The sequence below is a fragment of the Massilia sp. LXY-5 genome, assembly GCF_059801075.1.
Window position 1 is genome coordinate 57,213 of record NZ_JBNNEH010000006.1, and the last position, 57,671, is coordinate 114,883.

Consider the following 57,671-nt stretch of genomic DNA (forward strand, 5'->3'; position numbering starts at 1 on the left):
CGCGACCGCCACCGCTGCATCTGGGACCCGGACGCGCAGCGCTCGGCGGCCGTCCTGCAGCACGCCCGCGCCCTGCTCGCGGGGACCGACGCGAACCGGCAACGGCGCGCGGGAATGTGGCCTTACTGGTAGAGCCTGCGTAGGGGACCTTGCGCCCAATGGGCCCAATGACGGGTGCGCCGGGCGGCTCCATCCGGATATTCGATCATTGCTCATGCCGGCGCCGCCCACGCCCCGCTAGCGCGTCGCCACCGAACCCAGCACCTCCTGCGCCATCCTTATTACCTGTTCGAGCGGCACGTCGGCCACGAAACTGGCCGCATGGCTGCAGCGCTGACGCAGGTTCGGCAGGCCGCAGACGGGACAGTCCTGGCGCAGCGACAGGGCGGCGCGCAGTAGTGAAGGGCGCAGCGGCGCGCCGTCGATCAGGTTCGTCAGCCAGAAGATGCCGACGCAGGGCGTCCCGATCGCCAGCGCCAGGTGCAGTGGGCCGGTGTCGTTCGAGACGACGCAGGCCGCGCGCTCGATCAGCCCGCACAAGCCGCCCAGGTCGAGGTTGCCGGACAGGTCGATCGCAGGCGCATGCAGCGCCCGTACCACGCGCCGTACCAGCGGCGCTTCAGCCTCGCTGCCATTCACCGCGATGCGCGCACCCGTGGCGGCGAGCGCATCGCCGACCGCGGCGAACGAGGCCGCCGGCCAGCAGCGGCGCGGATCGCTGGCGCCGGGCTGCAGCAGCACCAATGGCCCTCCGGATGAGGCAGCGGCGCTGCCGGGCGCCGCAGGCCCTGCCCCGTTCGCCGCCGGCGTCCTCACCCGCGACAATACGGCGCCAGCGGCCTGCCGATCCGCTGCCGTGGGCGTCAGTTCCTGCTCCAGCGACACTTGCCCCGCCCCGGCCAGGGCCGCGACTTCGAGCAGCGCCAGGCGCCGGTTCGCGGGTTCCATATAAGGCAGCCACCTGTCCAGCGGCGGCGCCCCGTCGGCGCGTCCCCCCACCGTCAGGCGCGCGCCGATGGCGGCAAGCAGCGGATTCGAATATCTGCCGCCACCGTACATCTGGCAGGCGATATCGAAGCCTTCAGCCCGCATCTCCTCGACAAAGGATCGCCGCGCCGGTCCGTCGTCGGCGTCGGGCGCCAGGCCGACGCCGGCCAGCGGCGGCACGACCACGACCCGGTCGACCGGCCCCGGCCGTTCACGCAGGAACTCGGCATGCCAGGCCAGCCCGAGCAGCACCAGCTCGGCATCCGGATAGGCACGTTGGAGGGCGTGCAGGGCGGGCAGCGCGAATACGAAATCGCCGACTGCATTCGGCCGCAGGACCGCGATCTTGCGGACGTTCACCAAGCGCCCTGCACCGGTCTGCGCCGTCATCACGCCACCCTCGCACGCAAGGCTGCGCCTGGCACCTTCATGCGGTCCCCGGTGCGCCGGATGCCGGCATGTCGCGCCCTTCGTCCCTGAACAACACATACGGCGCATCGACCTCGCGCGCCGTCACCGTCGTCGGCAGCTCCATGTGGTAGGCGCCGGAGGGAAGCAGGCCGCAGCCGCCGTAGCGCTCCATCACGCGCAGCTGGGCCAGCACATCTTCCCCGCAGTGCTCGCGCGGTAGATCTCTCCAGAAATCGAAGCCGCCGCAGGCGCGCAGTTTATGCGTGTCGAACAGCACGCAGCCGCCGATCCAGGCCACCCGGTACAGCCGGTCGGTGCGCCCTGCCTCGCGCGACTGCACGTGAAACAGGTTGGCCGCGCTGTGCAGGTGATGCCGGGCCCACGCGGCGCTGCCGGGCCGCACCGTCTCCGGCTGCACGGGGCCGTCCCAGAATGCGATCTGCTCCTGCGCCGGACGCTCCTGTCCCAAATAGCTCAGCCCGTGCACGGCGCTGCCGACGAAGCCGCAGCCCTGCGCGACGAGCGCCGCATGCAGGCGCGCGACCAGGCCGGGCTCGAGGATGATGTCGTCGTCGAGAAACAGGCAATACGGCGCGACCGCCCGGGCCAGCAGGAAGGCGCGCTGCTCGGCCATGCCGCGCCGCGGCAGATGGCGTTCGACGGCGACCTCGACGCCGCGCGCCAGCAGGTAGCGCAGCACCGCCAGCACTTCCGGCGCTTCCAGGGGAAGCAGGCGTTCGGACTGGTCGGAGACAAGGATGCGCAGCGGCGGCCCCGCCTGCGCCGCCAGCGCCGTCAGCGCGACGGCCAGCGCAGCCGGCCGCTCGCAGGTCGGAATCAGGACGTCGACGACAGGGGTCATGGCGCGCCCGGCCCCGGCGCGCCGGCGCTGCGCACCTGGCCGTACAGATACGGATTCAGGGCCGGGTCGTTGTACATCTTGAATTGGCGGTACACCTTGAAGTAGGCGCGTCCCTCGCGCGCCTCGAACAGCAGGCGGTCGAGGCAGCCGGAGAGGTCGGCACGCTGGCCGATGAGGCGCTGCAGGCGCGCCGTGCAGGCTGCGACGTGGGCGCCATCCGCATCGCTGCGCTCGGTCTGGGCGCGCATGTGATGGATCTTCAGCGCGAGGATCGAGAGCCGGTCGATCATGGCGCCTGCGGTCTCGCTCGACAGGCGCGCGTCGGGCGCCGGCGTGACCTCGGCCAGGCTGGCGAGAATGGCCTCGTCGATGGCCTCGACCGCGTCGTTGCGCTGCTGGTTGTAGCTGTCGATGCGGCGCTTGCCGTCAGCGATGTCGGCGGCCGGCACATCCTGGCGCCGGGCTTTGTCTTCTTCGCGCCACAGCAAACAATTAAATCGGTGGTTCGCGGCGATCGCAATCCAGGCGCCGGGACCGCTGCCGGGATGGTCGCTCTGCCCCGGGGCGAGGCGCAAAACCGCATCGTGATACTGGGTGATCGTGCCCCCATCGAGTCCATGTGCCATCGCCGCCTCCGCTGGGTGATCTCATCCGTAAACTGGTCCTTGAGCTCAGGTTTGGAGGTGATAAGGGGCTTGAAAGTTCGGTGGGGTTCGGGTGTACACTTTATGAAAGCGCAAAACAAACAGCAGTCCCCTCCACCACCAGGTTTCACCCATATCATGCGCAGCTTTGAGACCCCGAGCACGCCCCATCCGCGTCCGCAGATGGTGCGCCAGCAGTGGGCCAGCCTCGACGGCTGGTGGGAGTTCGCCTTCGACGACGCCAACGCCGGCTTGTCCGAGCGCTGGTTCGACGGCCGCGAACTGCCCCAGCGGATCCTGGTCCCTTTCCCCTACCAATCCAAGACGTCCGGCATCGGCAGCCGCGAGATCCACGAAGTCATGTGGTACACCCGCAGCGTCGAGATCCCCGAGGGCTGGGGCAGCGGCGCGCTGCTGCTCCACTTCGGCGCCGTCGACTACCGGGCCGACGTCTGGGTCAACGGCCGCGTGGCGGGCCGCAACCGCGGCGGCCACGTGCCGTTCAACTTCGACATCGCGCCCTACCTGCGGCCCGGCAGCAACCGGATCACGGTGCGCGTCGAGGACCGCCAGGACCCGTACCAGCCGCGCGGCAAGCAATCCGCGTCCGGCACGCCGGTGCGCATCTATTACTACTGCACCAGCGGGATCTGGCAGAACGTCTGGCTCGAACCGGTACCGGCCCTGCGCATCGACCACCTGCGCATCACCGAGGCGCGGCCGGACGGCGCGCTGGCGCTGAACGTGCACCTGCACGCCCCGTCGGCCGACTGGCAAGCCGAACTCGAGGTGTTATCAGGCCTCGACTCGGAGCAGGTCTGCGCCCGGGCCAGCATCGCCAGCAGCAGCGCCTGCATCGAGCTGCGCGTCCAGGTTCCCGATCCGCGGCCATGGTCGCCGAACGACCCGCACCTGTATAAACTGCGGGTGCGGCTGCTGCGGCGGGGCGAATTCGTCGACAGCGTCGAGTCGTATGTCGGCCTGCGCTCGATCGAACTGAAAGATGGCTGGTTCCACCTGAACGGCCAGCGCATTTTCCTGCTGATGGCGCTCGACCAGGGCTATTGGCCCGACACGCTGCTGGCCGCGCCGAACGACGACGCCTTGCGCGAAGACGTCCTGTGGGCCAAGCGCTTCGGCTTCAACGGCGTGCGCAAGCACCAGAAGATCGAGCACGAGCGCTGGCTGTACTGGTGCGACCGGCTCGGCCTGATGGTCTGGGAAGAAATGCCGAATGCGCGCTCGTGGTCGGAGGAGTCGGAAGAGCGGCTCGAGATCGAGTGGCTGCGCGCCGTGATGCGCGACGCGAACCACCCGTCGATCGTGGCCTGGGTGCCGGTGGTCGAAAGCTTCGGATTCCCGGAACTCGTGCGCCATCCGCACCAGCACGATTTCCTGGAGCGGATGGTGGCGCGCACGCGGCTGGTCGACGCCACGCGGCCCGTGATCGACAACGACGGCTGGCAGCACACCGACATGACCGACGTCTGCACGATCCACGACTATTCGCACCCGGTCGAGGCGCTGCTGGAACGCTATGCCAGCACGCGACTGTCCGGCCTGCCGCCGGACACCGGCTGGCACAAAGGTAAAGCCCTGTTCCTGCAGGGCGCGCAATACCGCGGCCAGCCGATCGTGTTCTCCGAAGTCGGCGGCTACCTGCTGGCGCCCGAGCAGACCGAACGGCGGCGCGACCGCCTGTACGACCACTACGGCAACGTACGCAACGAGGACGAGCTCGCGCAGCGCTACCGCACGCTCATGGAAGGCCTCGCTTCCCTGCCCTTCCTCGCCGGCTTGTGCTACACCCAATTGACCGACGTCGAGCACGAGCAAAACGGCTTGTTGACGGCCGACCGCGTGCCGCGCCTACCGCCGGAACAGGTCGCCGACCTGCATCGCACGCTCTGGCCGAACGCCTGAAGACCTGACAGGGCCGACGCTGCCGGCCGGGTCCGTGGACCCGGCCGGCCCCGCTTTCGACAATTTCATCAAATTCTCTTCTCAAAACATTGCAAATCGTCCAGAATAAGCTGCTAATCCTCAGAAATGGAGCTTATGGACAAGATCTCGTCACTGGTCGGCCGCTACTCGTTTCGTGCCCGCGTGTTTTTCAACGGGGTCTTCTGCGATTCGAATGCGTTTGCCGAAGACAAATTGGCCGGGCAGCTGCACCTGGTACGCAGCGGTCCAGTGACCTTCCGCCAGCAGGACGCCGCGGCGCTGCACGTGAACGAACCGGCGATGGTGTTTTATCCGCACGGCACGGCCCACGTGCTGGAGATCCCGGAAGGCGCCAGCGCCACCTTGCTGTGCGCCCATATCAGCTTTGAAGACGGCGGCGCCAATCCGCTGGCGCGCGCCCTGCCCGCCTGCCTGTATTTGCCCCTGGCCGGCATGCCGGCGCTCGGCCACACGCTCGAATTATTGTTTTCCGAAGCGGCGGCGAAGGGGCAAGGGAGCGACGTCATCCTCGACCGCCTGTGCGACGTGCTGATGATCCAGGTGCTGCGCCACGAATTCGAAACCGGGACCTTGTCGATCGGCTTGCTGGCGGGCCTGGCCGACCGCCAGCTGGCGCCGGCGCTGGGCGCGATCCACGCGCGTCCGAACGAACCCTGGCAGCTGGAATCGCTGGCGCGCGAAGCCTGCATGTCGCGCGCGCGGTTCACGGAACACTTCCGGAATGTGGTCGGCATGCCGCCGGGGGAATACCTGACGCGCTGGCGCATCGGGATGGCGCAAGACCTGCTGCGCAAGGGGATGCCCGTCAAAGTAGTCAGCAGCCAGGCCGGCTACACGAGTGCGCCCGCTTTTACGCGGGCGTTCACGGCATTGGTGGGGGTGTCGCCACGACAGTGGCTGAAAGAAGCTGCGCCGGCCTGAAACCTGCGCGCGGGGAATTACTTCAGCAAACGCGTACGGCTGGCAACGAAGGCAATGACCAGCGACAGGCCACCGACATAAGCAATCGCCATCTGCATGCCGACGTGCTGGGCGATGGCGCCGATGACCGGCGGGCCCATCAGGGTGCCGCTGTAGGCCATGCTGGCGACGCCGGCCAGGGCGACAGGACCCTGGGCGCCGGCGGCGCTGAACACGAAGGGGAACAGCAGCGACAGGCCGAGGCCGGCGATTGCGAAACCGCCCAGGGCTAAATAGGCGTTCGGCGACAGCACGGCGAAGAACAGGCCGGCAGCGGACAACATCGCGCCGCTCGTGATCAGGCGCTGGGCGCCATATTTCGTCTTCAGTTTGTCGCCCACCAGGCGCGAGATCAGCATCATCGCCGAGAAGCAGGTCAGGGCCAGCGGCGCCATGCCGTCGCCGACATTGAAATGCTCCTTCAGGAACACGCCGCTCCAGTCGGCGATACTGCCTTCCGACATCGAGCCGAGGAAGCCCAGCAGGCCCAGCAAAGCCATCGGACCGCGCGGCAGCGCAAATTTTTTCTTTTCGACCTGTTCGGCCGCATCTTCGATGTCGAGCATCTGACAGGCGCCGACCAGTGCCATGGCCAGGGGAATGGCGACCATGATGAAATGGCTAGCCGGAGCGATGTGCAGGCCGGCCATCAGGCTGCCGAGGGTGGCGCCGGCCAGGCCGCCGCCGCAGGCCAGACCGTGCAGCATCGACATTTGCGATTGTCCGGTCTGCTTTTCGCGCTTGGCGGCAGCGGCATTCATGGCGACGTCATAGGTCGACGCGGTGATGCCCAGCATCAGCACGGCCATCATCAGGCGCGGCACGGTCGGCGCCATGCCGATCGAGACCAGCACGGCCAGCAAAGCCAGGCCGGCGATCAGCAGCGATTTACGGGCGCCGAAGCGGCCCATCAGGAAAGACGACACCGGGAAGGACAGCAAGGCGCCGACGCCGCCGCACAGCAGCACCATCGACAGGGCCGAGTGCGACACGTGCACCCGTTCGGCCAGGGCCGGGATGCGGCCGGCCCAGGAACCCATGATCACGCCGAACAGGGCGAAAATGATGGGCAGAGCATATTGTTGGGCTTGAGCGAAAACCGGGCTGCGCGACGAGGAGATCGGGGCAGTAACGGCAGGAGCAGTGGTGTGCATTGTTTCCGAATAAAAGTGAACTATCCCTGTGCTGTCAGCGTGCTATCCGAGAGGCTCCACTCGTCGGGAAAGCGTTGGTGCGGTGGCGTCTTGTTGACTGCTCTGCCGTTCGTAACTGACTGCTAACAGGGGTATAAAAAGCAAACGCCAACCGGTTATTGGTTGGCGTCAAGAAGTTATGGGTAGCAATTTTACGCAATCGGGCGGCGGTTTTTGTTTTCCACGCGGAAAAAATTTATGCCCGTTGCGTCATGTTCACAGTCAATATTTCAAGTCGTTAGCAGGGCTGCATGAGCTGTTTACGGTCTGGCATGAAAAGGCGTTACGGAGTGTAAAAACCCTTGGCGCAAGCACGCAGGAAACCGCAATTCCGGCCTCTCCATACCGGAGAAATTGCGCCATCTCACCACCGACCAGGCAGGCCCGGGGTAGCGTTAAAGCTTCCGATAGGAAACTTTTGAGGAGATTCCGATGTCCCCTGCGTATTGGCCCTTCCTGCTGGCGGCGTTCATTGGCAGCACCGTCCAGGCGGCACCCTATCCGAATGTCTACGGTGCCCCGCCTGAAGTACTGCGCGGCAGCGACTGGTATCGCCAATGCCTGCGCGTGAAGAACCAGCAGCCGGCGCGCCCGGTCGTGGCCGGCAAGGGCGAGAACGGACGCTGCGATGCCGCCGGCCTGTATTACGAGACCGTCAACCTGCCGGATGCCGGCAAGGCCGACTGGGAGCGGGTGCACGCCTGCGCGGCGCGCACGGAGGCGCATGGCGTGCTGATGATGCTGTATGCGAACGGCGCCGGGATGACGCCGCAATTCGATCTGGCCTTGAAACACGCATGCAGCATCCAGAGCCCGGTCGGCGAGATGAAGAGCCGGGTCCAGCACCTGCGCCGGCGTGCCAGCGGCGACGACCGGGAAGCGATCGACGTCTGCGACGACGCCGCTGCCGACCTGCGCGGCCAGTGCGCGGCCATGCGCGAGCGCCAGCGCGACAAGTCACGCAGCGCGCAGCTCGCGGCTTTGACCCGTGGCTGGAATGCGAAAGAGCAGCTCGGCCTGGAGATGGCAAGCAAAGCCGTCCATTATTTTGCGCAGCACCGGGTCGACTACGAGACCGATGCCGGCAGCAGCGCCACCCGCTCTCTGCAGCTTGACGTCCAGGCGGCTGAACTCGACCAGTTCGCCTTTGATGTGATGGACGCCGAAGGCGGCAAGGCGCCGCGCTTTTCGGAAGGCGAATTCGCCAGCCTCGACGAGAAGATGAACGCGGTCTACCGCCAGTTCATGCTGAACCGCCCGGCCAGCACCTCGTATCTGGGCACGATCCGCAAGACCGGCGTCGAGAAGACCCAGCGCGCCTGGCTTGCCTACCGCGATGCGATGGAACTGTTCGGTTCGATCCGCCATCCGCAGGTGCCCGGCTCCGCTTGGCGTGCCCAGCTCACCGCGCGCCGTTTAAAACAGTTGACGGAGCTCGACAACGCCGCGGCGGGGCGCTGATCGTCCTGTCCTGCATCCGGGCAGCGCGCCGGCACGCGCGCGCAACGCGGAGTAGGATGGCAGTTCTGCAATCCTGAGGACTGATCACATGAGTACGCTTTTCGATATCCCGCTGCACCGCCTCGACGGCCAGGACGCCACGCTCGCCGACTACCGGAATAAAGTCATGTTGATCGTCAACGTCGCCTCGCAATGCGGCCTGACGCCGCAATATGCCGGCCTGGAAAAACTGTTTGAGCAATACGAAGAGAAGGGCCTCGTGGTACTGGGCTTTCCCTGCAACGATTTCGGGGCCCAGGAGCCGGGCACCGAGGAGCAAATCGCCGATTTCTGCCAGCGCAACTACGGCGTGCGCTTCCCGATGTTCGAAAAAGTCGAGGTCAACCGCGAGGCACGGCACCCGCTGTACCGCGAACTCATCGCGGCCCAGCCGCAGGCGCGCCAGGCCGAAGGCAGCACCTTCGGCGAAAAGCTGGCCCAGCACGGCCTGAGCCCGAAGAACCCGTCGGACGTGATGTGGAATTTCGAGAAATTCCTCGTCGGCCGCGACGGCCAGGTCATCGCCCGCTTCGCGCCCGACGTGAAACCGGACGATCCGGCGCTGGTGGCGGCGATCGAGGCGGCGCTGGGCTGATCGGCACGGGCGATGTGGCGCGGGGGTTAGATAGGGCACGGTGGACAGGTGTGAAGCCCACTAACCTGAGTCCATGGTCAAGCAAGTATCACCTCGCAAGCTGTATGCGATGAAACGCATGTCGATTGCACTGGCACGCGCGTCAAGCGCCCGCCCGTTTGGCCCGGCAACGGACCAGGCGCTGCGCTGGGCCGCGGCCTGGGGCATGGTGTGCGGCATCCGCACGCCGAACACGCCGCTGCGCCTGCGGCGCGGCACGCTGATCGGCTCGGCAGGCGGACCACGCCTGAATTGAGCCGGCGCACGGCAAGGCGCGCTGCCGGGATTTTTCGCGCGTCGCCGAAGTCTGACCAATCCCACTTGCAGGAGCAGCGTCATGGCATATGTCGATGGTTTTGTGATTCCCGTCCCCAAAGATAAGCTTGAGGCCTACCTGGACATGTCCAGGCAATGCGCCGCCATCTGGCGCGAGTTCGGCGCCACCGAGTTCCGCGAATGCGTCGGCGACGACGTCAAGCCGGGCAAAGTCACTTCCTTCCCGCAGAGCGTCAACCTGGAAGAAGGCGAAGTGGTCATCTTTTCATGGATCGTCTACCCCTCGCGCGCCAAGCGCGACGAGGTCAACGACAAGGTCATGCAGGATCCGCGCATGGCCGAGTTCATGAAGCCGGAGAACATGCCCTTCGATGGCAAGCGCATGATTTACGGCGGCTTCGAGATGATGGTGGATATGTAGGCCTGGCGCCAGGCGTAAAAAACCCGCAACAGGTTGCGGGTTCCTAGAATGCCGTCGCTGACGATCAGAACGGTTCAAGCGGATCTGCCCAATCTGCCCGCCAGTGGCGGCCGGGATCAGGCGCTTCTTGAGTGAGCATTCACTTGCGTTGTAGATCGGAAAAGGTCAAGATCAGGCACAATCGGTGATCCTGAATGGGAGGACGGCGGCATGCCGTGGTCGAGTTCATCGAGGCCCCTCGCTTGCACAGTAGTCGGAGCAACACAGCATGTGTGCGTCAAGAGCATATCAAAGCAGGTGGGCGACCGTCACGAGAAGTGCGAGGCGTGGGAGCGCCTGGGCGAGCGAATCGACACGCTGCTGAACAATGCAAACGTGATTCAGTTCTCGGCGAAAGGGGCATGAATTTGCGTTACTATTTGGACGAAGGATGTTACGACCGCCGATCAGCGAGCTCGAAAAGCTCTTGTGTTTGAACTGTCGACCCGCGTAGCTCAATGGTCGCTCCGAGCCGGAAAAGCTTACTGTGACGACTTCGGGACCATTAAATTAGGTTACCGGTTTGGAACAAAACTCCTCTATACTGGGAACTTTCGGGAAAAGTTACCCAAGGTCGGCATGCTAGATATTTCTGTCATTCTTAACGTTCATAACGAGGCGCGGTTCATCGCTCGCACCATGAGGTCTCTGAGCGAAGCGGCCGAGTTCGCACATTTCGAAGGGATCAGGACAGAACTTATTGTCGTCCTGGACTGTGCGGACGAGCGAACGCGACAGGCGGTACAGCGTACGAGAGCCACCGGTTTCAATAAGGTGCAAGTTGTCGAGTGCGAGAATCGCTCACTCGGTTTAAGCCGAAATACAGGCTGCGACCTTGCGCATGGCGAGTATCTGTGCCCGCAAGACGCTGACGACCTGGTCTCGTTTAACTACTTTGCAGACATACTCGCGCTCGCGAAGCGTCGGGGGCGCGAAACGATCCTGTTTCCTGAATGGCTAATCGGTTTCGGCGCTAGCAGATGGATGAGTCGCCATGAGAACGCCGCTCGCGGCCAATTCCTCATGGTAGATCAACACGCCTTTAATTCGCGTGCTTTTTTTCATCGGTCGGTGTACGAGAAACAGAGATATGAGCATCCCGACCATACTCGCGGACACGCGTACGAAGACTACCTTTTTAATTCGACCGCGATCGCGAATGGATTCGAATTGGACTACTGTCCCGGCATTGTCCTTTACTACCGCCAGCGTCCGAACAGCATCATGGCCAGCGCCAGGCGGTCTGGCCGCCTGGAGGTCCCTCATAACCCGCTCTTTTCGCCCAAGAAATACATGGCAAGATTTGAAAAAGAGTACGGACAGGTGCGAAGTGGTGCATGGCCGGAACCAGCCCAGTACGACATTGCTGCGGCTTACCGCGCGAATAACGCACTTGCCGTCTTGGCGGTTGCGGCGAACAGGATCGACCCAATAATCGACACGGCTTTGCTTGCAGGCGGTACGGGCTGGGCGCCTACCTGGGCCTCATGTGAGGCCGCCGCAGTTTATTACGAGATGTGTGCAGAAGTTGGAGACCGGACATTTACGGATGTATTCGTTCTGCCTTATCTTCGTCCCGGAGGCGCTGAGCGGTATATCCTGGACGTGATGCGCGGCCTACTGAATACTGGAATTGGAAGAAATGCGCTCGTAATCACTGGAGAGTACGCCGAGGCGCACACATGGCGCCATAAGCTTCCTGCTTATGTCACCTGCGTAGATGTTTATTCTTTGGGCGCGCGACTGAACGATGAACAACGTGAGCGTCTTACGGCACGTTTAATTATGTCTGTCGCTCCCGACGCCCGCATACACGTGAAGACAAGTTTCTTCGGGCACAGGCTGATTAAGTATCATCATCCGCATTTTAGACAACATAAAATCATTTACTACCGTTTTTGTGATGACATGCATTTCGAGGCGGGAACGTTGGCGACTAGTGGCTTCGGCACGGAATTTATCTGTGACCATCTAGACGAGTTCACCAAGCTCGTATCTGACAATGCGGCGACCGTTGCGGACGACGTCAACCGCTTTGACCTCCATCGCGAAAAGTGGGTATGCCTGCCGGCTCTTATCGAGCCGGGCGAGAGAAAGGCACGACCGAGCGGAAGCCCCAATAAGCGGGTGCTTTGGGCGTCGCGGATTGGGCAACAGAAACGCGTGTCGCTGCTCCCGCATCTGGCGTTGGAACTATCGAAGAAAATGCCGGACGTGACCCTCGATGTGTACGGAACATTCGATCATGGGTTTCAGATTGACATGTCGAAATTCAACTATCGGGGCGCTTTCAGCGATATCACCGACATCGCGCTCGATCAATATGATGCGTTTATCTATACGACATGGTATGACGGTCTGCCGAACATCATTCTTGAGGCGATGGCTGCCGGACTGCCCGTGATCGCGCCTGGAATCGGAGGCATCGCGGACGCGATCACGGACGGAGATACGGGCATCTTGTTGGACTTGCCGCTCGACGATGCGCAGGCTGCGTCGCAGTACGTACAGGCGCTCGGGCTGCTCTACGAAGATCCGACTAAATTGGCCTGCTTGTCGGCCAACGCACTGAACTACATTTCGGGGCGCCATGGACGCGCCGGCTATCTTGCAGGAATTAAAAGGATTTTCGGGGATACGAATTATGAAAAGGCTGCTTGACGAAGAGGCTGTCGTGCATATGGATTACACGGCTCGAAAGGTGGCTGAGTTGCGCGCACAGTTGTTGCATTACGCTCGCAAGCTTGACGCAGCTGAGCGCGACAACGATTCGCTGCGACATCAGTTGATCGAATACCAACACGAGGCGCACGCTTGGAGAGAGTTCAGCCGGTCGCGCTCGTACCGGCTGATACGCAGCTACAGAGCTCTATATCGAGTACCTTTATTGCGGCACGGCCTGCGGACTGTGCGTTGGATCGTGCGGCGCCTGCGTCACCCCCGATGACCTTTTTTGCAAAAGCCAGACGGAAGATATGCCCCGCAGCGACGCTGCGAGCCGACGGAACAGAGCGTTCGATAGAGACGCTACGAGGCTGGCGCATTCGCGTTTAGACAGTGTTTTGAGACCGTCAAGGTAGTCCGCCCACGCTAGCATGCGTTCTCGCCGCTTATCGAGCCATTGCGTGCGATTGTAGGCGCGTCCGAGGGAATCGCAGACTTCGTGTGCCAGCTGCATCTTGACTACTTCGGCTGAAAACCTGATTTCTCCACCGCGAGCGCACGCGCGGTTGCGCGCCCGCCGGGAATTCCCAAGCTTGCAACCGGTGCGATCGTGCCGTTTCAGCAAGTCGATTCCTGCATTGCTTAGGTCCCGATGCAACAACGCCAACGCCAGGCACACAGCATGAACCGTGTTGGCGGCTCGGCTCCGGTACGGTGCATCGCTAAGTATAGGGCAGCCTCATGGACTGGTAAGCCTCCAGGTCTCTTTAAAACAGAATGACGCTTCCCATTCCAAAACTTGACACGCTTTGCGACGAATCTCGTCATTTACCCACTGTTTTGGCTAAGAGGGTGTAGACAAAATCAATGCTGGTAAGCGAGTCTATTGAGCAGCATGCGCGCCTCTGCCAACCACACCCAAGCGGCTGACACAGCAAGCATTCGGTCGTGATGCATTACCGTGCGGCGCCAGCGTTCAGTCCACGCGTGGGTCAGTTCAAACCCGGTTAGGCGCCCTATGTAGTAGTTGCGCCACAGCTCCACTAAACCAAGAACTTAAGTGTGGATAAAGAAAAAGCGCGTGTGCCTTCGGCACACGCGCTTCTATCGACAAAAATACGACAAGGCAGGGTTTAGAACGGAATGTCGTCGTCCATGTCCGAGAAGTTTGGTGCCGGACGCTGCGGCTGTGGACGGGCTGCCGGGGCCGGTGGCGCCTGGCGTGGTGCCTGCTGGCGCTGCGGTGGCGCATCGTAGCCGCCGCCGTCGTCCATGCCCATGCCGCCGCTATCGCCGCCCATGCCGGCACGGCCGCCCAGCATCTGCATGTTTTCAGCGACGATGTCGGTTGCGTAGCGCTCGATGCCGTCCTTGTCCGTGTACTTGCGGGTCTGCAGGCGGCCTTCGACGTAGACCGACGATCCCTTTTTGAGGTACTGGCCGACGATCTCGGCCAGGCGGCCGAAGAACGAAATGCGGTGCCATTCGGTCAGCTCTTTCTGCTCGCCGGTGTTGCGGTCCTTCGACTTGAACGAGGTGGCGACCGCGATGTTCGCGATGGCGTCGCCGCTCGGCATGTAGCGGATTTCCGGATCGCGGCCGAGGTTGCCGACGATGATGACCTTGTTGACTGATGCCATGGTGGTACTCCTTCAGGATTTTGTAAGCCCTGGCTCTGCACGTGTCTAAGCGCCAGGGAACTGAGTGATACAGCACGATATTATGGGGCCGAAGTGCCCGCATATAAAGAAGATTTTGTTGGCTTGAGTCAGCATCCGACGCGGCGCAAAAAGTGCCGATCCTTGTCCCGGTACCCCCGCAAATTTATTTTCGGATTCTGAACTATTTGCCATTGAAGCCGGGCGCAAACGGCTCACATACACCGGGAGCGGTATTGTCGATTTCAGTTCGCTTGTGAGAACGGCATATCAAGCTGACAGCGCTGGTACACCAGAGTACTGGATGAATGTACAGCCGCAACAAAAACGCGTTAAACTAGCAGATTCCCCCTCGATTGGCCCGCCCATCGCGACAGTTCGTGCGCGGCCCCGCAAAACTTATTGAAAGCCTGCCAAATTTAATGGAAGAAATTCGTATTCGTGGTGCCCGTACGCACAACCTCAAAAACATCAATCTCGACCTGCCGCGCAACAAGCTGATCGTCATCACCGGCCTGTCGGGTTCGGGTAAATCCTCGCTCGCCTTCGATACCCTGTATGCCGAGGGACAACGCCGCTATGTCGAGTCGCTGTCGGCCTATGCGCGCCAGTTCCTGCAACTGATGGAAAAGCCGGACGTCGACCTGATCGAGGGCCTGTCCCCCGCGATTTCCATCGAGCAGAAGGCAACCTCGCACAACCCGCGCTCGACCGTCGGCACCGTGACCGAAATCCACGACTACCTGCGCCTGCTGTACGCGCGCGTCGGCACGCCCTACTGCCCGGACCACCCGCACGAGCCGCTGGCGGCGCAGACTGTCTCGCAGATGGTCGATTCGGTGCTGGCCATGCCCGAGGGCACCAAGCTGATGATCCTGGCGCCGGTCGTGGCCGGCCGCAAAGGTGAACATTCCGATCTCTTCGCCGGCATGCAGGCGCAGGGTTTTATTCGTTTCCGCATCCAGAGCGGGGTCAATCCGACCCGGATCTACGAGATCGACGAGCTGCCGAAACTCAAAAAGACGGAAAAGCATTCGATCGACGTCGTGATCGACCGCGTGAAAGTGAATCCGGAGATCAAGCAGCGCGTGGCCGAGAGTTTCGAGACCGCGCTGCGCCTGGCCGATGGTCGCGCTGTCGCCTACGAGATGGACACGGAAAAAGAGACCGTGTTCTCGAACAAGTTCGCCTGTAATGTCTGCGGCTATTCGCTGCAGGAACTCGAGCCGCGCCTGTTCTCGTTCAACAACCCGATGGGCGCCTGCTCGCAGTGCGATGGCCTCGGCCACATCGAGTTCTTCGATCCGAAGCGGATCGTCGCCTTCCCGAACCTGTCGCTCGCCTCCGGCGCCGTCAAAGGCTGGGACCGCCGCAACCAGTTCTATTTCACGATGCTGTCGAACCTGGCGTCCCACTACGAATTCGACCTCGACAAACCCTTCGAGCAGTTGCCGAAGAGCGCGCAGGACGCCGTGCTGTTCGGTTCCGGCAAGACGTCGATCCCGTTTACTTATGTGAACGAACGCGGCCGCACCGTGATTCGCGAGCATACCTTCGAGGGCGTGGTGAACAACCTGCAGCGCCGTTATCGCGAGACCGATTCGATGGCGGTGAAGGAAGAGCTGGCCAAATTCATCAACGAGAAGAAATGTCCGTCCTGCGACGGCGCGCGCCTGCGTACCGAAGCGCGTTTCGTGAAAATCGGCCAGGGCGCCCAGCAGCGTGCCATTTACGAGGTGTCCGATAAACCGCTGCGCGACACGCTGGAGTTTTTCGAGACCCTGGAGCTGACGGGCGCCAAGAAGGACATCGCCGAGCGCGTCATCAAGGAAATCACGGCACGCCTGAAATTCCTGAACAACGTCGGCCTCGACTACCTGTCGCTGGACCGGAGCGCCGATACCCTGTCGGGCGGCGAAGCGCAGCGGATTCGTCTCGCTTCGCAGATCGGTTCCGGCCTGACCGGCGTGATGTACGTGCTCGACGAGCCGTCGATCGGCCTGCACCAGCGCGATAACGACCGCCTGATCGCGACCCTGAAGCACCTGCGCGACATCGGCAACAGCGTGCTGGTCGTCGAGCACGACGAGGACGCGATCCGCACCGCCGACTACATCGTCGACATGGGTCCGGGCGCCGGCGTGCACGGCGGCCAGATCATCGCCGAGGGCACGCTAGAGCAGATCATGGCGAACGAGCACTCGGTCACCGCCCAGTACCTCGACGGCCGCCGCAAGATCGTGGTGCCGAAGAAGCGAACGCAGGCCAACCCCGAGCGCCAGCTGGTGATCACGAACGCCACCGGCAATAATCTGAAGGGCGAAACGCTGACGCTGCCGGTCGGCCTGATGACCTGCATTACCGGTGTCTCGGGTTCGGGTAAGTCGACCCTGATCAACGACACGCTGTATCCGGCCCTGTCGCGCCACCTGTACGGTTCGCAGACGGAACCGGCGCCGCACGACGCGATTTTCGGCCTCGAGCATTTCGACAAGGTCATTTCCGTCGACCAGGCGCCGATCGGCCGCACCCCGCGCTCGAACCCGGCGACCTACACCGGCCTGTTCACGCCGATCCGCGATTTGTTCGCGACGGTGCCGACGGCCAAGGAACGCGGCTATTCGGCCGGGCGCTTCTCGTTCAACGTGAAAGGCGGCCGCTGCGAAGCCTGCCAGGGCGATGGCGTGATCAAGGTCGAGATGCACTTCCTGCCGGACGTGTATGTGCCCTGCGACGTCTGCCACGGCAAGCGCTACAACCGCGAAACGCTCGAGGTGCATTACAAGGGTAAAAACATCACCGAAGTGCTGGAGATGACGGTCGAAGATGCGCACGAGTTCTTCAAGCCGGTGCCGGTGATCGCCCGCAAGCTGCAAACCCTGCTCGATGTCGGCCTCGGCTACATCAAGCTGGGGCAGAGCGCGACCACCCTGTCGGGCGGCGAGGCGCAGCGTGTGAAATTGTCGCTGGAACTGTCGAAGCGCGATACCGGGCGGACGCTGTACATCCTGGACGAGCCGACCACCGGTCTGCACTTTGCCGACATCGACCTGCTGCTGAAGGTGATCCATCGCCTGCGCGACCAGGGCAATACGCTCGCCATCATCGAGCACAACCTGGACGTCATCAAGACGGCGGACTGGATCGTCGACCTCGGTCCCGAGGGAGGCGCCGGCGGCGGCAAGATTGTCGCGACCGGTTCGCCGGAAGCGGTGGCGAAAAATCCAAACAGCGTGACGGGCAAGTACCTGGGACCGCTGCTGAAGCAGTAAGCGGGGTCGAAGTAAAAAAAGCAGAGCCGCGGCTCTGCTTTTTTTTCGTGCCAGACGGCGCACCGCCTACGCCTGCGCTGCCTGTGCGCGCAAGGCGGCCATCGCCTGGCGCATGAAGGCCCGCATCGGCGCATCGACCCAGCCGCCATTCGTCAGCGCTGGCTCGTTCTCGAGCGCCTGGCGCAGCTTCATCTGCGTGGCCGGGTTGTCGCCCGCATACGAACGGAACAGGTCGAACCAGTGCTGGGCAAGCGGCCGCACCTCGGGCGCGTCCGGTGCGTGGCCCGCGTCCATCGCGCTGCGCACCTGTGCCACCAGTCCCGGCCACTCGGCGCTGCGCTTGCCGATGTTGGCGCGCAAATACGCGTATTCGTCGTCGTCGAGGTAACGGCGGTAGATCGCGCATTTTGCCTCGTAGGCCGCGGCGATCACGAAGCCCATCAGCGCCGGCGTGATGCCGGTCTGGTCCTGCACCGAAGGCTCGCGTTCGTGCATCGCATTCAGTTTGGCGAACAACACCGGGTTGTTGCCGGTGTCGCGCACGATCTTCGTCATCCATTCCTGCGCCAATGCCTGCGCTTGCGGATCGGTCGGCGCGGCGCCGGCATCCAACAGCGCCTGCACGGCGGCCACCAAGGCTGCCCATTCCTGCGAGCGCGCCGCCGAATCCGTGTACAGCGGCAGTTGCTTCAATTCGTCCTGCGAAAAATACTTGTCGTACATGCTCATGTGCTCCAGTGTGGTCAGCCAGTCGGCCAGGTCCGGCTCCTGCCCAGCGATCAACTGCTGCCGCAGGCGAGACAGGCGGATGCGCAGGGCATCGGCTTCGTCGATCTGCTGGGTCAGCATGGCGATCTGCTGCGTCACGACGTCGACGAGCGGCAGGTCCGGCCTGGTGAGATAGGTTCCGATGTCGGCCAGCGACAACCCGAAACGGCGCAAGGCGAGGATGCGGTGCAGCCTGGCGATGTCCGCGCCGTTGTACAGCCGGTAGCCGGCATCGGAACGCGCCGAAGGCGTCAGCAGGCCGATCGCGTCGTAATGGTGCAGCGTGCGTACCGTCAGCGCGGTGCGTTTCGCCAACTCTCCAATTTTCAGCAGCATCGGTCTTCCTTTCTTCAACGTGGACCCAGCTTGCGGCCTGACGCTACGTGAGGGTCAAGCACTCCGTAAAACAGTGAATATTAATACCTCGCTGGGTTGCCGAAGGCTGTCATGGCGACGTGATCGAAGCGGCGCGCCCCTGGTGTTCCGAACGCGTGTTCATGAACTCCCTCTACTCGGCCGTGTACAGCGGCTGGTGCATGCGCACCGGCCGCACATCTAACCGGATCCGGTAGATCGACCACGCATCCTCGCGGTTGGTGGCGTATTCGCGCGTATCGGGCATGCGTGTAAAAGTGAATTCGAAGCCGCGTTCCGGCGCACGGCTGGCCGGTCCTTCGAAGGCCAGGCCGACGGCGCGCTGCAGGTCGCTGTCGACCAGTTTGACCAGCAGGTCGAGAACCGCCGTATTGCCCAGGATGTCGGTATAAAACAGGGCGTCGCGGTGCTCCGCCCCCGTCTTCTCGACCGGCTCCTTGCCTGGCCCGGGAATAAACCCGCGCTGCGCGAGGCTGAAGCGGTCGCCGTTGTCCAGGTAGCTGATGCGCGCATTCGATAGGTTGAAATGCGCCCTCGCCTTGTCCGTGACCGCCTCGCCCAGGTCGAGCACGATCGCGCCGGTGCGGCCGATCACGCTCACCTCGCGCGTGGGCGCCACCACCATGGCGGTGTCCTCGTCGATCCCGAGTCCAAGCGTATAGCCCTTCTTCAGCATCGCCGGCAGCATGCGCGCGAAGCGTCCGCGCGCCAGCAGGTGCTGGTCGACGAAGACATCGTCGCCAATGAACCCCAGGCCGGGCGCGATATCCTTGCCGTCCACCAGGCCGTGCTTGAGCAGCGGCAGCACGTCCGGTGGCGGATCGTAGAACATGGTGCTGCTCATGACGGCGGCGCCGGCGCTGGTGCCGGCGATGACGCCGCCGCGCCGGTACAGCGTCCACAGCGCATCGAGCACCGCGCTGTTGCTGCCGTCGGGGCGGCGCAGCGCGCCGGTAATGCGGGCCTGGTCGCCGCCGGTGAAGAACACGCCGCCGGCCGTGCGTACGGCTTGCGCCAGCGCCGGGTCGTCGGCCGCCTTGCGCACATCGCTGCCCGCCAGGCGCGGTGCCAGCGGCACGACGAAGGCCTGGGCGCCATGGCGGTTCAGGTTATTCGCCGCCATGCCGCCCTCCCGTTCGGGATTCTCCGCGGCCGTCGGCAGCACCGCAATGCGCGCCCCCTTGCCGCCGGCCAGTGCCACGATCTTTTCCCACACGGCGGCGTTCTCGGCGCGCAGGCCGCCGCCGATGATCACCAGCGACCCTTTCGGAGGATCGCCGGCCTCGGCCGCGGCCGGCGCCAGGGTCACAGCCAGCGCCAGCGCGCCAATTACCTCCTTCAGCATGGCTTACCTGAACGAATAGTTGACGCTGACGAAGCCGCTGCGGCCGCGCGGATCGGTGTAGCTGGGGTCGTACCCGGCCAGGAAGAAATACGCCTGGTTCGAGAACGGCGGATCCTTGTCGAGCAGGTTGAGCAGGCCGGCGCGCAATTTGAGTTGCTTGCTGATGGCCCAGCTGCCGGTCAGGTCCCACAGCGAATACGACTTCACCTTGTTGGGCGCCAGCAGCGCGTCCGTAAACGGGTCGTAGGTCGTGTTCTGGTCGGTGTAGCTGGAGGAGTACTGGTTGGCCAGGGTCAGGCTGACCGGGCCCTTGTCCCATTCAAAGTTGATGCGATGGCGCCATTTCTGGATCGCCTGGTCGTTCAGGAACACGCCCAGGTTGCTGCGGTAGGGTTCAGCCGGTCCGAACTGGCGGTCGTAGCGCAGGATCCGGGTGCCCGACAGGTTGACGCCGAAGCGCCCCCAATCCCCGCGCTCGCTGCGCCAGTCCGCCGCCAGGTCGATGCCCGAGGTCTTCAGGCGGCCCTGGTTTTCCTTCATCAGGAGGATGTTCGAAATGAAACCGTCCTCGTCGCGCTCGATGTACTTGCCGTTGTAGGCGGCCGGATTCTCGATGATGACCTGCTCGCCCAGTGTGCTGATGACATCGCGCTTCTCGATGTTCCAGTAGTCGACCGAGAAGCTGGTGCGCTTGTTCAGCTCGACCACGGTACCGAGCGTGAACTGGCGCGACTTCTCCGGTTTCAGGTCGGGATTCGAGCGGCGTTCGACGTTCCACTGGTCGGTGCACAGGTCGATGCTGCCTTCCTGGGCCACGCACTGGGGGTCGGTCAGGATGCCGGCCGAGGTGCCGAAGATGGTCGGGCGCTTCAGGTCCGACAGCGAGGGGGCGCGGAAACCGGTACCGGCCGAGGCGCGCAGCAGCAGGGCCGCGTTCGGCTGCCAGCGCAGGCCGAGCTTCGGGTTGGTCGTGCTGCCGACTTCGCTGTAGCGGTCGTAGCGCAGCGCGAACTGCATCTCCAGTTCCTTGGTGAACGGGGCATTCAGTTCGGTGAAGACCGATGCCACCCTGCGGGTGTTGTCCGCCGTCTCGACTTCGAGCAACTCGCCGGCCGGCACGGTACTGTCGCGGTCGCCGGCAATGTTGTTCGAGACGAGCAGGCTTGAGGGCGTGAAGACCTGGTGCTCGCGCCGGAATTCGCCGCCGACGGCCAGCGCCAGGTCGCCACCGCCGAGCGTCGCCAGCGCGCGCGACATCTTGCCGTCGATCGAGGTGGCGATGCCCTTCGCCTTGCGCGCCTCGTCGCTGATCTTGGTGCTGTTGATCAGGTCGAGGCCGGCCTGGGACGAGGGTGCGAACGGATTGATGGTGCCGTCGCGCACGCCCGCTTCGAACCGGTCGTACAGCACATAGCCGTTTACGTACTTGTCGACCGCCCGGTTCTCGGCGCGCGCCAGGGCCAGGTCATAGTCCCAGCCGGCGAGAAGGCCGCTGGCGCCCAGCACCAGGCGCTGGCCCCTACTGTTCACCTCGTTGCTGCGATTGCCCGCTTCCTGCATCCGGTAGCGGATGCCGCTGAAGGTCGTCGGCAGGTCGGGACCCGAGAGCGCGTTACGGTAGGCCGCGGGGAGGATGCTCACCGGCAGGTTGCGGATGCGCACCGGATTGGGCGACAGCACATAGGTCGATTTCGCTTCGGTCTGCACCAGTTCGGCGAACAGCTGGTTGTTGTCGTCCAGCTGGTAAGTGGCGCGGCCGATGAAGCCGATCTTGCGCGAATCCGGGTAGATCTCCGTGTCTTCCATGTAGTCGTAGCTGCAGCCGGCCACGCCGCCTGGACCTTGTGCGGCGTAGACGGTGGCGGGCGGATTGCAAGCGGGCGCACTCGGGTTGACCCGGCTCGACCTGCTGCCGGCCGGCAGCAATCCGGCGCCGACCAGGGCGGCCCGTTGCGCAGCCGAGATGTCCACGTTCGCGGGGAAGGTATTGCTCGACATCTGGGCCGGCAAGGTGGTCGCCAGCGCGCGCTCGGCGATGAAGCTGCGCTGGCGCGAGCCCAGGCGGTCGAGCTGCTGGACGTCGAGTACGCCGAACACGTTGAAGCGGTCGGTCGCGAGATCGCCGGCGCCGGCGCTGAGGCTGGCGGTGCGCTTGCCGGCGCCGCCGTGCTGGGTACCGGCAACCGAGGCCGCCAGGTCGATCCCGGTATAGTCCTTGCGTGTAATGAAATTGATCACGCCGCCGATGGCGTCGGTGCCGTAGATCGCCGAGGCGCCGTCCTTCAGCACCTCGACGCGCTGGATCGCGCCGGCCGGAATGTTGTTCAGGTCGACGCCGGCGTTGTCGCCCGGAGAGGCGAAATTGGCCAGGCGGCGGCCGTTCAGCAGCACCAGCGTGGACGACACGCCCAGGCCGCGCATGTTGGCGCCGTTCAGGCCGCGCTGGCCCGAGGTGCTGTCCGAGATGCTCGGCCCGTCCGTCAGCGGTGCCGTATTGGCGCTGATGTTGCGCACCAGTTCGGCGGCGGTGGTGACGCCCATCTTGTCGATGGCCTCGCGCGAAATCACTTCCACCGGCAGCGCCGCCTCGTCGTCGAGGCGTTTGATCGACGAGCCGGTGATCAGGACGCGCTGGATCTTCGGCGCTTCGATGTTCGACTGGTCTTGCGAAGTTGGCTGTGTCTGCGGCTGCGCACTTGCCTGGTGCGCCATCAGGCTCAGTGCGGCAAGGACGCTCGCGGCCAGGATGGTCGGCCGCAAGGTATTCGACATCTGCTTACTCATGCAATGCTCCCTTTGATGATGGCTCAGGACTGCTGGACGGAGGTGTCACATCGGCGTATGGGATTGCTTTTGTTTCCTTGATGGCATGCAAATGTTTTACTATTTCCAAATGTAATGCACGTCCTGTCGCAAGCTCAACATGTATTTGAAAACAGGCTGTCGTTTATTCGCCTCGCGTAAAAACGTAGGCCGGCGCCCAACAGATGGGGCGAACGGGAGGCGCATAAAAAAAAGGGCAGAGCCACACGGCCCTGCCCTTTTTTACGCGCAGCCGTTTTATAAAACGGCCGCCCTCCTCAGAAAACGTGATCAACCAAGCTGCTGCTCCAGCTTCTGCTTGGTCGCCACCAGCTCTTGCGGCAAGTGGTAAGACAGTTTCTCGAACAGCTCGGTGTGCAGTTTCAGCTCTTCGCGCCAGGCATCCTTGTCGATCGAGGTGATCTGGGTGAACTGTTGCTGGCTGAAATCGGTGCCGTCCCAGTTCAGGTCGCCATAGTTCGGCGAGGTGCCGAACAGGTGCTGGGCGCCGGCACCGGCCTGGCCTTCGCTGCGCTCGAGGATCCACTTCAGCACGCGCATGTTCTCGCCGTAGCCCGGCCACACGAAATTGCCCGACTCGTCGGTACGGAACCAGTTGACGCAGAAGATCTTCGGCAGCGCGGCGGCGTTCTTCGCTTCCACTTTTTTACCCAGATCCAGCCAGTGCTGGAAGTAGTCGCTCATGTTGTAGCCAATAAACGGCAGCATCGCGAACGGATCGCGGCGCACGACGCCCATCTGGCCGGCGGCGGCGGCGGTCGTTTCCGAACCCATGGTCGCGGCCATGTAGACGCCTTCGACCCAGTTGTTGGCTTCGGTCACCAGCGGCACGGTCGTCGAGCGGCGGCCACCAAAGATAAACGCCGAGATCGGCACGCCGGCCGGATCGTCCCAGGCCGGATCGATGACCGGGTTCTGGGTGGCGGCGACGGTGAAGCGCGCGTTCGGGTGGGCGGCCTTGGTGCCGGAGGCCGGGGTCCAGTCTTTACCTTGCCAGTCGATCAGGTGCGCAGGGGCCTCTTTCGTCATGCCTTCCCACCAGACGTCGCCGTCGTCGGTCAGCGCGACGTTGGTGAAGATGACGTTTTCGCGCAGCGAGGCCATGCAGTTCGAGTTGGTCTTGTCGTTGGTGCCCGGGGCCACGCCGAAATATCCCGCTTCCGGGTTGATGGCGTACAGCTGGCCGTCCGCGCCCGGCTTGATCCAGGCGATGTCGTCGCCGATGGTGGTGACTTTCCAGCCGTTGAACGAGGTCGGCGGGATCAGCATGGCGAAGTTGGTCTTGCCGCAGGCCGAAGGGAAAGCGGCGGCCACGTATTTCTTCTTGCCTTCAGGCGATTCGACGCCCAGGATCAGCATGTGTTCGGCCAGCCAGCCGGTGCCGCCTTGTTGCGCTTCCTGGTAGCCCATGTTCGAGGCAATGCGCAGCGCGAAGCATTTTTTACCCAGCAGCGCGTTGCCGCCGTAACCGGAACCGAAGGACCAGATCTCGCGGGTGTCCGGATAGTGGACGATGTATTTGGTGCTGTTGCACGGCCACGGCACATCCTTCTGGCCATTCGCCAGCGGCATGCCGACGGTATGCACGCATGGGACGAATTCGCCGTCCGCGCCCAGCACGTCGTACACGGCCTTGCCCATGCGCGTCATGATGCGCATGTTGACGGCGACATAAGGCGAATCGGACAGCTCGACGCCGATGTGGGCGATCGGCGAGCCCAGCGGGCCCATCGAGAACGGCACCACGTACATCGTGCGGCCGGCCATGCAGCCGTCGAACAGGCCGTTCAGGGTCGTGCGCATCTCGGCCGGGTCGGTCCAGTTGTTGGTCGGGCCCGCTTCTTCCTTCGTTTTCGAGCAGATGAAGGTGCGGTCTTCGACGCGCGCCACGTCCGACGGATCGGAATGGGCCAGGTAGGAATTCGGGCGCAGTGCAGGGTTCAGGCGCTTCATCGTGCCTGCTTCGACCATCTGTGCGCACAGGCGGTCGTACTCTTCTTCGGAGCCGTCGCACCAGTAGATGGCGTCAGGCTTCGTCAGGGCGGCGATGTCTGCCACCCAATTGATGAGCTTCTGTTGTTTGACGTGGGATGGAACGTTCAGGGCGGCGACGCCGCTCATCACGGGCTGGTTCATGGTACCTCCAACAATTAAGAATTCTGTGTGGTCCCGGCACGGCAGGATCGTCGTCTACGCACGGGACTGCACGGTGGAATCCCTGGCTCTTGTGGAGCGGCGCTACGGCGGTCGTGTCGGCGGCCTCGGCGAACGAAGCCCGTGGAACAGGTGAAGCGTGGTCTGATATACACTTTGGTGGTGTCAAACCCTTAATATTCGGCCGATTGTACACCCCTCAAACGGCGATTCAAGCGCTCCAGATCGAAAAATGTAGGAAATATAGTTGACTAATATAGTAGGCTACTTCGATTCTGCGGGAACCCGTTATTCTTTTACGCGCCCATCCATAACTTCGCTCAACTCCGATGAAAATTGCCATTCTCGACGATTACCAGAATGCCACCCCCAGCCTCGACTGTTACAAAATATTGGATGGTCATGAGGTCAAGGTGTTCAACAATTCCGCGCGTGGCCTGGGCCAGCTCGCGATCCGGCTGGCGCCCTACGAGGCGCTGGTACTGATCCGTGAGCGGACGAGCCTGCCCGCTGCCCTGCTCAACAAGTTGCCAAACTTAAAACTCATTTCGCAGACGGGCAAGCTGGCCGGCCACGTCGATGTGGCAGCGGCGACGGCACGCGGGATCGCCATCGCCGAGGGTGTCGGCTCCCCCGTGGCGCCGGCCGAGCTGACCTGGGCGCTGATCATGGCGGCCAGCCGCAAGATCGTGCCGTATGCGACAAATTTGAAAGACGGGATCTGGCAGACGGCGTCGACCCATCCGGAGCTCAACGGCCTGGGGCGGGTGCTGCGTGGGCGGACGCTGGCGATCTGGAGTTACGGCAAGATCGGCAAGCTGGTGGCAGGATATGGCAAGGCCTTCGGGATGCGCATCCTGGTGTGGGGCAGCGACACCAGCCGCCAGGCGGCGGTGGCCGACGGGTTCGAGGCGGCCGCCACGCGCGAGGCGTTTTTCGAGCAGGCCGACGTATTGAGTTTGCACCTGCGCCTGGCCGAGGCCACGCGCGGCATCGTCAAGGCGACAGATCTGGCGCGCATGAAACCGGACGCTTTATTGGTCAACACGAGCCGGGCCGAACTGGTCGAAGCGGGCGCACTGGAGGCGGCGCTGCAGGCGGGCCGGCCGGGCATGGCGGCGCTGGACGTGTTCACGGAGGAGCCCTTGCCGCCGGATGCAGCGCTGCTGCGCATGCCGACGGTACTGGCGACGCCGCACCTGGGCTATGTCGAGCGGGACAGTTACGAGCTGTATTTCAGGGCGGCGTTCGAGAATGTCGTGCATTTCGCGGCGGGCAAGCCGACGAATATCCTGAATCCGGATGCGTTAAACGTCGGGACGTAGTCAGCGCAGTTCGGGCTCGCCCGTCAGGTTGATGCGGCGCGCCGGCATCACGTGGGAACGCGTCCAGAGGCCGGCCCAGCCAGGCGGCCAGCCGATTTCCGGACCGGTATAAGCCGGCAAGCCGGCGCGCACCGCGACCACCGGCACCGGCGGCGCGTCGATCAGCCCGCCACCCGGTGGCCGCTCGACGTTCAGGCTGTACATGTAACCCGGCAGCAGCGCCTCGCAGGTAGCGGCGAACCAGGCCGTGTGGTCTTCGTCGCGCCCCAAGGCCTGGGCCAGGCCCTGGGGATCGAATTTCGCCAGGGCGTGGATCAGCTCCTCGGTCGTGGCGCCGGGCGTGTCGCCCCACCCCATCACCGGATTATTGTTGTACTCGGCGCCCGATCCGTACCAGCCTTCTCGCCAGGAGCGCTGCATCCAGTTGCGCTGTCCCGTAAACAGATGCCAGCGCCAGTGCAGGCCGGACGGCTTCGGCCACGAGTACAAATACAGTTTCTGGTAGCCGGCACTGTGCAGCTCGCGCACGACCGCCATCAGGCGCGCGTGCGGCATGCGGTCCGGCGGCGCACGCCTGAAAAGGATGGGTTCGCCATCGGCGTGCTGGACTTCGTCGCTCGAGAGATTCAGGTCGAGCGTGCGCGCTTCGTTACCGAAGCGGGCGGAAATCCAGCCGGTCAGCAGGTTGACGTGGGTGATCACGCCATACCCGCGATGACGGTGGAAAATAACGGTTCCTGGAGCAACGGCTTTCATACGATGGTGTGGGGCTTGCCCTTAAAAAAGATCAGTCTACTCATCCGATCCAGCCGATTCTAGCGCAGTCACATCTGGATACACACCATTTTGGCGCTATGATGACCCACCTTTTTTTACTGCGTTTATAAACCGATATGACTTTGCGACTCATCGCCACCGGCGGCACCTTCGACAAACATTACAATGAGCTGAACGGTGTGCTCGGCTTTTCCGAAAGCCACATGCCGGAGGTAATCAAACGTGCGCGCCTGACCATTCCGGTCGCGCTCGAAGTGCTGCCGCTGCTCGATTCGCTCGACATGCAGGATGCCGACCGCCAGCGCGTGCTCGCCGCCTGCCAGGCTGCCGGCGAAAAGGCGATCGTCATCGTGCATGGCACCGATACGATGCCGCAAACGGCCGCCGTGCTCGGCGCTGCGAACCTCGGCAAGACGATCGTGCTCACCGGCGCCATGATCCCCTACGAGATCGCCAACTCCGACGCCCTTTTCAATCTCGGCTTTGCCTGCGGTGTGGCGCAGACGCTGGCGCCCGGCGTGTATGTCGCCATGAACGGGCAAGTGTTCGCCTGGAACAACGTGACCAAGAACCGCGCCGCCGGCGTGTTCGAACCGCTGTAACAGCAGCAATACTCAAAAGCATCAAATAAAAATTCCACAGGGCAGCAGAGCGCTGCCCTGTCGGTAAAGTTTTTATACTTTTCTCTCCCTGAAACCGAGAGGAGAGTTTCCATGTCAGACCGTCCCATCCTGACTACGCGCCAGGGCCACCCCGTGCGCGATAACCAGTCGCTGCGCTCCGTCGGCGAGCGCGGTCCGGCCACGCTCGAGAACTACCAGTTCATCGAGAAGATCACCCATTTTGATCGCGAGCGCATTCCCGAGCGCGTGGTCCATGCGCGCGGCACCGGTGCCCACGGCTTCTTCGAAGCCTATGGCACCATCGGCGGCGAACCGGCCAGCAAATACACACGTGCGCGGGTACTGAACGAGACCGGGGTGCAAACGCCCGTGTTCGTCCGTTTCTCGACCGTTATCGGCGGCAAGGACTCACCGGAAACCGCACGCGACCCGCGTGGCTTTGCCGTCAAACTGAAAACCGTCGAGGGCAACTGGGACCTGGTCGGCAACAATTTAAAGGTGTTCTTCATTCGCGATGCCATTAAATTCCCGGACATGATCCACGCTTTTAAACCCGATCCGGTCACCAACCAGCAGGAGCCGTGGCGCTTCTATGATTTCGTCGCCAATTCTCCCGAAGCGCTGCACATGGTGACCTGGGTGAAGAGTCCTTGGGGCATCCCGGCGAATTACCGCGAGATGGAAGGCTCGGGCGTGAACACCTATAAACTGGTCAACGACCAGGGCGTGGCTCACCTCGTAAAATTCCACTGGCAGCCGCGGCAAGGCGTGCGCAACCTGACCGCCGCCCAGGCGGCCGAGATCCAGGCGCACGACACCAGCCACGCCACGCGCGACCTGTATAACGCAATCGAGCGCGGCGATTATCCGGAATGGGAATTCTGCGTGCAGATCATGGCCGACGGCGAGCATCCCGAACTCGACTTCGACCCGCTGGACGACACCAAACGCTGGCCGGAAGACCAGTTTCCGCTGCTGCCGGTGGGCCGCATGGTGCTTGACCGCAATCCAGACAACGTGTTCGCGGAAACCGAGCAATCGGCCTTCGGCACCGGCGTGCTGGTCGACGGCGTCGATTTTTCGGACGACAAGATGCTGCAGGGCCGCACCCTCTCTTATTCCGACACCCAGCGCTACCGCGTCGGCCCGAATTACCTGCAACTGCCGATCAATGCGCCGCAGGAACGTGCCCGCCCCCGCACCAACCAGCGCGACGGCCAGATGACGTATGTGGTCGACGACAGCGGAGAAAATAAACACATCAACTACGAGCCGAGCCTGCTGGGCGGCACGCAGGAGGCGCCGCAGCCGCAGCGCGATTATCACCAGTATGTCGAAGGCCACCTCGGCCGCTACCAGACAACGAATACGCGCAGCGACTACAAGCAGGCGGGCGACCGCTACCGCAGTTTCGCCGACTGGGAGCGCGAGGAACTCGTCAACAATGTCGGCGGCGACCTGAAACAATGCCCTGAAGTCGTACAGCTGCGCATGGTATGGCACCTGTGGCATTGCGACGAGGATTACGGGCGCCGCGTGGCGCAGATCGCCGGCATCGACCTCGAGAAGGCGAAGGCGCTGCCGCCGCTGCCAGGCAAGCCGATGCCGCACGAGAACCGCCAGGGCGCGACCTACACCGACGGCAGGAGCGAGGAGCCGGCAACCAGTGAGGAGGTGGCCAGCGCGAAATAAGCGCTTGATGCGCCGTATGAAAGCAAAACGGACCCGCGAGGGTCCGTTTTACGCATGGGGGCGGCAGAGCCGCCCCAACAACAACAGCCTTAGGCCTTGGCTTCGCCGCCCAAGGCTTCCACCACGTCGGCCAGCATCTTCGCCAGCTCGCCGGTCATCAGCATCATGTCGTTATCGAAACGCTCGTCGTCGCTGTTGGTGACGGCGCCGCCTTCGTTGATGACGTCCAGCGGTTTGATGCCCTTGATCGCCAGCGATTCGGTCAGCACGAAGCTGACGCGGCTGTTCCAGGTCATGGCCAGGCGCGTGCACTGTTTACCTGCGGCGATGTGGCGGCGGATGTCGTCCGGATCGAGCGAGTGTTTCACGTAACGGACAGCCGCGCGGCTCTCTCCGGTGGCACGCAGTTCCGTGTCCTGGTCGATCGTGAAGTTATATGGCGCCTCGTCGGCTTCCAGCCAGCCGGTCATCACGGCCACCGGCGAACGCTGCACGCGCAGCGACTCGAGCGGCATGCGGTCGACGCCTTTCAGCAGCAGCTTGACCACGTCATCGGCCTTGGCCGGGCTGGCGGCATCGACAACCAGCCAGCCGTTGACCGGGTCGATCCAGGTCCAGGTATTGCTGCGGATCGTGAATGCGCGCGGCAGCAGTTCGTCGGCCACGCGTTCCTTCAGTTCTTTCATCGCCTTCTTGCCTGGCGGGAAGCCCTGCTGCTCTTCCAGCTCGGCCGCTTTCGCCTTGGCGACCTGGTTGATCACCGAGCTCGGCAGCAGCTTCTTTTCGGTGCCGAGCATCATCAGCATCTGCTTGTTGACGACGTGAACCAGGCCGCCGTTCGGACGCGGCGCATCCCAGCCCTGGCGCAGCAGTTCATTGCTGTTCGCCGGCGTGAAGGCCAGTGGCGCGAGCGCCTCCTCCATCTGTTCAGGCGTGAAGGCCCATGGTGCGGGCAGGCGGTAAATCTGAAGATTCTTGAACCACATAGTTGCTTTCTGTTGTCTCAGTATTTCAGGGGAACGACATTCTACACGCTGATGTCGCCACATTTTCACGTGGCAACAACAACGTTTTAATGTGTTGCGTGTTCGTCAAACAGGCTCAGCTGCTCGACATGTTCGCTGTCGCCCAGGCGCACGCCCACGCCCAGCAGGCGTACGGGGCGGCTGGCACGCAGCCAGCCGGTCTCCATCAGGCGCGCGAAGGTGGGCAGGTGCGGTGCATAGGCGACGCACTCGACGGTGGTCTGCTGGAAATCGGAAAATTTGATTTTAATGAACAGCTTATTGATGAATTTTTCGGCACCGGCACGTTTTATCCGGCCCAGCAGGTGTTCATATAACTCGGGCAGCAGCGCCAGGCAGGCCGGCAGGTCGGGGACGTCGTTGGTATACGTTTCCTCGGTGCTGACCGATTTGCGTTCGCGCTCCGGGCTGACTTCGCGGTTGTCGATGCCCCGGCACAGGTCATGCAGGCGCGCACCAAAACTGCCGAAGTGGTGTTGCAGCTCCTGCATTGTCCAGCCGCGCAAATCAAGGCAGGTCTGCGCACCCAGTTTATTCAGCTTGGCGGCCGTCACTTTACCGACACCGTGCAGTTTTTTCACCGGCAGCGCCGAGACGAAGGCATCCACTTCTTCCGGCCGCACCAGGAACAGGCCGTCCGGCTTGTTCCAGTCGCTGGCGATTTTCGCGACGAATTTGTTCGGCGCCACGCCGGCCGAGGCGGTGATGCCGACGGTCTCGAAAATCCGTTTGCGGATTTCCTGCGCGATCAGGGTGGCGCTGCCCTTGCAGTGCGGGGAATTCGAGACGTCCAGGTAGGCTTCGTCGAGCGAGAGCGGTTCGACCAGGTCCGTGTAGTCGCTGTAGATCTCCATGATCTGGCGCGAGGCGATCCGGTATTTCTCCATCGCCGGCGGAATGACCAATAATTCCGGGCACAGTTTCATGGCCTGGGCGGTCGCCATCGCCGAATGGATGCCGAAGCGGCGCGCCTCGTAATTGCAGGTCGCGACGACGCCGCGCTGGTCGGGCCGGCCACCCACGGCGAGCGGACGCCCGCGCAGGGACGGATCGTCGCGCATCTCGACCGAGGCATAAAAACAGTCGCAATCGCAATGGATGATTTTACGTGCGGGGACGTTCACTCTGGCGGCGGCCGGGGCCGACTACTGTAATTCCGTACAGTATCTCGTCAATTGGATTTTGTTGCAAGGGGCGCAGGGAGGGCGCTTCAGGCAAAAAAAGACGCGCGGCAAGCCGCGCGTCTTTGGGCTTTGTTACGCAAGCAGGGAAATTACCAGGTCGCCTTCAGCGTGTACTTGCCGTTGGTCGAACCGGTGCCGCCGCTGTAGTACTTCACGCGCACATAGACTGGCGCGGTGGTGCTGCCGTTATTCACCACCGAAGCGGTATCGGTCGCGCCGGCGCCGTTTTCGCTGGCGGTCAGCTGCGTACCTGCACTGTTGTAGCTGTACACGTCGTAGTCGGCGGTCGACAGGCCCGGGGTCATCGTGGCGGTCAGCGTCTTACCGGGCGGCAGCTGGACGACGAAGTAGTCGCTGTCGGTCGAGGCGCTCATGGTGCCGTTGACGGTGGTGCCGCTGGTCGAGATCGCGTTCGCGGTCGAGATCGTGTTGTTCGACTCGGTTTCCGAGATCGTCGGCGCGGTCGCGCCGCTGGCGGCGGCGACGGCGGCTGCCGCGTCGACGATACCGGTGCCGCACTGCGAGCAGGTGCCCGGGAAAGCGCGTGCGGTGCTCTTGAGCTTGGCTTCAATGTCGTCCGGCGTCAGCGCAGGGTTCTTCGACAGCATCAGTGCAGCCACGCCGGCAACGTGCGGGGTCGCCATCGAGGTGCCCTGGTAGCCGACGTAGTTGTCGGAACCCGGGGTGGTGGTGCCGCTGTTGAGCGTCGACAGGATGCTGTTGGCACCGTCGCCGCCTGGTGCCGCCACGTCGACCACGGTACCGTAGTTCGAATACGATGCCTTCGCGCCCGTTTTGCCGGTTGCCGCCACGGCGATGACGCCGGTGCAGTTGGCCGGATTCGAGTTGCTGGCGTTCTGGTTTTCGTTGCCGGCCGCGACGACGACGACGGTGCCGCGCGAACGGGCACTGTTGATCGCGTTCTGGGTCGTGGTATCGCAAGCGCCGCCGCCGCCGAGCGACATGTTGATGACCTTGGCCACGTTGGCGTTGGCCGGCACGCCGGTCACGGTACCACCCGAGGCCCAGATGATCGCGTCGGCGATGTCCGAGGTGTAGCCGCCGCACTTGCCGAGCACGCGCACGGGCACGATCTTGGCGTTGTAGGCGACGCCGGCGATGCCCAGGCTGTTATTGGTCTTGGCGGCGATGGTGCCGGACACGTGGGTGCCGTGCCAGCTCGAGTTCTGTGCGGTATTGCCGGCGTAGCACTCGTTGGCGGCGATCCAGTCGCCCGGGTCGGACGGGTCGGCGTCGCGGCCGTTGCCGTCGTTGGCCACCGCGGTGTCGGAAATGAAGTCGTAGCCGCCGACGAACTGGCCGGAAAGGTCGGCGTGTGGACGGTAGCCGGTGTCGATCACGGCAACGTTCACGCCGGTACCGGTCGAGAGGTCCCAGGCGCCGGGCAGGCGCAGGCCGCCGGTCGCGTCGGTGTAATCCCACTGCTGCGCGTAATACGGGTCGTTGGCCGTGGCCATCTTGGTCATGATGCGGTCGGGCTCAGCGTATTCGATCGAGCTGTCGCGTGCCATCAGTTCCTTCGCCAGCGCCGACGCTTCCTGCAGCGACACCTTGCGGTCGATCTTCAGCACCTGGGCGCCGGTGGCGATATGGTGCAGGGCCTGGAGGCGCATGCCGAACTGCTGGCCGGCGCGGTCGGCAATCGCCTGGCGTGCCGCCGTCATGGCCGTCGGCACGGTGGCCTTGGCGCTGCCGACGTTGGCATCCTTGTATTTGACGATCAGGCGGTCGGTGTGGAGGATATATTGCGTGGTGCCCGCGGCCTGGGCTTCAGGCGCGCTGCCTGCGGCGATGGCGGAGCCGAAGCCCAGCGAGGCGGTGGCGATGGAGACAGCTACAGCGACTTTCAACAAACTCGGGTAAATCGATTGCGTCGACTTCATGTTGAGCCCTTCGATGTGTAGTTTTCCGTCAAGGCGTGATTGCCTTGGTTTATGTTCACCGGCTGGTCGCCGATGTGCCCTCGAGTGGCGGCTCGGAAAATGTACTGCGGAGTAATCATGCGTGTGGGGAATTTCGAATCGTGTGCAGCGCTTTCGCAACACTTTCGCATGTTGATTTAACAAAAACATCGTTTATTTGAAGGTTTTGTATGTACGCCAAATAACATACGGCAGGCTTTCATTATCATCGTCGCAACAATCATTACTTGGTATATAAGGCAAGACATCTGCTTATGAAACAGGCATAAAAAAGGCCGCGCAGAGCGCGGCCATTTACGGACACCACAGGTTTTTTAACCGTCAGCTGCGTTTTGTCAGCTTCTTGTAATTAAAAGTTACCCTTGAATTGAACGCCCCAGGTACGCGGCTCATTGGTGAAGCCCGTCAGGTTGTTGAAGTCGATGGCGCCCGTGATGCGGCGCTGGTCGAGGATGTTACGGCCGAACACGGCCGCTTCATACTTGCCATTTGCCCAGGTGTAACCCAGGCGCAGGCCGCCTTCGGTCAGCGGCTTGCCGGTGAACTCGGCCGCTTCGTACAGGAAGAAATTGATCTTGCTGCGATACGACCAGTCGGTAAACACGAACACCTCGCCGTCGGCGACCGGCGCGCTCCAGCGCGCGGTGGCGTTGACGATCCAGCGCGGCGCCTGCGGCAGCATGTTGCCGTTGATGACGACGCGGTTGGCGGCGTTGATCGGATCCAGGATGGTGCAGGAACCGCAGCGGTTCACCGACAGGCTGGCGTCGCGGATTTGCGTGTAGTTGTAGCTGGTGCTGCCGGTCACGCGCAGCGACGGGCTGATCGCCGCCTCGACGTCGAGCTCGACACCGCGGCCCTTGGTTTTATCCGCGTTGATCAGGCGGTTGACGTTCGAGTTGCCGCCCACGACGGTCAGCTGCTGGTCCTTGACCGTGTAGTCGTAGACCGAGAAGGCGACCCGGCCGCGGCGGTCGAACAGGTCGGCCTTCACGCCGGCTTCGACCGAGGTGATGGTCTCGGCATCGGCCACCGTGATCGGCACCGAGGCCGAGGCCGCCGCGATACTCGGCGCGCGGAAGCCGGTGGCGACGCGGCCATACACGTTTACGGACGGGGTCAGCTTGTAGGTACCGGACAGGTCCCAGCTGACCTTCGCCTTGCTGGTGTTCACGCCGGTGTCGCCGATCTGCACCACGTTTTCGTTGACGACCGTATTGAAATCCTTCTTGTCCTTCGTGTAGCGCAGGCCGCCACGGACATCGAACACGCTCGAGACTTTATAAGTGGCCGAACCGAACACGGCCCAGGCCGTATTGTCCTGGCGGCTGAACAGGCGCGAGGTGCGCGCGCCGGTCGTGCTGCTGAAATTGTCGCTGCCGCCGGTAGCCGATTCGTCGAACCAGTACACGCCTGCCTGCCAGTTCAGGGGGCCGGCGTATTCGGATTCGAGGCGCACTTCCTGGCTGTACTGCTTCAGGTCCTCGATCTTGCTGGCGGTCTCGACCTGGAAAGGGATGAAGCCGGGACCGGCCGGGGTGCCGCCGTCGATGTCGCCGCGGCTGTTATAGTCGCCAATGGTCTCGTAGCCGGTGACCGAATACAGTTTATAGTCGCCCAGATCCCAGGACAGGCGGGCGTTGGCGCCGCGGGTGGTCAGATTCTGGAAGTTCTGCGCGTTCGTGACGATGCGGTCGAGATCGAGGCCGTCGGCGATGTCGTTCGTGCCCTTGCGGATCAGGTTGGCACGGAACAGGCGCGCGCTGCCGCTCGTGGTGCGCTGGTGCAGGTTGAACAGGGCGCTGAAGGCGCCGGCCGGCTTGTACAGGAATTGCACGCGTTCGGCGTGTTCGTTGTAGCCGTCGAGGTCGCCGCGCTTCTGGGTCTGGGCGAGGTCGGCGAAGTTTTCCACGTAATCGTCGCGGTGCTGGCGCAGGGCCGAGAAGCGCATCGCCCATTCTTTCGAGAGCGGCACGTTGACGGCGCCGTCGACGTTGATCGTGTTGTGGGTTGCAATGGAGGCGTTGTAATAGCCTTCGAGCTTGTTCAGGCTCGGCTTCTCGGATTCGAATTTCACCACGCCGGCCGGGGTGTTGCGGCCGAACAGGGTGCCCTGCGGCCCGCGCAGCACTTCGACGCTCTGCAGGTCGAAGATCGGGAAGCCTTTCAGGATCGGGTTTTCCTGCACCACGTCGTCATAGATCAGGGAGACCGGCTGCGAGGCGAAGGTGTTGAAATCGGTATTGCCGTAGCCGCGGATGTAGAAGCGCGGGAAGGTACGGCCGTTCGACGATTCCACGTTCAGGCTCGGGAGCTTGCCGGCCAGCAGGCGGATGTCCTCGCCGCCCGACACCAGCACGTCGAGCTTTTCGCCGCGCAGGGCCGAGACCGACACCGGCACGTCGCGGATGTTTTCGGTGCGCCGCTGGGCGGTGACGGTCACGGTCTGCAGGGCGCCGGTGCTGGCGGCCGGGGCTGCTTCCTGGGCCAGGGCCGAACCGGCCGGGAAGGCGGCGCCCAGCGCCAGCAGAGCGTGCGCGTGCACGACGCGGCGGTGCATCTTGGACATCTTGATCATGTTGTTCCTTGAAGTGAGAAAAAAACGCGATGCCGCTACTTCCTCCATGCGCCGCCAGGCGGCCGGCGGTTTACCCGCCACGGCACCTGCATCTTTGTCGATGTCTCAAGATTGCCGCTGAATCAAGCCGCTATTGTTTCCGATGGCGGGCTGGCAAGGCAAGCGCGGGAGGCCTTGCACGACCCGATTAACAACACTTCCTTCAACCACCCGTACTGCCGCCGAAAACGGGGTTTTCCACTTTTTTAGAAAAACCCTTGCATATCCGCGAAGCCATACGCTATGATTCGGGCCTCTTCAGACGCGATGACAAACGTCAGACGAACAGAATACGGTGAGCGGGGCGCTTAGCTCAGTTGGTAGAGCGGATCCCTTACAAGGATTAGGTCGGGAGTTCGAGCCTCTCAGCGCCCACCAGCATTCAGTTCGAAACGAGGAACCGATCAGTAAAAACGGAGCGGTAGTTCAGTTGGTTAGAATACCGGCCTGTCACGCCGGGGGTCGCGGGTTCGAGCCCCGTCCGCTCCGCCAGCATCAAGGAAAAAAGGTCCGACTTGTCGGGCCTTTTTTCTTTTCCGCTTCCGTTTCCGTTTCTCTTTCGTACGCGTTCGCGAACGAACAGTCAGCCGCTGCCAGGCCATGATATTGATGAACTTTAGCCGGCCTTCGCCACGCCCCTGCCGGCAACCGCAGACCTGGACTCTTGATGCAGCATACCTCCCCTAGCGCTCCCCTCCTCGACACCAACGCCCTGGGACTGCAACTGTTCGAAAGCAGTCCCGATTGCCTGAAGCTGCTCAGCAATGACGGCCATATCGTGGCGATGAACCGGAACGGCATCTGCGCCATGGAAATCGACGATTTCAAGCGCTTTGCCGGGGCGCTGTGGAAGTCTTTCTGGCCACAGGAAAGCCAGGCGGCGGTCGATGCGGCGCTGGCGCTGGCGCGGGCGGGCGGCATCGGCCAATTCAAGGCCTACTGCCCGACCGCCGCGGGCACCCCACGCTGGTGGGAAGTCATGGTCACCGCGGTGCACGCCGAAGACGGCCAGCTGCAACATCTGCTGGCGGTCTCGCGCGACGTGACTGCGGCGCATGAGACCGGCGTCGAGCGCGAACGGCTGCTCAAGGAGGTGCAGGCCACCAACGCGCGCATGGCCGACATCTTCAACCAGACACCCGCCTTCATGGCCGTGTTCAGCGGCCCCGACCACGTCATCGAGCTGATCAACGAACGTTACCAGCAACTGGTCGGCAAGCGCGACCCGGTCGGCCAGCCGATACGCCAGGCGCTGCCGGAAGTCGAGGGCCAGGGGTTTTTCGAATTGCTCGATGAGGTCTACCGCACGGGCGAACCGTTCACCGGCACCGACATGCCCGTCATGCTGCAGCGCCAACCGGGTGCGGCGCTGGAGGAACGCTTCATCGACCTGGTCTTCACGGCCCTGCGCGATGCGGACGGCGCCATTACCGGCCTGCTGGTCCATGGCGTCGACCAGACCGAGCGCACGCTCGCCGCGGAAAAGCTGCGCGCCAGCGAAGAACGCTACCGGACCCTGTTCGAGTCGATGGACCAGGGCTTCGCCATCCTAGAGATGATCTTCGACGCTGGGAACAAGCCGGTCGATTACCGTTTCCTCGAGATGAACGGCATGTTCGAGCGCCACACGGGCCTGGCCGACGCCACCGGCAAGACGGCCAGGGAACTGGTGCCGGAACTCGACCGCTTCTGGTTCGATACCTACGGCCGCGTCGCGCTGACCGGCGAAGCGGTCCGCTTCGAGAGCGAAGCGGCCGCGCTCGGACGCTGGTTCGATGTCTACGCCACGCCGATCGGCGGCGCCGGCAGCGGCAGGGTCGCCCTCCTGTTTTCCGACATCACGGCCAGGAAGCGCTCCGACGAGCAGCTGCGCCACCTGGCGGCCGACCTGTCCGAAGCGGACCGGAGAAAAACGGAATTCCTGGCGACGCTGGCGCACGAGCTGCGCAATCCGCTGGCGCCGATTCGCAGCGGCCTGGGTCTCATGCGCCTGTCCGGCGACAATGCCGGCGCGGTGCGCAGAGTGCGCGAGATGATGGAGCGGCAGGTCGGCCACATGGTCCACCTGATCGACGACCTGCTCGACGTGGCCCGCATCAGCGGCGGCAAGCTCGAACTCAAGCGCGAGCGGGCGGGCCTGGCCAGGATCCTCTCGAGTGCGGTGGAAACGAGCATGCCGCTGATCGAGGCGGCGCGGCACCGCCTGAACGTGGCGCTTCCCGACCAGGAACTGGTGGTCGATGCGGACGTCACCCGGATCGCCCAGGTGGTGGCGAACCTGCTCAACAACGCCGCCAAGTACACCCCCGCCGGCGGACGCATCGACCTGTCGCTGCGCGACGACGGGGAATTTGCCGTCGTGACCGTGTCCGATACCGGGGTCGGCATCCCGGCCGATTCCTTGATCAGCGTGTTCGACATGTTCAAGCAGGTCGAGCGCCACGTGGAACGTGCCCAGGGCGGCCTCGGCATCGGGCTGTCGCTGGTGCGGCGCCTGGTCGAGATGCACGGCGGTTCGGTGACGGCGGCCAGTGCCGGCGCCGGCAAGGGCAGCACCTTCGAAGTCAGGCTGCCGCTGGCCGCCAGTGGCGCCACGCAGGCGCCTGCCGCCCAAGCGGGAGACGCCGGCGCGGCAGCCGGCCCGTGCCCGGGCTTACGGGTGCTGGTGGTCGACGACAACGTGGATGCGGCCTTGACCCTCTCGATGATCCTCGAGGCCAGCGGACACACGACGCGGGTGGCGCACGACGGCGTGGCGGCCCTGCAGGCGGCCGTTGAATTCATGCCGCAGGTCGCCTTCCTCGATATCGGCATGCCCGGGCTGAACGGGTATGAAACCGCCAGCGCCATGCGCATCAAACCGGGACTGGAAAGCATCACCCTGGTCGCGCTGACCGGATGGGGGACCGACAGCGACCGCCTGCGCTCGAGCGATGCGGGTTTCGATCACCACCTGACGAAACCGGCGCAATTGGGCGCGGTGCAGGATCTGCTGGCGCGCCTGGCGCACGCGTGATATCAGGCGCGGCGCCGGCCCACTAAACCGGCCTCGACCCGATTGCGTCCGTTTCTCTTGGCCTCGTACAGCGCGTGGTCGGCGCGCGCGAGTGCGGTGGCTAAATCTTCCTCGGGGCCGATCAGGACCACGCCGACGCTGACCGTCATCGTATAACTGTTGCCGCAGGTGAGCAGGCGGGTGTCGAGCACGCCCTGGCGCAGGCGCTCGGCGGCGTGCATTGCGCCGCCGAGGTCGGTGCCCGGCAGCGCCAGCGCGAACTCTTCTCCGCCCAGGCGGCCCAGGATGTCGTGCTCGCGCAGCGAATCCATGCAGGTCGCGGAAAATTTGACGAGCGCCTCGTCGCCCGTCGCATGGCCGAAGCGGTCGTTGAGCTGCTTGAAATGGTCGATGTCGAGCATCAGGACGGTAATCGGCTGGCGCAGGCGCAGCGCGAGGAGGCGCGCCGCCTCGGCGCGGGCGAAGAAGGCGCGGCGGTTCAGCAGGCCGGTCAGGTCGTCGGTCGTGGCCAGGCGCTCCATGCGCGCATCGTCGCGCTGCTTGCTCATCAGGATGAAACCGCAGCCGTTCACGATCAGCAGCAGGTAGCCGGCGATATACGCCATCGCTTCGCCCCATTGCGGAACGGAATGGCCGGCAAGCACAATCACCGCCCAGACCGCCAGGGTGGCGCCGGCGCCCATGTCGGTGGCGCCGATCAGGCGTTGCAGGGCGGTCGCGCCGGGCAGGCGCGGATGCATCAGGATCGCGCCTGTCGTGAATGACCCGAGACCCATCGCCAGCGATACATAGACGATCAGCTGCAGGTGCGGCAAGCCGTTCAGGGAGGCGGCGCAGGCCAGCAGCAGGTAGAGCGCCGAGACCGGCACCAGGTAGCGCCGCAACTGGGGATAGCCGAAGAACATGGCATAGGCCGCCGCCTCGAGCATCAGGCCGGCGATCCAGCCCGCCGATTCCGCGATCGCCAGCACCGGCAAGCCCGTGGCCGGACGCACCACTGCCAGCAGCTGGGTCGCGCCGAAGGCCATGCGCGCCCACATCCATACCTTCAGGCCAGGGGTCGCGCCGGTGCTGCGCAAATAAGGCACCATCAGCAGGGCAAACGCAATGTTGCCGATGCCGACTGCCAGCATGTAAAGGTGATGATCGATCACTGCAAAATTCCTTGTGGGCGAGCTGTGGCCCGCAAGTGGCGCAGGCTTATTTCGGCAATCGCCAGAGCGATCGAAATCTTATTCAACAGCTAACAACTGTTTCCCAAAGGAATTATCTTACACGGTTTCGTCAAATACCTTCATACACTTCATTGCTTTAGTGGGTGTGCTCGGTAATCGATGCAGCGCGACGGTGCAAGGCCGACAATGTTACGTCGCCAGTGAGCAACAAGTCTCCGCAAATAAAAAAACCGGCCCCTGCATTGCTGCAGGAGCCGGCCTTTTTGCCGATCTTGAGGATGGCAGACTCTATTTGCGCGGACCCTTGGGCTTGGTCTTGATGGTCGCCAGGATCGACGGCCGCGCCCGCTCGGGTGCAGCAGGCGCCGCACGGCCGCCGGCCACTGCCCGTTCCGGCTTGCGCTTCGCATTGGCGGCGATCTGGTGCGCCTGCACCGGGAGCTGCGGCATGCCGCCTTGTCGCTTGCGGTCGCCCGCCACGGCCGTGCCGGTCTCTTCCGACGGATGCCAGGCCGGCACCAGGTGGCGTTCACCGTTGCCGATGAGGTCACCCCGGCCCATTTTGACCAGGGTTTCGCGCAGGATCGGCCAGTTTTCCGGATGGTGGTAGCGCAGGAACGCCTTGTGGGCTTTGCGCATCTTGCCGCTCCTCGCCGTTTCCACGACTTCCGAATCTTCCGTCACCTTTTTCAGCGGATTTTTCCGGGTATGGTACATCGTCGTCGCCATCGCCATCGGCGTCGGCGTGAAGGTCTGCACCTGGTCGAGTTTAAAATTGTTCTTCTTCAGCCAGAGGGCGAGATTGAGCATGTCCTCGTCGGTACTGCCCGGGTGCGCGGCAATGAAATACGGGATCAGGTACTGCTTCTTGCCGGCCTCGATCGAATACTTGTCGAACATGCGCTTGAATTCGTCGTAAGCGCCGATGCCCGGCTTCATCATTTTTGACAAGGTGCCCTGCTCCGTGTGTTCCGGCGCGATCTTCAGCAGGCCACCCACGTGGTGCGTCACCAGTTCCTTCACGTATTCGGGCGAGCGCACGGCCAGGTCGTAGCGCAGGCCGGAACCGATCAGGATTTTTTTGACGCCCGGAATCGCGCGCGCCTTGCGGTACAGCTGGATCAGCTTGCTGTGGTCCGTGCCCAGGTTGCTGCAGATGGTCGGATACACGCAGGACAGGCGGCGGCAGGACTCCTCGATGCTCTTTTCCTTGCAGGCGAGGCGGTACATGTTCGCGGTCGGGCCGCCCAGATCCGTGATGGTGCCGGCGAAATTCTTCGTCGTGTCGCGGATCAGCTCGATCTCGCGCAGGATCGACGGCTCCGAGCGGCTCTGGATGATGCGTCCCTCGTGCTCGGTGATCGAGCAGAAGGTGCAGCCGCCGAAGCAGCCACGCATGATGTTGACCGAATAGCGGATCATTTCCCAGGCCGGGATGTGGGCCTTGCCGTAGCTCGGGTGCGGATTGCGCGCATACGGCAGGTCGTAGACGTTGTCCATCTCGTCCATCGCCAGCGGCAAGGGTGGCGCGTTCAGCCAGACGTCGCGGTCGCCGTGCGACTGGACGAGGGCGCGCGCATTGCCCGGGTTCGATTCGAGGTGGAACACACGCGAGGCGTGCGCGTACATCACCGGGTCTTCGCTGACGGTTTCAAAACTCGGCAGGCGCACCACGGTCTTCATTGCTTTTTCGCGCGCCGCTGCTTGCCGCTCTTCGCGCGTCATGATGATGACGGGCTTCACGACCGGTTCCGGCTGCGCGTTCTCGGTGGCGCAGGCTTTGACGTCTTCCTGGGCCATCGCGTACGGGTTCGGGTGCGTGTCGACCCGGCCCGGCACGTCCACGCGGGTGGAGTTATGGACCGACCATTCGGCGTCCGGCAGCCAGCCCGGTTGTACCAGGAAAGCGGTGCCGCGGATGTCGCGGATCTCCTTGATGCTCTCGCCTGCCGCGATGCGGCGCGTGACGTCGACCAATGCGCGTTCGGCATTCCCGAAGATCAGCAGGTCCGCCTTCGATTCGAACAGCACCGAACGGCGCACTTTATCGGACCAGTAATCGTAGTGGGCGATGCGGCGCAGCGAGGCCTCGATCGAACCGATCACGACCGGCACACCGGGATAGGCTTCGCGCACGCGCTGGGCGTAGACGGTCACCGCGCGGTCGGGCCGTTTATTCGGCTCGGCGTTCGGGGTATAGGCGTCGTCGGAACGGATTTTACGGTCGGCCGTGTAGCGGTTGACCATCGAGTCCATGTTGCCGGCGGTGATGCCCCAATATAAATTCGGCTTGCCCAGTGCGCGGAAGGGTTCCGCGGAATGCCAGTCCGGCTGGCTGATGATGCCGACCCGGTAGCCCTGCGCTTCCAGCAGGCGCCCGACCAGCGCCATGCCGAAGCTCGGATGGTCGATGTAGGCGTCGCCGGTGACGAGGATCACGTCGCACGAATCCCAGCCCAGCGCATCCATTTCGGCGCGGGTCATCGGGAGGAAAGGCGCGGCAGGTGCGCGGCTGGAGCGTTTTGGGACGCTTGCGAAGAGATTGGTTGGGGAGTTCATTGGCCGGTATTCTACCGGAAAACCGGTTGTCCGGCTGCTCCCCTCCCTGAAAATGGCTTATCTATCAATGACTTGTGGTTGAGATCCCACCTTAAATGCCCATGCTCGACAGGATATTCCCGAGCTCGCGCAGCGTGGCTGCCACATTCGGGTGGCGCGCGGTGAAACGGGCACTCAGTTCCTGGGTGCGCGAGCCGAGGCCATAGGTGTTGGTATCGAGGTCGGCCTCGGCGCGGCGTTCGAGCACCTGCTTGATGTCGCCGTCGAGCTGGCGCAGCAGCATTTGCAGCTCTTCGTCGACCTCGTCCGTTTCGGCGAGGCTGCGGTGCAGCGTTTTTAAATGCGCCTTCAGGTTCGAATCGTTCTCGTTCAGCATGTCGTTCTCGCTAGTTGGTGAAGCGGGTTTCGAGGTACAAGGCCTCGACCTGCTCGCGCGCCCAGGGGGTGCGGCGCAAAAACTTCAGGCTCGACTTGATGCTCGGGTCTTTCTGGAAACAGTTGATGTCGATCCGGCGGCCGAGTCCCTCCCAGCCATAGTGCTCGACGAGGCGGGTTAACAGGGATTCTAAGGTAATACCGTTCAAGGATTGAACACTCATCGCTGGGGTGGTCTTTATCGTGGTTGGATTCAAGGGATTTATACACCACGTCGGGTGTGCACGGGCACGAAAAACGCGTGGGCTCGAGAGCCCACCCTACGATGCACAACGGCCACTGGCTGTCGCGTAACGTAGGGTGGGCTCTCGAGCCCACGCGTATCGGACTTTTGAGCATTCGCGACGGTGACAAACGACTGCCACCTTCAACGAACCATCACTGCCCGGTCAAGCCACGACGCTCCAGCAGCGGCTGCACTTGCGCATCACGCCCGCTGAAATTGCGGTACATCTGCATCGCGTCCATCGTACCGCCGCGCGACAGCAGGGTCTTGCGGAAGTGGTCGCCGTTCTTGCGGGTCAGGCCGCCGTGTTCCTTGAACCAGTTGACGGTATCGGCGTCCAGCTTCTCGGCCCACAGGTAGCCGTAGTAGCCGGCCGAGTAACCGCCCGAGAAGGTGTGCGAGAAATAGGTGGTGCGGTAGCGCGGCGGCACCAGGGCAAAGTCGACGCCCGCCTTTTTCAGGGCCTCGGCCTCGAAGGCCAGCACGTCGGTCGGGATCTGGTTCGGCGACAGCTGGTGCCATGCCTGGTCCAGCAGCGACGCGGCCAGGTACTCGGTGGTGCGGAAGCCTTCGTTGAACTGCTGCGACGCCTGCACCTTCTCCAGTAGTTCCTTCGGCATCGGCGCGCCGGTCTGGTAGTGCTTGGCATAATTGGCCAGCACTTCCGGATACGCCATCCACATCTCGTTCACCTGCGACGGGAACTCGACGTAGTCGCGCGGCACGCGCGTCAGGCGTGGGTATTTCACGTCCGAGAACATGCTGTGCAGCGCGTGGCCGAACTCGTGGAAGGTCGTGCGCACTTCGTCGTAGGTCAGCAGGGTCGGTTCGCCCGCGGCCGGCTTGGGGATGTTCAGGTTGTTGGCGATCACCGGCCGGGTACCCAGCAGTTTGCTCTGCGCGACCCAGGCGTTGGCCCAGGCCCCGCCACGCTTGGTCGAGCGCGCGTACGGGTCGAGGGTGAAGATCGCGAGCTGCTTGCCGTCGGCGTCGAACACGTCGAAGGTCCGCACGTCGGCGTCGTAGGTCGGCAGGTCCTTGCGTTCCTTGAAGCTGATGCCGAATTCCTTGTTGGCGGCGAAGAACACGCCGTCCTGCAGCACGCGGTTCAGCTCAAAATAGGGGCGCAGTTGCGAGGCGTCGAAGGCGTAGCGCTGCTGGCGCACCTTGTCGCTGTAGAAGGCCCAGTCATGGGCCGCGGCCTGGAAGCCGCCCTTCTCGGCATCGATCACCTTCTGGATTTCAAGCGCTTCCTTCTTCGCGTTGTTCACCGCCGGCTTGGCGAATTCGGCCAGCAGGCTGTTGACGGCGCCGGTGGTCTTCGCGGTCTGCTCTTCCAGGTTGTAGGCCGCGTAGTTCGGGTAGCCCAGCAGCGCGGCGCGTTCCGCGCGCAGCTTCGCGATCTTGAGGACGACGTCGCGGTTGTCGAATTCGCCGCCGCGCGAACCGCGTGCCAGCGAGGCCGCCAGCAGCTTTTCGCGGGTGGCGCGGTTGGTCAGCACCGACAGGCCGGCCTGCTGGGTAGTATTCACGACCGGGATCGCGAACTTGCCGTCCATGCCGCGCTTTTTCGCTTCCGCAGCGGCCACGGCGATCTGCTTGTCCGACATGCCGGCCAGTTCGTCGGCGCTGTCGACGACCAGCGCCGAAGCATTCGCTTCCTTCAGCACGTTCTGCGCAAACTGGGTCGACAGCGCGGCCAGCTCGCCGTTCATGGTCTTGAGTTTCTGCTTGTCGGCGCTGGACAACTTGGCGCCGGCGCGCACGAAATCGGTGTGGTAGCGCTCGACCAGGTACTGCGACTCGGCGTCCAGGCCCAGCCTGGTGCGCTTGTCGTACAGCGCCTTGACGCGCGCATACAGTTTCGGGTTCAGGCGGATCGCATCGCTGTGGGCCGACAGCTTCGGCGCCAGTTCCTTGTCGAGGGCGATCAGGGTGTCGTTGGTGTACGAGCCGGTCAGGGTGTTGAAGGCGCTGCCGACGCGGTTCAGCAGCCGGCCCGAACGCTCCATCGCGACGATGGTGTTATCAAAAGTCGGCGCCGCCTTGTTGTTGGCGATCGCTTCGATTTCGGCGGCCTGCTGGCGCATGCCTTCGGCGTAGGCGGGTGCGAAGTGTTCGTTCTTGATCTTGTCCCAGGCCGGGTAGTTGAACGGCAGGGTGCTCTGTTTCGCGAAGGGGTTCGATGCGTCCAGCAGGGAGGCCGGCTCGGCATAGGCGAGGTTGGCCACGGCGGCAGTGGCGGCGACGAGCAGGATGTGATGACGATTCATTGTGTCTCTATCTTGTGGTGGTAGTGCGGTGAAAATTCGATGGCAACGCGGTGCGTACGTCCGCGTGGGCACAAGTGCCCACCCTACGGTGCACTACCGTCCGTTGAACTGGCCAGGGACGGTGGTGCACCGTAGGGTGGGCTCTCCGAGCCCACGCGGAACGACGATCATCAATTCCCGGTCAGCCCGCGGCGCTCGAGCAGCGGCTCGATGATCGGATCGCGCCCGCGGAAATCGCGGAACAGGTTCATCGCCTCGGTGGTCCCGCCGCGCGAGAGCAGGGTCTTGCGGAAATGATCGCCGTTCTTGCGCGACAAGCCGCCGTTTTCCTTGAACCACTCGACGGTGTCGGCATCGAGCTTTTCGCTCCACAGGTAGGCGTAATAGCCGGCCGAGTAGCCGCCGTTCATCGAGTGCGAAAAATACGTCGTGCGGTAGCGCGGCGGTACCGGGGCGAAGTCGACGCCGGCATCCTTCAATGCGCTCGCTTCGAAGGCCAGCACATCGGTCGGGATCTGCGCCGGGGTCAGCTGGTGCCAGCGCTGGTCGAGCAGGGACGCGGCCAGGTATTCGCTGGTAATGAAGCCCTGGTTAAACTTCTTCGACGCGACGACCTTGTCCAGCAGCGCCTTCGGCATCGCCTCGCCGGTCTTGTAGTGCTTCGCGTAGTTCGACAGGACTTCGGGCCAGATCGCCCACATCTCGTTGACCTGGGACGGATACTCGACGAAGTCGCGCGGCACGTTCGTGCCCGAGAAGTGCGGGTACTTCACGTTCGAGAACATGCCGTGCAGCGCGTGGCCGAACTCGTGGAAGGCGGTGCGCACTTCGTCGTAGGTCATCAGGGTCGGCTCGCCGGCTGGCGGCTTCGGGATGTTCAGGTGGTTCGCGACCACCGGGTGCTTGCCCAGCAAATGCGACTGCGACACGTATTCGTTCATCCAGGCGCCGCCCTGCTTGTTGGCGCGGGCGTAGGGGTCGAAGATGAAGATCGCCAGCTGCTTGCCGTCGGCGTCCATCACGTCGAAGGTGCGCACGTCGGGGTCGTAGACCGGCAGGTCCTTGCGTTCCTTGAACGACAGGCCGAATTCCTTGTTCGCCGCAAAAAACACGCCGTTGGTCAGCACGTTGTTCAGCTCAAAGTAGGGGCGCAGCTGGTTCTCGTCGAAGTTGTACTGGGCAGCGCGCACTTTATCCGTGTAGAAGGCCCAGTCGTGGGCGGCGATCTGGAAACCACCTTTTTCGGCATCGACGATCTTCTGCATCGCCGCCGCTTCCTTCTTCGCGTTGCCGATCGCCGGCTTGGCCAGTTCGGCCAGCAGCTTGTTCACGGCGGCCGGGTTCTGCGCCGTTTCCAGTTCCTGCGAATAGGCCGCGTAGTTCGGGTAGCCGAGCAGGGTCGCGCGTTCGGCGCGCAGTTTGACCAGTTTCAGCACCACGTCGCGCGTGTCGAACTCGCCGCCGCGCGAACCGCGCGCCATCGAGGCGGCCTGCAGGCGCTCGCGTACCGCGCGGTTGGTCAAATGGGCCAGTGGCGCCTGGATCGTCGTGTTGGCGATAGTCAGCACGTACTTGCCGTCCAGGCCGCGCTTCTTCGCCTCGGCGGCGGCGGCCGTGATTTCGGCGTCGGACAGGCCGGCCAGCTCGTCGCGCGTGTTCAGCACCAGGGCCGAGGCATTCGCTTCCTTCAGCACGCGCTGCGAGAATTCCGATTGCAGCGAGGCGATCTGGCCGTTATAGGCTTTCAGTTTTTCCTTGTCGGCGGCGGACAACTTCGCGCCGGCGCGCACGAATTCCTTGTAGTAGCGCTCGAGCAGGAACTTCGCTTCCGCATCCAGGCCCAGCTTCTCGCGCCTGGCATGCAGGGTCTCGACGCGCTTGAACAGCTTCGGGTTCAGGTAGATCGCATCGTTGTGGGCAGCCAGCTTCGGCGACATCTCGCGGTCGACGGCGTCCAGGCGGTCGTTCGTGTTGGCGGTCTGCAGGTTCGAGAACACGGCCGACACGCGCGCCAGCATCTGGCCCGAGCGTTCCATGGCGACGATGGTGTTCTCGAACGTCGGCGCCTTCGGATTGTTGGCAATGCCTGCTATTTCCCGCAGCTGCTCGCGCATGCCGGCGGCGTAGGCCGGCAGGAAGTGTTCGTCCTTGATCTTGTCGAAGGCCGGGTAGTTGAACGGCAGCGCGCTCGGCTTGGCGAAGGGGTTCGACGCGTCAAGGACGGTCCCGGATCCAGTGGGGGCTGCGAAGGCTGCGCCGGCGAAAGCCAGGCTGGCTGCGATGATGAGCATTTGTGGGCGTTTCATGGTCTCTCTCACGAACTCGAAAGGGCTGCCCGCGGGATCGCCGCCGACAGGTGCGCGGAGGATCATAGCAGGGTTTATTGCCGTATCGTCACAGTGAAACAAAGCGCATACAAAGATGTATAGACAAGACAGCGGCAGTCCACTTCATCCCGTGTAAATTGCTTGGAAGATAACATTCCGGCTAAGATGGTGGCCTTGCCGCCAGATCGGCAGAGCCCCATCCCAACCGGAGCGCGAATTGAAACAGCTTGTCTTTGGATTTGCCCTGCTGGCCGCAGCCGGCGCCGCATCGGCACAAACCCCGGTGCCGTACACGCTCGAGAATACCGAGGTGCGCGAGCTGCACGCACGCAAGCTCAAACGCGATTACCAGGTTTTCGTGGCGCTGCCCGATTCCTACCAGGGCAGCACGCGCAGCTATCCGGTGGTGTTCGTCACCGACGCCAACTACGCCTTCCCGATCGCACGCAACATCACGCAGCGCTTGACGAAACATGCGGGCATGGAAGAGACGATCGTCGTCGGCCTGTCGTATGCGAAGGGAGACACGGGCGTCTACAGCCGCCGCCGCGACTACACGCCGACCGTGCCGCGCAAGCACGACTACCGCTCCGACATGCCCGGCCGGAACGTCGCGCTCGGTGAAGCGCCGGCCTATGCCCGTTTTATTGCCGACGAGGTGATCCCGCTGATCGCGAAACACTACCGCGCCGACATGAAGCGCAAGTTTTTCGTGGGCCATTCCTACGGCAGCCTGCTCGGCCTGCAGATCCTGTTCAGTGAACCGCGCATGTTCGAGCATTACATCCTCGGCAGTCCATCGCTGTGGTACGACGGCGGCGTGATGTTCGACCGGCTCGAAACCTACGGCGAGCGCCACCGCGATTTGCCGGCGAACGTCTTCTTCGGCATCGGCGCCCTGGAACGGCTGGCGCCGGGCAAGAAGCGTTCGCGCGACGAAGACAATGCCGACATGGTGGCCGACCTGCGCGACTTCGACAGCGCGTTAAAAGCGCACCGTTATCCGGGCCTGCACACGCAAGTCAAAGTGTTTGCGGAGGAGGACCACGCGAGCGTATTCCCGCTGGTGCTGACGCATGGGCTGCGGGCGGTGCTGCCATCGAAGAAGTGAGGTTTGACGAGGCGTGCTAGGATCACGCCTTCCCCCCGCCTCTTCTCCCATGCCTCCAGCCTTGCGTTCCTCGTATGATGCGATCGTCGTCGGCAGCGGTCCGGGCGGCGCCGGCACGGCGCGCGAACTGGCGCGGCGCGGCATGCGGGTGCTGGTGCTGGAACTGGGCGGCGCCGCCCCCTTGACAGGCACCGTGGGCCAGATGGCGTCGATGGCGGCCGTGCCCGGCAAGGGCGCCTATATCCACCGCGACGCCTCGCTGCTGGTGGCCGGCATTACGCTCGGCGGCAGCTCGGCCATCAACTTCGCGACGGCCGCGCCGCCGCCTGCCGCCATGTTCGAACGCCATGGCATCGATCTCGCACCGGCGCTGGCCGCATTACGGGCCGAACTGCCGCTGGCTCCCCTGCCCGATCGGCTGGTCGGCCCGATGGCCGCGCGCATGATGACGGCCGCGCGCGCTTTGTCTCTCGACTGGCACAAGCTCGACAAGATGATCCGTCCTGAAACCTGCCGCAGCGGCTGCTGGCGCTGCGTCTACGGCTGCCCGTTCGGCGCAAAATGGACGGCGCGCGATTTTATCGACGAGGCCTGTCGCCATGGCGCGCAGCTGTCCGAACGGACGCGCGCGCTGCGGGTGCTGGTCGAGAACGGGCGCGCGGCCGGCGTCGAAATCGAGCGCGACGGCAAGCTCAGCACCGTCAGCGCCCCGGTCGTCGTGCTGGCCGGCGGCGGCCTGGGTAGCCCGCGCCTGCTGCATGCCTCCGGCCTGGGGCCGAAATACGTTCCCTTCTTCAGCGACCCGGTGGTGGCGGTGATGGGGACCGTGGACGACATCGACGGCGGCGCCGAGGTGCCGATGGCGGGCGGCCTGCATCTGCATGAGGAAGGGGTTGCGCTGGCCGACCTGACGCTGCCGCAACCGATGTATGCGGCCTTTGCGCTGCAGGTCGGCCGTGTCGACCGTGTATTCGCACACCGCCGCACCCTGTCGATGATGGTCAAGATCCGCGACGAGATCGGCGGCCAGGTTGGCCCGCGCTGGGCCGATAAAACGCTGCAGGAATCAGACCGCAAGAAACTGGCGCACGGGGTCGGACTGGCGAAAGCGATCCTGCGCGAGGCGGGCGCGCATCACATTTTTAAAAGCTGGCATTTCGCGGCCCACCCGGGTGGAAGCGTGCGCATCGGGGAAGGCGTCGATGCCGATCTGCAGACGTCCACGCCTGGGCTGTTCGTGTGCGACGCGTCTGTGATTCCCGAGCCATGGGGCTTGCCGCCGACCCTAACTCTGCTGTGTCTCGGCAAACGGCTCGGCGGGTGGCTTGATCGTGGGGTGGCGTCCTGACTCCCCGCCGCGGGGCTGCATCAATCGATCCCGCAAGCGCAGGAATGGCCGCTCCACCATCAGATACAGCAGCGTTGCCACCAGCAGCGCGGCGGCGATGTACACGCCAGACGCGATCACATCCGATCCTCCCGACGCCTCTCCAATACGATCGCGTACGACGTGAAAGACTGCTTTATGGGTCAGGTACAAGCTGAACGCAATCCTCGCCAGGAACATTGACCCCGGCACCCTCATCCGCCCGAGCCAGCCGCGTTCCGTGGCCGCCGCAACCAGCATGCCGCCAAAGCTGAGCGCCACCAGCGGAAACACGACCACGGCGCCCCAGAAGCTCGCCAGATCGACACGCGTCGCCGCTACCAGGCCCGCGAGACCAAGCGCCAGAAAAACAGCGCTGCGCCGCGTGGCCCACGCCCACCACGACGGACGGAACACCTGCACCGCCGCCAGCGTCACGCCGGCCAGCAATCCGTCCAGGCGCGCATAAGTCGGGTTGTAGATCAGCGCGACAAAGCGCGCGACATAACCGCCCTCGCCGAGATGAGGCGCGACGCCGGATTGCCAGAGCGCGCCACGCAGCAGCATGCCGCCGACAAGGACCGCCAGCGCGACGGCGGCCGTGCGGCGCATGCCCGGATACCGCGCCAGCAGCCACACGACGGGCGGCAGCAGCACATAAAAATGCTCTTCCACGCAGAGGGACCAGGCATGCGAGAACGCCAGCCGGTCAGCGTCCGGCACCAGGTTGACCGTAAAACTCAGGAACTGCCAGAGCGGGCGCAGGCCGGGGCTTTCGCGTACGGCCGGTACGGCGGCGTAGATGGCCAGCACTGCCAAATAGGCGGGCAGCACGCGCAAGGCGCGGCGCAGCAGGAAGCCGCGCCAGGAAGGCTGGCCGCCGACGGCAAGGGGCCGCAGCAGCTGGCCGCCGATCAGGTAGCCGCTCAGCACGAAGAACAGGTCGACACCCATCCAGCCATGCTCCACCACACGCGGCAAGGCGACGCCATAGCTGGTGAGGTGGTACAGCATCACCCACAGGATGGCCAGCGCGCGCAGCAGATCCAGTCCGCTCTGGCGCGGCCTCATCGGTGATCGGACCGCATCAATAATGCGGCGGCCGTTCGTTCACCGGAGTTTGCCGCCCGATCTCGCGCATGGCCCGTAAATGCTCGGCCAGCTGCTGCACGATGCCCTCGAGCTGGTCGATGCGGCGCGCCTGCTGGTAGACGGTCCCGTTCAACGAGTCGACCAGGTCTTCCATGTGCGCCAGCTTGATTTCGATATCGACAAAACGGTCTTCGTGTTCCACGGCGGTTCCTGGCATTTTTAACGAGCGCGCATTATGACATCAGCTTGCCGGCATCCGGCTTCGGCGTATTCAGCAAGGCTTTCAAACTGGCCAGGCGGTCCTTCGGGCTGATCACCTCCGACTCGAGCGGCACGGCAATGCCCTCGTCGAGCGCCATCTCCTTGATGAAGCGCGAGGGGTCGCAGTGCACCAGCTCACCGGCGCGCTTTCGCTTCTTGCACCAGGTGACCTGCAGCGTGCGCTGGGCGCGCGTGATGCCGACGTACATCAGGCGCCGCTCTTCCTGGATGCGGGCGGCGATCTTTTCGATCGGGTCGTCCGGGTCGCCTTTATGGGGCAGGATCCCCTCTTCCACGCCGACCAGGTAGACGTGCGGATACTCGAGTCCCTTGGAGGCGTGCAGGGTCGACATGCGCACCGCGTCCTGCTCTTCATCGGAGCCTTCGAGCATCGACATCAGCGCCACCATCTGCGTCAGTTCGAGCAGATTCTTTTCTTCGCCGGTGCCGTCGCGCCCGCCGTTGCCGCGCTCCTTCAGCCAGTTGGTGAATTCTATGACGTTCTGCCATTTCGCCTGGGCCGCACGGTCATCGAAGTTCTCGTACAGGTAGTGCTCGTAATTCATCTCTTTCATCATGTCGTCGAGCACCTGGGCGGCGTTTTCTCCGCTGCCCGAGGGTCCCGGACGGCTGGCGCGCGCTTCGAGCTCGTTGATGAAATGGCAGAAGTCGCGCAGCGGGTGTAATTGGCGGTCGGCCAGCTTGCCCTCGATGCCGCCCTTTAAAGCTGCTTCGAACAGCGAGCAGTTCCACTGCTTGGAGAATTCGCCCAGCACCTCCAGGGTCGCCATGCCGACCCCGCGCTTGGGCGTCGTGACGGCGCGAATGAAGGCAGGATCGTCACCCTCGTTCGCGATCAGGCGCAGATAGGCGATGATGTCCTTGATCTCGGCTTTATCAAAAAAGCTCTGGCCGCCGGAAATCGTGTACGGAATGCGTTCCTTGCGCAGCGCCTGCTCGATGATGCGCGCCTGGTGATTGCCGCGGTACAGGATCGCGAAATCCGACCATTTATTCTTGCGCTGGAAATGGTCGGACGAGATCATCATCGCGACCTGGTCGGCTTCCTGCTCGTCGCTCTGCATGCCGAGCACTTTGATGGGCTCGCCCAGGCCGTGTTCCGACCACAGGGACTTCTCAAAAATCTTCGGGTTGTTGCCGATGACGGCATTCGCCGCCTGCAGGATGCGCGTCGTCGAGCGGTAGTTCTGCTCGAGTTTGATCACGCGCAGGTCCGGGAAATCGGTCTGCAGCGTCTTTAAATTTTCGACCGAGGCGCCGCGCCAGGCGTAAATGGCCTGGTCGTCGTCGCCGACGGCGGTGAACATCGGCTTCTTGCCGAGACCCGTTACCAGCAGTTTCACCAGTTCGTACTGGCAGGTATTCGTGTCCTGGTACTCGTCCATCAACAGATAGCGCAGTTTACGTTGCCAGCGGTCGCGGATCGGCTCGTTATTCCGGAACAGTTCCACCGGCAGGCGGATCAGGTCGTCGAAATCGACCGCCTGGTAGGCGGCCAGCGTGGCGACGTAGCTGCGGTAGATGCGTCCGGCTTGCGCTTCGTCCTCGTCCTTCGCGTTGTTGATCGCGTCTTCCGGATCGACCAGGCCGTTCTTCCACAGGGAAATTGAATTCTGGATGCGGCGGATTTCCTGTTTATCGGTCGTCAGGCCGAGGTCGGACACGATCGTGTAGCAGTCATCGCTGTCCATGATCGAAAACCGGTCTTTCAAACCGACGCCGGCCGCTTCCTGGCGCAGGATTTTCACGCCCAGCGAGTGGAAGGTCGACACCGTCAACTGCTTGGCCTGCTTCGGCTGCTTGAGCAGTTTGGCAATGCGCTCCTGCATCTCGAGCGCGGCTTTATTCGTAAACGTCAGTGCGGCGATGGTGCGCGGATCGTAGCCGCGGTCTTCGATCATGTACGCGATCTTTTGCGTGATCACCCGCGTCTTGCCCGAACCGGCGCCGGCCAGCACCAGGCAGGGGCCGTCGAGGTAGAGCACGGCTTCGCTTTGCGGCCCGTTCAGGCCGAACTTTGGTGCATTGGACATGGGAAAAATTCTGGAAGACAGCTGAGCATTGTAGCGACGAACGCGGCGGCGCGTGGCGGAAAGCCGGCGTGAAAAGCCGCATCTGGCGCATCCGGCAACTTTTTTGCACAGATTTGCAACGCCGCTGAATTCCTTGTTGCGCCGGGAAAGTTGAATTTCAAGTGAGCGGACGCATATACGGAAATCCGCTGTCGAACGCGGCCCAAGATCGGCTACCATCGCCCTTTCGGCGCCGCGCGCCACCCACTACGAGCACGAACGATGAAATTCGAACACCTGATTGAAATTAACGACCCACTCAACCCGCTGGTCGACACCATCACGCGCGAACAACTCTGGCGCGGCCTCGTCATCCGCGCCGAAGCGCCGAAGCTGTTCATTCCGCATCTGGACGAGTGCGACATCAGCGATCGCGAATCCGGCAGTTTCAAACGCCGCCTGCGCTATGGCGACCTGGTCGTCGAGGACACGGTCCTGCTGACCCCGCTGCAGGAAGTGCGTTACGAAGTCCCGGCCCAGGGCGAGATCAGCGCCTCCACCCTCGTCATGACGATCGAGGCGCCCACCAATGCGATGCTGTACGTACGTTTTTCCTACGACGACGGCAAGGAAGAGTCGCAGGACCAGGCCAGCAAGATGTACGACGAATTCAAGAAGTCCGCTTACCAGGAAGCCGATATCGACACCGTGCGCATCGTGCGCCAGATGGCCGAGCAGGGGAACCTGGATGCGAGTTATTTGAATTGAATGCAGCGCCGTTTTCGAACGGCGCCGTATTGCATGCGATGTAAGCGCGTCAGGTCCCCGGCTCCGAATCCGCCGCATCCGTGTGATTCGTCGCCTTCGCCAGGTTCGCCGCCAGGTCGCGCAGCGCCGTGCGCACGCCCTCTTCGATCACGGGGTGGTAAAACGGCATGTCCAGCATCTGCGGCACCGTCATGTGCGCCTGCACCGCCCAGGCCAGCAAATGCGCGATGTGCTCGCCGCGCGGCCCGATCATCTCGGCGCCCAGGAAGCGGCAGGAACCATATTCGGCATACACCCGCAGCATCCCCTTGTTCTGCAACATGACGCGGCTGCGGCCCTGGTTCTCGAACGAGACCTGGCCGATCGCGAACTTCGGACGCCCGCCCTCGCACAGCGTTCGATAACTTTTGCCGAGCGTGGCGATGTTCGGCTCGGTGAAGGCAATGCCCAGCATGGCGCGGCGCAGGCCGGGACGCACGTCCGGATAGCGGCCCGCATTCTCGCCGGCGATCTTGCCGTGGTCGGCCGCCTCGGCCAGCAGCGGCAGCTCGTTGTTGGCGTCGCCTGCGATGAAAATATGACTGGTCCCGCACTGCATGGTGCGGCTGTCGAATTCCGGCACGCCGTTCGGCATCAGGGTCAGGCCGGTCTCTTCCAGCCCCAGTCCGTGCACGTTCGGCGTGCGGCCCGTGGCCAGCAGCACGTACTGGAATTGTTCGCTGGTCTCCTTGCCGAGCGCGTCGCGCGTGGTGAGCAGTACTCCCTGCTCGCCTTGCTGTACTGCGCGCACGACTTCGGTCTGGAAGCGCAGGTCGAGTTCCGCACTCAGCGTACGCGTGGCCGCGTGCAGCACTTCCGGGTCGCTCAGCTGGGCGACGCTGCCGCCGCGCGCGAAGATGCTGACTTTTACACCCAGGCGGCTCAGGGCCTGGCCCAGTTCCAGTCCGATCACGCCGGAGCCGATCACCGCCACCGAGGCCGGCAGATCGTCCCAATAAAATACGTCGTCGCTGGTCACGATGCCGGGCCCGACCTCCTTCAGTTGCGGCAGGATCACCGGCGAGGAACCGGTGGCGATCACGATGCGCGCCGCCTCGATCTCGGTGTGCTCGTCGATCTGCAGCGTGTGCGGACCCGTAAAACGGGCATGGCCGCGAATACGGTCGCTTTCCGGAAAACTCTCGACGCTCTCCAGTACGAAGCCGACGAAGCGGTCGCGCTCGCGCCGCACGCGCTCCATCACGGCGCGGCCGTCGATGCGTTTTTCGCCCGGGTGCACGCCGAAGCCGGGCGCGAGGTCGAGCATGTGGGCGGCGTCGGCGGCGGCGATCAGGAGTTTGCTCGGCATGCAGCCGACCCGGGCGCAGGTGGTGCCGTAATGGCCACTCTCGATGACCACCGTGCGCGCCCCTTGCGCGTGCGCGGCGCGATAGGCGGACATGCCGGCGGTGCCGGTGCCGATGACTGCAACGTCGACGTGTAGTTTGTTCATGTTAATCCTTTAGTATCAAGCATGACGATACGCCGTTTCCGCTTTAAATGTCGAGCGGGTCCACTTCCAGCGACCAGCGCACGCGCGTCTTCATCGACCGCAGCAGGGACAGCCACTCCTTCAAGAACGCCTGCAGCGCCGGGCGCGACGGCGACTCGACCAGCAGCTGGGCGCGGTCGACGTTGTGAACGCGCGTCATCGTCATCGGGATCGGGTCGTTGATGGCGACTGCATCGGTCGGCAGGATGTCGCGTGCCTCTTCGAGGAAGGCGATGGCGGTAGCCAGTTCCGGCGCCTCGGCGCGCAGCAGCGCCTGGTACATGTAGGGCGGCAGCGCCGCCTGATGGCGTTCTTCCAGCAGGTTGCCGGCAAAACGGTCGTAGTCGTGGCGCACCACGGCCGCATACAGCGGGTGCTGGGCATAGCGGGTCTGGATCAGCACTTCGGAAGCGAGCCCCGCGCGGCCGGCGCGCCCCGCCACCTGCATCAGCTGGGCGAACAGGCGCTCGCTGGCCCGATAGTCCTGGGAGAACAGCGCCGTATCCGGATTCAGGATGCCGACCAAAGTCAGCTTTTTGAAATCGTGGCCCTTGGCGACCATTTGCGTGCCGATCAGGATGTCGACTTCCCCCCGGTGCACCGTATCGAAGGCTTCCTGGGCGCTGCCCTTTTTTCTCGTCGAATCGGCATCGATGCGCAGGATGCGCGCCTCGGGGAACATGGCGCTCAAACCCTCCTCGAAGCGCTGGGTGCCGCGTCCCAGCGGCTGCAGGTCGACGTTGCCGCAGGTCGGGCAATGTCTCGGGATGCGCAGTTCGAGGCTGCAGTGGTGGCAGCGCAGCCGGTGCTCGGGTTTATGGAGCACCATGAAGGAGGTGCAGCGGGTGCAGTTGCTGATCCAGCCGCAGGCTTCACAGGTGATGACGGGGGCATAGCCGCGCCGGTTCAGGAACAGCAAGGACTGCTCGCCGCGTTCCAGCCTTCCGCGCAGGGCGGCCAGCAGGCCGCTGGTCAGCCCGTCCTTCGGCTTGTCGCGTTCCATGTCGAGCAGGCGCACGGTCGGCAGCACGGCGTCGCGCACGGCGCGCTCGCGCAGTTCCAGCTTGCGGTAGCGGCCGGTGCGGGCGTGGTGCCAGCTTTCCAGCGAAGGCGTGGCCGAACCGAGCACGATCGGAATGCCCAGCTGGTGGGCGCGCCAGACCGCCAGGTCGCGCGCCGAATAGCGCAGCCCTTCCTGCTGTTTGTACGAGGGGTCGTGCTCCTCGTCGATGACGATCAGTTTTAAATTGGGCAGCGAGGCCAGGATCGCCAGCCGCGTGCCGAGCACGATGCGTGCTTGTCCCTGGTGGGCCGCGAGCCAGTGCAGCATGCGCTCGCCTTCCGACAGGCTCGAATGCAGC

General features: G+C 63.6%; 41 protein-coding genes, 2 tRNA genes and 1 pseudogene (2 of these 44 cut by a window edge). 18 read left to right on the forward strand and 26 right to left on the reverse strand.

What is annotated here, in order from left to right; all coding sequences use genetic code 11:
* On the forward strand, nt 1–132 hold the final stretch of the coding sequence (locus ACI48I_RS18730; RefSeq protein WP_498575071.1) for a glycosyltransferase family 9 protein. 921 nt of this gene lie to the left of the window's left edge; only the last 132 of its 1,053 coding nucleotides appear in the window; the start codon falls outside the window, past its left edge; it ends in the stop codon at nt 130–132.
* Between the two features lie 105 nt (nt 133–237).
* Here the strand turns inward: ACI48I_RS18730 and ACI48I_RS18735 are convergent, their stop codons facing one another.
* From ACI48I_RS18735 to ACI48I_RS18745, 3 genes are read right to left on the reverse strand one after another with little or no spacing between them, the layout of a single operon-like run.
* Entirely contained in the window at nt 238–1,377 is a 1,140-nt protein-coding gene (locus ACI48I_RS18735; RefSeq protein ID WP_498575072.1) for a glycosyltransferase family 9 protein, read from the reverse strand.
* A 37-nt stretch (nt 1,378–1,414) separates the two neighbouring features.
* Nucleotides 1,415–2,260, reverse strand: coding sequence for a glycosyltransferase family 2 protein (locus ACI48I_RS18740; RefSeq protein ID WP_498575073.1), 846 nt, complete (start codon nt 2,258–2,260; stop codon nt 1,415–1,417).
* Nucleotides 2,257–2,886 carry a DUF4254 domain-containing protein gene (locus ACI48I_RS18745; protein ID WP_498575074.1) on the reverse strand — a complete coding sequence of 210 codons (630 nt, stop codon included), beginning with the start codon at nt 2,884–2,886 and terminating at the stop codon, nt 2,257–2,259. Before ACI48I_RS18745 ends, ACI48I_RS18740 begins: the two co-directional genes overlap by 4 nt.
* Nucleotides 2,887–3,042: 156 nt before the next feature.
* Here ACI48I_RS18745 and ACI48I_RS18750 point away from each other — a divergent pair, with 156 nt between their 5' ends.
* Both ACI48I_RS18750 and ACI48I_RS18755 read left to right on the forward strand, forming a co-directional pair.
* Nucleotides 3,043–4,827, forward strand: a complete 1,785-nt coding sequence (locus ACI48I_RS18750) for a glycoside hydrolase family 2 protein (RefSeq protein ID WP_498575075.1) — start codon at nt 3,043–3,045, stop codon at nt 4,825–4,827.
* A 135-nt stretch (nt 4,828–4,962) separates the two neighbouring features.
* Nucleotides 4,963–5,790 (forward strand): AraC family transcriptional regulator, encoded by an 828-nt coding sequence (locus ACI48I_RS18755; RefSeq protein WP_193687627.1) that lies wholly within the window; start codon nt 4,963–4,965, stop codon nt 5,788–5,790.
* A gap of 17 nt (nt 5,791–5,807) precedes the next feature.
* Here the strand turns inward: ACI48I_RS18755 and ACI48I_RS18760 are convergent, their stop codons facing one another.
* Nucleotides 5,808–6,983: an MFS transporter gene (locus tag ACI48I_RS18760; protein WP_498575076.1), complete on the reverse strand. Its 1,176-nt coding sequence runs from the start codon at nt 6,981–6,983 to the stop codon at nt 5,808–5,810.
* A gap of 471 nt (nt 6,984–7,454) precedes the next feature.
* Here ACI48I_RS18760 and ACI48I_RS18765 point away from each other — a divergent pair, with 471 nt between their 5' ends.
* From ACI48I_RS18765 to ACI48I_RS18785, 5 genes are all read left to right on the forward strand, one after another.
* Nucleotides 7,455–8,483, forward strand: a complete 1,029-nt coding sequence (locus ACI48I_RS18765) for a lysozyme inhibitor LprI family protein (RefSeq protein ID WP_193687629.1) — start codon at nt 7,455–7,457, stop codon at nt 8,481–8,483.
* An 88-nt stretch (nt 8,484–8,571) separates the two neighbouring features.
* Complete coding sequence (locus ACI48I_RS18770) at nt 8,572–9,117, forward strand: glutathione peroxidase (RefSeq protein ID WP_498575077.1); 546 nt, start codon at nt 8,572–8,574, stop codon at nt 9,115–9,117.
* Nucleotides 9,118–9,226: 109 nt separating this feature from the next.
* A complete protein-coding gene (locus tag ACI48I_RS18775; RefSeq protein WP_498575078.1) occupies nt 9,227–9,412 on the forward strand; it encodes a hypothetical protein in 186 nt (61 codons plus the stop codon).
* Between the two features lie 81 nt (nt 9,413–9,493).
* Entirely contained in the window at nt 9,494–9,853 is a 360-nt protein-coding gene (locus ACI48I_RS18780) for a DUF1428 domain-containing protein (protein WP_498575079.1), read from the forward strand.
* A gap of 468 nt (nt 9,854–10,321) precedes the next feature.
* Nucleotides 10,322–12,553, forward strand: a complete 2,232-nt coding sequence (locus ACI48I_RS18785; RefSeq protein WP_498575080.1) for a glycosyltransferase — start codon at nt 10,322–10,324, stop codon at nt 12,551–12,553.
* An 867-nt stretch (nt 12,554–13,420) separates the two neighbouring features.
* Here ACI48I_RS18785 and ACI48I_RS18790 read toward each other — a convergent pair.
* A pseudogene (locus ACI48I_RS18790) lies at nt 13,421–13,555 on the reverse strand (IS5/IS1182 family transposase); the annotation flags it as partial.
* 134 nt (nt 13,556–13,689) lie between these two features.
* Nucleotides 13,690–14,196 (reverse strand): single-stranded DNA-binding protein, encoded by a 507-nt coding sequence (ssb, locus tag ACI48I_RS18795; protein WP_193687634.1) that lies wholly within the window; start codon nt 14,194–14,196, stop codon nt 13,690–13,692.
* A 440-nt stretch (nt 14,197–14,636) separates the two neighbouring features.
* Between ssb and uvrA the strand changes: the two genes are divergently transcribed.
* Nucleotides 14,637–17,486 carry an excinuclease ABC subunit UvrA gene (uvrA, locus tag ACI48I_RS18800; RefSeq protein ID WP_498575081.1) on the forward strand — a complete coding sequence of 950 codons (2,850 nt, stop codon included), beginning with the start codon at nt 14,637–14,639 and terminating at the stop codon, nt 17,484–17,486.
* Between the two features lie 66 nt (nt 17,487–17,552).
* Here uvrA and ACI48I_RS18805 read toward each other — a convergent pair whose 3' ends face one another.
* The 4 genes from ACI48I_RS18805 to ACI48I_RS18820 all read right to left on the reverse strand — a co-directional run bounded on the left by ACI48I_RS18805 (nt 17,553) and on the right by ACI48I_RS18820 (nt 24,933).
* Nucleotides 17,553–18,590 carry a MerR family transcriptional regulator gene (locus tag ACI48I_RS18805; RefSeq protein ID WP_193687636.1) on the reverse strand — a complete coding sequence of 346 codons (1,038 nt, stop codon included), beginning with the start codon at nt 18,588–18,590 and terminating at the stop codon, nt 17,553–17,555.
* Between the two features lie 172 nt (nt 18,591–18,762).
* Nucleotides 18,763–19,974, reverse strand: coding sequence for a cyanophycinase (locus ACI48I_RS18810; RefSeq protein WP_498575082.1), 1,212 nt, complete (start codon nt 19,972–19,974; stop codon nt 18,763–18,765).
* A gap of 3 nt (nt 19,975–19,977) precedes the next feature.
* Nucleotides 19,978–22,758 carry a TonB-dependent receptor gene (locus ACI48I_RS18815; RefSeq protein WP_498575083.1) on the reverse strand — a complete coding sequence of 927 codons (2,781 nt, stop codon included), beginning with the start codon at nt 22,756–22,758 and terminating at the stop codon, nt 19,978–19,980.
* A gap of 309 nt (nt 22,759–23,067) precedes the next feature.
* Complete coding sequence (locus ACI48I_RS18820; protein ID WP_498575084.1) at nt 23,068–24,933, reverse strand: phosphoenolpyruvate carboxykinase (GTP); 1,866 nt, start codon at nt 24,931–24,933, stop codon at nt 23,068–23,070.
* 347 nt (nt 24,934–25,280) lie between these two features.
* Here ACI48I_RS18820 and ACI48I_RS18825 point away from each other — a divergent pair, with 347 nt between their 5' ends.
* Nucleotides 25,281–26,276, forward strand: coding sequence for a D-2-hydroxyacid dehydrogenase family protein (locus ACI48I_RS18825; protein ID WP_498575085.1), 996 nt, complete (start codon nt 25,281–25,283; stop codon nt 26,274–26,276).
* On the opposite strand, the gene ACI48I_RS18830 is transcribed toward ACI48I_RS18825, so the two are convergent.
* Nucleotides 26,277–27,032, reverse strand: a complete 756-nt coding sequence (locus tag ACI48I_RS18830; protein ID WP_193687641.1) for an L-asparaginase — start codon at nt 27,030–27,032, stop codon at nt 26,277–26,279.
* A gap of 137 nt (nt 27,033–27,169) precedes the next feature.
* Here ACI48I_RS18830 and ACI48I_RS18835 point away from each other — a divergent pair, with 137 nt between their 5' ends.
* A complete protein-coding gene (locus ACI48I_RS18835; RefSeq protein ID WP_193687642.1) occupies nt 27,170–27,655 on the forward strand; it encodes an asparaginase domain-containing protein in 486 nt (161 codons plus the stop codon).
* Between the two features lie 111 nt (nt 27,656–27,766).
* The gene (locus ACI48I_RS18840) at nt 27,767–29,368 is read left to right on the forward strand and encodes a catalase (protein ID WP_498575086.1); all 1,602 of its coding nucleotides are present in this window, start codon (nt 27,767–27,769) and stop codon (nt 29,366–29,368) included.
* 89 nt (nt 29,369–29,457) lie between these two features.
* On the opposite strand, the gene ACI48I_RS18845 is transcribed toward ACI48I_RS18840, so the two are convergent.
* From ACI48I_RS18845 to ACI48I_RS18860, 4 genes are all read right to left on the reverse strand, one after another.
* Nucleotides 29,458–30,354: a recombination-associated protein RdgC gene (locus ACI48I_RS18845; RefSeq protein ID WP_193687644.1), complete on the reverse strand. Its 897-nt coding sequence runs from the start codon at nt 30,352–30,354 to the stop codon at nt 29,458–29,460.
* Between the two features lie 86 nt (nt 30,355–30,440).
* Nucleotides 30,441–31,517 carry a DNA polymerase IV gene (gene dinB, locus ACI48I_RS18850; RefSeq protein ID WP_193687645.1) on the reverse strand — a complete coding sequence of 359 codons (1,077 nt, stop codon included), beginning with the start codon at nt 31,515–31,517 and terminating at the stop codon, nt 30,441–30,443.
* A gap of 149 nt (nt 31,518–31,666) precedes the next feature.
* Nucleotides 31,667–33,481, reverse strand: a complete 1,815-nt coding sequence (locus ACI48I_RS18855; protein WP_498575087.1) for a S8 family peptidase — start codon at nt 33,479–33,481, stop codon at nt 31,667–31,669.
* A 388-nt stretch (nt 33,482–33,869) separates the two neighbouring features.
* A complete protein-coding gene (locus tag ACI48I_RS18860) occupies nt 33,870–36,098 on the reverse strand; it encodes a TonB-dependent receptor (protein ID WP_193687647.1) in 2,229 nt (742 codons plus the stop codon).
* 341 nt (nt 36,099–36,439) lie between these two features.
* Here ACI48I_RS18860 and ACI48I_RS18865 point away from each other — a divergent pair.
* The 3 genes from ACI48I_RS18865 (at nt 36,440) to ACI48I_RS18875 (ending at nt 39,153) form a co-directional block, all read left to right on the forward strand.
* Nucleotides 36,440–36,515, forward strand: a tRNA-Val gene (locus tag ACI48I_RS18865).
* 37 nt (nt 36,516–36,552) lie between these two features.
* Nucleotides 36,553–36,629, forward strand: a tRNA-Asp gene (locus tag ACI48I_RS18870).
* A gap of 175 nt (nt 36,630–36,804) precedes the next feature.
* Nucleotides 36,805–39,153, forward strand: coding sequence for a PAS domain-containing protein (locus ACI48I_RS18875; protein WP_498575088.1), 2,349 nt, complete (start codon nt 36,805–36,807; stop codon nt 39,151–39,153).
* A gap of 2 nt (nt 39,154–39,155) precedes the next feature.
* Here ACI48I_RS18875 and ACI48I_RS18880 read toward each other — a convergent pair whose 3' ends face one another.
* The 6 genes from ACI48I_RS18880 to ACI48I_RS18905 form a co-directional block, all read right to left on the reverse strand.
* Complete coding sequence (locus ACI48I_RS18880; protein ID WP_498575089.1) at nt 39,156–40,307, reverse strand: GGDEF domain-containing protein; 1,152 nt, start codon at nt 40,305–40,307, stop codon at nt 39,156–39,158.
* A gap of 309 nt (nt 40,308–40,616) precedes the next feature.
* Nucleotides 40,617–42,887, reverse strand: a complete 2,271-nt coding sequence (locus ACI48I_RS18885; RefSeq protein WP_498575090.1) for a YgiQ family radical SAM protein — start codon at nt 42,885–42,887, stop codon at nt 40,617–40,619.
* Nucleotides 42,888–42,978: 91 nt separating this feature from the next.
* Nucleotides 42,979–43,263: a DUF4404 family protein gene (locus tag ACI48I_RS18890; protein WP_193687651.1), complete on the reverse strand. Its 285-nt coding sequence runs from the start codon at nt 43,261–43,263 to the stop codon at nt 42,979–42,981.
* Between the two features lie 10 nt (nt 43,264–43,273).
* Complete coding sequence (locus ACI48I_RS18895; RefSeq protein WP_193688855.1) at nt 43,274–43,486, reverse strand: VF530 family protein; 213 nt, start codon at nt 43,484–43,486, stop codon at nt 43,274–43,276.
* 214 nt (nt 43,487–43,700) lie between these two features.
* Nucleotides 43,701–45,821, reverse strand: coding sequence for a M3 family metallopeptidase (locus ACI48I_RS18900; RefSeq protein WP_498575091.1), 2,121 nt, complete (start codon nt 45,819–45,821; stop codon nt 43,701–43,703).
* Between the two features lie 170 nt (nt 45,822–45,991).
* Nucleotides 45,992–48,127, reverse strand: coding sequence for a M3 family metallopeptidase (locus ACI48I_RS18905; RefSeq protein ID WP_498575092.1), 2,136 nt, complete (start codon nt 48,125–48,127; stop codon nt 45,992–45,994).
* 238 nt (nt 48,128–48,365) lie between these two features.
* On the opposite strand from ACI48I_RS18905, the gene ACI48I_RS18910 reads away from it, so the two are divergent.
* Nucleotides 48,366–49,259, forward strand: coding sequence for an alpha/beta hydrolase (locus ACI48I_RS18910; protein ID WP_227496624.1), 894 nt, complete (start codon nt 48,366–48,368; stop codon nt 49,257–49,259).
* 61 nt (nt 49,260–49,320) lie between these two features.
* Nucleotides 49,321–50,607: an FAD-dependent oxidoreductase gene (locus ACI48I_RS18915; protein WP_498575093.1), complete on the forward strand. Its 1,287-nt coding sequence runs from the start codon at nt 49,321–49,323 to the stop codon at nt 50,605–50,607.
* On the opposite strand, the gene ACI48I_RS18920 is transcribed toward ACI48I_RS18915, so the two are convergent.
* Genes ACI48I_RS18920 through ACI48I_RS18930 form a run of 3 tightly spaced genes read right to left on the reverse strand, consistent with a single transcriptional unit; the run spans nt 50,545 to nt 54,032 of the window.
* Nucleotides 50,545–51,696 (reverse strand): acyltransferase family protein, encoded by a 1,152-nt coding sequence (locus tag ACI48I_RS18920; protein WP_498575094.1) that lies wholly within the window; start codon nt 51,694–51,696, stop codon nt 50,545–50,547. The two genes, ACI48I_RS18915 and ACI48I_RS18920, sit on opposite strands and share 63 nt — an antisense overlap.
* A gap of 16 nt (nt 51,697–51,712) precedes the next feature.
* Nucleotides 51,713–51,919: a SlyX family protein gene (locus ACI48I_RS18925; protein WP_193687655.1), complete on the reverse strand. Its 207-nt coding sequence runs from the start codon at nt 51,917–51,919 to the stop codon at nt 51,713–51,715.
* A gap of 31 nt (nt 51,920–51,950) precedes the next feature.
* Nucleotides 51,951–54,032: a UvrD-helicase domain-containing protein gene (locus ACI48I_RS18930; RefSeq protein WP_193687656.1), complete on the reverse strand. Its 2,082-nt coding sequence runs from the start codon at nt 54,030–54,032 to the stop codon at nt 51,951–51,953.
* Nucleotides 54,033–54,293: 261 nt separating this feature from the next.
* On the opposite strand from ACI48I_RS18930, the gene ACI48I_RS18935 reads away from it, so the two are divergent.
* Nucleotides 54,294–54,779, forward strand: coding sequence for an SRPBCC family protein (locus ACI48I_RS18935; RefSeq protein WP_193687657.1), 486 nt, complete (start codon nt 54,294–54,296; stop codon nt 54,777–54,779).
* 49 nt (nt 54,780–54,828) lie between these two features.
* Here the strand turns inward: ACI48I_RS18935 and ACI48I_RS18940 are convergent, their stop codons facing one another.
* Both ACI48I_RS18940 and ACI48I_RS18945 read right to left on the reverse strand, forming a co-directional pair.
* Nucleotides 54,829–56,271: a dihydrolipoyl dehydrogenase gene (locus tag ACI48I_RS18940; RefSeq protein WP_498575095.1), complete on the reverse strand. Its 1,443-nt coding sequence runs from the start codon at nt 56,269–56,271 to the stop codon at nt 54,829–54,831.
* Between the two features lie 43 nt (nt 56,272–56,314).
* On the reverse strand, nt 56,315–57,671 hold the 3' portion of the coding sequence (locus ACI48I_RS18945) for a primosomal protein N' (RefSeq protein ID WP_498575096.1). 650 nt of this gene lie beyond the right edge of the window; the window shows 1,357 of its 2,007 coding nt (coding positions 651–2,007); the start codon falls outside the window, past its right edge; it ends in the stop codon at nt 56,315–56,317.

What these genes read in the sequence shown, in the direction of transcription:
- ACI48I_RS18735 (WP_498575072.1), bottom strand. Translation starts at nt 1,377, where the DNA reads ATGACGGCGCAGACCGGTGCAGGGCGCTTGGTGAACGTCCGCAAGATC.
- ACI48I_RS18740 (WP_498575073.1), bottom strand. Translation starts at nt 2,260, where the DNA reads ATGACCCCTGTCGTCGACGTCCTGATTCCGACCTGCGAGCGGCCGGCT.
- ACI48I_RS18745 (WP_498575074.1), bottom strand. Translation starts at nt 2,886, where the DNA reads ATGGCACATGGACTCGATGGGGGCACGATCACCCAGTATCACGATGCG.
- ACI48I_RS18750 (WP_498575075.1), top strand. Translation starts at nt 3,043, where the DNA reads ATGCGCAGCTTTGAGACCCCGAGCACGCCCCATCCGCGTCCGCAGATG.
- ACI48I_RS18755 (WP_193687627.1), top strand. Translation starts at nt 4,963, where the DNA reads ATGGACAAGATCTCGTCACTGGTCGGCCGCTACTCGTTTCGTGCCCGC.
- ACI48I_RS18760 (WP_498575076.1), bottom strand. Translation starts at nt 6,983, where the DNA reads ATGCACACCACTGCTCCTGCCGTTACTGCCCCGATCTCCTCGTCGCGC.
- ACI48I_RS18765 (WP_193687629.1), top strand. Translation starts at nt 7,455, where the DNA reads ATGTCCCCTGCGTATTGGCCCTTCCTGCTGGCGGCGTTCATTGGCAGC.
- ACI48I_RS18770 (WP_498575077.1), top strand. Translation starts at nt 8,572, where the DNA reads ATGAGTACGCTTTTCGATATCCCGCTGCACCGCCTCGACGGCCAGGAC.
- ACI48I_RS18775 (WP_498575078.1), top strand. Translation starts at nt 9,227, where the DNA reads ATGAAACGCATGTCGATTGCACTGGCACGCGCGTCAAGCGCCCGCCCG.
- ACI48I_RS18780 (WP_498575079.1), top strand. Translation starts at nt 9,494, where the DNA reads ATGGCATATGTCGATGGTTTTGTGATTCCCGTCCCCAAAGATAAGCTT.
- ssb (WP_193687634.1), bottom strand. Translation starts at nt 14,196, where the DNA reads ATGGCATCAGTCAACAAGGTCATCATCGTCGGCAACCTCGGCCGCGAT.
- uvrA (WP_498575081.1), top strand. Translation starts at nt 14,637, where the DNA reads ATGGAAGAAATTCGTATTCGTGGTGCCCGTACGCACAACCTCAAAAAC.
- ACI48I_RS18805 (WP_193687636.1), bottom strand. Translation starts at nt 18,590, where the DNA reads ATGCTGCTGAAAATTGGAGAGTTGGCGAAACGCACCGCGCTGACGGTA.
- ACI48I_RS18810 (WP_498575082.1), bottom strand. Translation starts at nt 19,974, where the DNA reads ATGCTGAAGGAGGTAATTGGCGCGCTGGCGCTGGCTGTGACCCTGGCG.
- ACI48I_RS18815 (WP_498575083.1), bottom strand. Translation starts at nt 22,758, where the DNA reads ATGAGTAAGCAGATGTCGAATACCTTGCGGCCGACCATCCTGGCCGCG.
- ACI48I_RS18820 (WP_498575084.1), bottom strand. Translation starts at nt 24,933, where the DNA reads ATGAACCAGCCCGTGATGAGCGGCGTCGCCGCCCTGAACGTTCCATCC.
- ACI48I_RS18825 (WP_498575085.1), top strand. Translation starts at nt 25,281, where the DNA reads ATGAAAATTGCCATTCTCGACGATTACCAGAATGCCACCCCCAGCCTC.
- ACI48I_RS18830 (WP_193687641.1), bottom strand. Translation starts at nt 27,032, where the DNA reads ATGAAAGCCGTTGCTCCAGGAACCGTTATTTTCCACCGTCATCGCGGG.
- ACI48I_RS18835 (WP_193687642.1), top strand. Translation starts at nt 27,170, where the DNA reads ATGACTTTGCGACTCATCGCCACCGGCGGCACCTTCGACAAACATTAC.
- ACI48I_RS18840 (WP_498575086.1), top strand. Translation starts at nt 27,767, where the DNA reads ATGTCAGACCGTCCCATCCTGACTACGCGCCAGGGCCACCCCGTGCGC.
- ACI48I_RS18845 (WP_193687644.1), bottom strand. Translation starts at nt 30,354, where the DNA reads ATGTGGTTCAAGAATCTTCAGATTTACCGCCTGCCCGCACCATGGGCC.
- ACI48I_RS18855 (WP_498575087.1), bottom strand. Translation starts at nt 33,481, where the DNA reads ATGAAGTCGACGCAATCGATTTACCCGAGTTTGTTGAAAGTCGCTGTA.
- ACI48I_RS18860 (WP_193687647.1), bottom strand. Translation starts at nt 36,098, where the DNA reads ATGATCAAGATGTCCAAGATGCACCGCCGCGTCGTGCACGCGCACGCT.
- ACI48I_RS18875 (WP_498575088.1), top strand. Translation starts at nt 36,805, where the DNA reads ATGCAGCATACCTCCCCTAGCGCTCCCCTCCTCGACACCAACGCCCTG.
- ACI48I_RS18885 (WP_498575090.1), bottom strand. Translation starts at nt 42,887, where the DNA reads ATGAACTCCCCAACCAATCTCTTCGCAAGCGTCCCAAAACGCTCCAGC.
- ACI48I_RS18890 (WP_193687651.1), bottom strand. Translation starts at nt 43,263, where the DNA reads ATGCTGAACGAGAACGATTCGAACCTGAAGGCGCATTTAAAAACGCTG.
- ACI48I_RS18895 (WP_193688855.1), bottom strand. Translation starts at nt 43,486, where the DNA reads ATGAGTGTTCAATCCTTGAACGGTATTACCTTAGAATCCCTGTTAACC.
- ACI48I_RS18900 (WP_498575091.1), bottom strand. Translation starts at nt 45,821, where the DNA reads ATGAATCGTCATCACATCCTGCTCGTCGCCGCCACTGCCGCCGTGGCC.
- ACI48I_RS18905 (WP_498575092.1), bottom strand. Translation starts at nt 48,127, where the DNA reads ATGAAACGCCCACAAATGCTCATCATCGCAGCCAGCCTGGCTTTCGCC.
- ACI48I_RS18920 (WP_498575094.1), bottom strand. Translation starts at nt 51,696, where the DNA reads ATGAGGCCGCGCCAGAGCGGACTGGATCTGCTGCGCGCGCTGGCCATC.
- ACI48I_RS18930 (WP_193687656.1), bottom strand. Translation starts at nt 54,032, where the DNA reads ATGTCCAATGCACCAAAGTTCGGCCTGAACGGGCCGCAAAGCGAAGCC.
- ACI48I_RS18935 (WP_193687657.1), top strand. Translation starts at nt 54,294, where the DNA reads ATGAAATTCGAACACCTGATTGAAATTAACGACCCACTCAACCCGCTG.
- ACI48I_RS18940 (WP_498575095.1), bottom strand. Translation starts at nt 56,271, where the DNA reads ATGAACAAACTACACGTCGACGTTGCAGTCATCGGCACCGGCACCGCC.